Source organism: uncultured Marivita sp. (assembly GCF_947488135.1).
Lineage (GTDB): Bacteria > Pseudomonadota > Alphaproteobacteria > Rhodobacterales > Rhodobacteraceae > Marivita.
On sequence record NZ_CANKYW010000014.1, the window covers coordinates 1 to 40,889 of the forward strand.

40 protein-coding genes and 2 pseudogenes are annotated in these 40,889 nt (G+C 66.0%); 16 read left to right on the forward strand and 26 right to left on the reverse strand.

The window, feature by feature from the left end:
• A pseudogene (locus Q1B16_RS20980) lies at positions 1-399 on the forward strand (hypothetical protein); the annotation flags it as partial.
• Positions 400-573: 174 nt separating this feature from the next.
• Here Q1B16_RS20980 and kdsA read toward each other — a convergent pair.
• The 7 genes from kdsA to Q1B16_RS21015 all read right to left on the reverse strand — a co-directional run bounded on the left by kdsA (position 574) and on the right by Q1B16_RS21015 (position 5,795).
• On the reverse strand, positions 574-1,392 hold the full coding sequence (gene kdsA / locus Q1B16_RS20985) for a 3-deoxy-8-phosphooctulonate synthase (RefSeq protein WP_299793985.1): 819 nt from the start codon (positions 1,390-1,392) through the stop codon (positions 574-576).
• Entirely contained in the window at positions 1,389-2,174 is a 786-nt protein-coding gene (locus Q1B16_RS20990) for a 3-deoxy-manno-octulosonate cytidylyltransferase (protein ID WP_299793988.1), read from the reverse strand. The genes kdsA and Q1B16_RS20990 overlap by 4 nt, the downstream gene beginning before the upstream one ends.
• Positions 2,171-3,121, reverse strand: coding sequence for a KpsF/GutQ family sugar-phosphate isomerase (locus Q1B16_RS20995; RefSeq protein WP_299794092.1), 951 nt, complete (start codon positions 3,119-3,121; stop codon positions 2,171-2,173). Before Q1B16_RS20995 ends, Q1B16_RS20990 begins: the two co-directional genes overlap by 4 nt.
• A gap of 110 nt (positions 3,122-3,231) precedes the next feature.
• Complete coding sequence (locus tag Q1B16_RS21000) at positions 3,232-4,101, reverse strand: glycosyltransferase family 2 protein (RefSeq protein ID WP_299793991.1); 870 nt, start codon at positions 4,099-4,101, stop codon at positions 3,232-3,234.
• 95 nt (positions 4,102-4,196) lie between these two features.
• A complete protein-coding gene (locus Q1B16_RS21005; protein WP_299793993.1) occupies positions 4,197-5,111 on the reverse strand; it encodes a glycosyltransferase in 915 nt (304 codons plus the stop codon).
• 122 nt (positions 5,112-5,233) lie between these two features.
• A complete protein-coding gene (locus Q1B16_RS21010; RefSeq protein WP_299793995.1) occupies positions 5,234-5,509 on the reverse strand; it encodes a type II toxin-antitoxin system RelE/ParE family toxin in 276 nt (91 codons plus the stop codon).
• Positions 5,496-5,795 (reverse strand): type II toxin-antitoxin system RelB/DinJ family antitoxin, encoded by a 300-nt coding sequence (locus Q1B16_RS21015; RefSeq protein ID WP_299793998.1) that lies wholly within the window; start codon positions 5,793-5,795, stop codon positions 5,496-5,498. Before Q1B16_RS21015 ends, Q1B16_RS21010 begins: the two co-directional genes overlap by 14 nt.
• A 155-nt stretch (positions 5,796-5,950) precedes the next feature.
• Between Q1B16_RS21015 and gmd the strand changes: the two genes are divergently transcribed.
• The 8 genes from gmd to Q1B16_RS21055 all read left to right on the forward strand — a co-directional run bounded on the left by gmd (position 5,951) and on the right by Q1B16_RS21055 (position 13,288).
• A complete protein-coding gene (gene gmd, locus Q1B16_RS21020; RefSeq protein ID WP_299794001.1) occupies positions 5,951-6,994 on the forward strand; it encodes a GDP-mannose 4,6-dehydratase in 1,044 nt (347 codons plus the stop codon).
• A gap of 193 nt (positions 6,995-7,187) precedes the next feature.
• Positions 7,188-9,638 carry a glycosyltransferase gene (locus Q1B16_RS21025; protein ID WP_299794004.1) on the forward strand — a complete coding sequence of 817 codons (2,451 nt, stop codon included), beginning with the start codon at positions 7,188-7,190 and terminating at the stop codon, positions 9,636-9,638.
• Positions 9,639-9,746: 108 nt separating this feature from the next.
• Positions 9,747-9,992 carry a type II toxin-antitoxin system ParD family antitoxin gene (locus Q1B16_RS21030; protein ID WP_299794007.1) on the forward strand — a complete coding sequence of 82 codons (246 nt, stop codon included), beginning with the start codon at positions 9,747-9,749 and terminating at the stop codon, positions 9,990-9,992.
• A complete protein-coding gene (locus tag Q1B16_RS21035; RefSeq protein ID WP_299794010.1) occupies positions 9,982-10,281 on the forward strand; it encodes a type II toxin-antitoxin system RelE/ParE family toxin in 300 nt (99 codons plus the stop codon). The genes Q1B16_RS21030 and Q1B16_RS21035 overlap by 11 nt, the downstream gene beginning before the upstream one ends.
• A 72-nt stretch (positions 10,282-10,353) precedes the next feature.
• On the forward strand, positions 10,354-11,196 hold the full coding sequence (locus tag Q1B16_RS21040; RefSeq protein WP_299794013.1) for a hypothetical protein: 843 nt from the start codon (positions 10,354-10,356) through the stop codon (positions 11,194-11,196).
• 24 nt (positions 11,197-11,220) lie between these two features.
• A complete protein-coding gene (locus Q1B16_RS21045; protein ID WP_299794016.1) occupies positions 11,221-12,654 on the forward strand; it encodes a mannose-1-phosphate guanylyltransferase/mannose-6-phosphate isomerase in 1,434 nt (477 codons plus the stop codon).
• Between the two features lie 49 nt (positions 12,655-12,703).
• Positions 12,704-12,985 carry a type II toxin-antitoxin system RelE/ParE family toxin gene (locus Q1B16_RS21050; RefSeq protein ID WP_299794019.1) on the forward strand — a complete coding sequence of 94 codons (282 nt, stop codon included), beginning with the start codon at positions 12,704-12,706 and terminating at the stop codon, positions 12,983-12,985.
• Positions 12,986-12,997: 12 nt separating this feature from the next.
• Positions 12,998-13,288, forward strand: a complete 291-nt coding sequence (locus Q1B16_RS21055; RefSeq protein WP_299794022.1) for a HigA family addiction module antitoxin — start codon at positions 12,998-13,000, stop codon at positions 13,286-13,288.
• 7 nt (positions 13,289-13,295) lie between these two features.
• Here Q1B16_RS21055 and Q1B16_RS21060 read toward each other — a convergent pair whose 3' ends face one another.
• Entirely contained in the window at positions 13,296-14,672 is a 1,377-nt protein-coding gene (locus tag Q1B16_RS21060; RefSeq protein WP_299794025.1) for a phosphomannomutase, read from the reverse strand.
• Between the two features lie 264 nt (positions 14,673-14,936).
• On the opposite strand from Q1B16_RS21060, the gene Q1B16_RS21065 reads away from it, so the two are divergent.
• On the forward strand, positions 14,937-16,013 hold the full coding sequence (locus tag Q1B16_RS21065) for a DUF2793 domain-containing protein (protein ID WP_299794028.1): 1,077 nt from the start codon (positions 14,937-14,939) through the stop codon (positions 16,011-16,013).
• Positions 16,014-16,080: 67 nt separating this feature from the next.
• On the opposite strand, the gene Q1B16_RS21070 is transcribed toward Q1B16_RS21065, so the two are convergent.
• The 7 genes from Q1B16_RS21070 to Q1B16_RS21100 all read right to left on the reverse strand — a co-directional run bounded on the left by Q1B16_RS21070 (position 16,081) and on the right by Q1B16_RS21100 (position 21,231).
• Positions 16,081-16,374, reverse strand: coding sequence for a type II toxin-antitoxin system RelE/ParE family toxin (locus Q1B16_RS21070; RefSeq protein WP_299794031.1), 294 nt, complete (start codon positions 16,372-16,374; stop codon positions 16,081-16,083).
• Positions 16,364-16,546 carry a hypothetical protein gene (locus Q1B16_RS21075; protein WP_299794034.1) on the reverse strand — a complete coding sequence of 61 codons (183 nt, stop codon included), beginning with the start codon at positions 16,544-16,546 and terminating at the stop codon, positions 16,364-16,366. Before Q1B16_RS21075 ends, Q1B16_RS21070 begins: the two co-directional genes overlap by 11 nt.
• A gap of 118 nt (positions 16,547-16,664) precedes the next feature.
• Complete coding sequence (gene rfbA, locus Q1B16_RS21080) at positions 16,665-17,561, reverse strand: glucose-1-phosphate thymidylyltransferase RfbA (protein ID WP_299794036.1); 897 nt, start codon at positions 17,559-17,561, stop codon at positions 16,665-16,667.
• Positions 17,558-18,397 (reverse strand): dTDP-4-dehydrorhamnose reductase, encoded by an 840-nt coding sequence (gene rfbD, locus Q1B16_RS21085; protein WP_299794095.1) that lies wholly within the window; start codon positions 18,395-18,397, stop codon positions 17,558-17,560. The genes rfbA and rfbD overlap by 4 nt, the downstream gene beginning before the upstream one ends.
• Positions 18,398-18,626: 229 nt before the next feature.
• Entirely contained in the window at positions 18,627-19,667 is a 1,041-nt protein-coding gene (gene rfbB / locus Q1B16_RS21090) for a dTDP-glucose 4,6-dehydratase (RefSeq protein ID WP_299794038.1), read from the reverse strand.
• Positions 19,664-20,227 (reverse strand): dTDP-4-dehydrorhamnose 3,5-epimerase, encoded by a 564-nt coding sequence (gene rfbC, locus Q1B16_RS21095; protein ID WP_299794040.1) that lies wholly within the window; start codon positions 20,225-20,227, stop codon positions 19,664-19,666. Before rfbC ends, rfbB begins: the two co-directional genes overlap by 4 nt.
• Positions 20,227-21,231 (reverse strand): replication initiator protein A, encoded by a 1,005-nt coding sequence (locus Q1B16_RS21100; protein WP_299794043.1) that lies wholly within the window; start codon positions 21,229-21,231, stop codon positions 20,227-20,229. Before Q1B16_RS21100 ends, rfbC begins: the two co-directional genes overlap by 1 nt.
• A 468-nt stretch (positions 21,232-21,699) precedes the next feature.
• Between Q1B16_RS21100 and Q1B16_RS21105 the strand changes: the two genes are divergently transcribed.
• The 3 genes from Q1B16_RS21105 to Q1B16_RS21115 all read left to right on the forward strand — a co-directional run bounded on the left by Q1B16_RS21105 (position 21,700) and on the right by Q1B16_RS21115 (position 26,725).
• Positions 21,700-23,085 carry an AAA family ATPase gene (locus tag Q1B16_RS21105; RefSeq protein ID WP_299794046.1) on the forward strand — a complete coding sequence of 462 codons (1,386 nt, stop codon included), beginning with the start codon at positions 21,700-21,702 and terminating at the stop codon, positions 23,083-23,085.
• A 144-nt stretch (positions 23,086-23,229) separates the two neighbouring features.
• The gene (locus Q1B16_RS21110; protein WP_299794048.1) at positions 23,230-24,255 is read left to right on the forward strand and encodes a ParB N-terminal domain-containing protein; all 1,026 of its coding nucleotides are present in this window, start codon (positions 23,230-23,232) and stop codon (positions 24,253-24,255) included.
• Positions 24,256-24,403: 148 nt separating this feature from the next.
• Positions 24,404-26,725, forward strand: coding sequence for a glycosyltransferase (locus Q1B16_RS21115; protein WP_299794050.1), 2,322 nt, complete (start codon positions 24,404-24,406; stop codon positions 26,723-26,725).
• Positions 26,726-26,805: 80 nt separating this feature from the next.
• On the opposite strand, the gene Q1B16_RS21120 is transcribed toward Q1B16_RS21115, so the two are convergent.
• Positions 26,806-27,585: an ABC transporter permease gene (locus Q1B16_RS21120; protein ID WP_299794053.1), complete on the reverse strand. Its 780-nt coding sequence runs from the start codon at positions 27,583-27,585 to the stop codon at positions 26,806-26,808.
• 47 nt (positions 27,586-27,632) lie between these two features.
• Between Q1B16_RS21120 and Q1B16_RS21125 the strand changes: the two genes are divergently transcribed.
• Together Q1B16_RS21125 and Q1B16_RS21130 are read left to right on the forward strand one after the other, a co-directional pair.
• On the forward strand, positions 27,633-28,862 hold the full coding sequence (locus Q1B16_RS21125; protein ID WP_299794056.1) for a capsule biosynthesis protein: 1,230 nt from the start codon (positions 27,633-27,635) through the stop codon (positions 28,860-28,862).
• Positions 28,859-29,539: an ABC transporter ATP-binding protein gene (locus Q1B16_RS21130; protein ID WP_299794059.1), complete on the forward strand. Its 681-nt coding sequence runs from the start codon at positions 28,859-28,861 to the stop codon at positions 29,537-29,539. The genes Q1B16_RS21125 and Q1B16_RS21130 overlap by 4 nt, the downstream gene beginning before the upstream one ends.
• Positions 29,540-29,605: 66 nt before the next feature.
• Here the strand turns inward: Q1B16_RS21130 and Q1B16_RS21135 are convergent, their stop codons facing one another.
• Together Q1B16_RS21135 and Q1B16_RS21140 are read right to left on the reverse strand one after the other, a co-directional pair.
• Complete coding sequence (locus Q1B16_RS21135; RefSeq protein WP_299794062.1) at positions 29,606-29,839, reverse strand: hypothetical protein; 234 nt, start codon at positions 29,837-29,839, stop codon at positions 29,606-29,608.
• Between the two features lie 108 nt (positions 29,840-29,947).
• Entirely contained in the window at positions 29,948-30,967 is a 1,020-nt protein-coding gene (locus tag Q1B16_RS21140; RefSeq protein WP_299794065.1) for a glycosyltransferase, read from the reverse strand.
• Between the two features lie 98 nt (positions 30,968-31,065).
• On the opposite strand from Q1B16_RS21140, the gene Q1B16_RS21145 reads away from it, so the two are divergent.
• Positions 31,066-31,797 carry a glycosyltransferase family 25 protein gene (locus Q1B16_RS21145; RefSeq protein ID WP_299794068.1) on the forward strand — a complete coding sequence of 244 codons (732 nt, stop codon included), beginning with the start codon at positions 31,066-31,068 and terminating at the stop codon, positions 31,795-31,797.
• A 43-nt stretch (positions 31,798-31,840) separates the two neighbouring features.
• On the opposite strand, the gene Q1B16_RS21150 is transcribed toward Q1B16_RS21145, so the two are convergent.
• From Q1B16_RS21150 to Q1B16_RS21185, 8 genes and pseudogenes are all read right to left on the reverse strand, one after another.
• The gene (locus tag Q1B16_RS21150) at positions 31,841-34,123 is read right to left on the reverse strand and encodes a glycosyltransferase family 4 protein (protein ID WP_299794071.1); all 2,283 of its coding nucleotides are present in this window, start codon (positions 34,121-34,123) and stop codon (positions 31,841-31,843) included.
• Positions 34,123-35,100: a hypothetical protein gene (locus Q1B16_RS21155; RefSeq protein ID WP_299794074.1), complete on the reverse strand. Its 978-nt coding sequence runs from the start codon at positions 35,098-35,100 to the stop codon at positions 34,123-34,125. The genes Q1B16_RS21150 and Q1B16_RS21155 overlap by 1 nt, the downstream gene beginning before the upstream one ends.
• A 153-nt stretch (positions 35,101-35,253) precedes the next feature.
• Positions 35,254-36,222, reverse strand: coding sequence for a hypothetical protein (locus Q1B16_RS21160; protein WP_299794077.1), 969 nt, complete (start codon positions 36,220-36,222; stop codon positions 35,254-35,256).
• 119 nt (positions 36,223-36,341) lie between these two features.
• The gene (locus Q1B16_RS21165) at positions 36,342-36,530 is read right to left on the reverse strand and encodes a PLDc N-terminal domain-containing protein (protein WP_299794081.1); all 189 of its coding nucleotides are present in this window, start codon (positions 36,528-36,530) and stop codon (positions 36,342-36,344) included.
• Between the two features lie 461 nt (positions 36,531-36,991).
• On the reverse strand, positions 36,992-37,828 hold the full coding sequence (locus Q1B16_RS21170) for a DUF481 domain-containing protein (protein ID WP_299794083.1): 837 nt from the start codon (positions 37,826-37,828) through the stop codon (positions 36,992-36,994).
• A 141-nt stretch (positions 37,829-37,969) separates the two neighbouring features.
• A complete protein-coding gene (locus Q1B16_RS21175; protein ID WP_299794086.1) occupies positions 37,970-38,899 on the reverse strand; it encodes a LysR family transcriptional regulator in 930 nt (309 codons plus the stop codon).
• Between the two features lie 236 nt (positions 38,900-39,135).
• Positions 39,136-39,828 (reverse strand): hypothetical protein, encoded by a 693-nt coding sequence (locus Q1B16_RS21180; RefSeq protein ID WP_299794089.1) that lies wholly within the window; start codon positions 39,826-39,828, stop codon positions 39,136-39,138.
• Between the two features lie 276 nt (positions 39,829-40,104).
• Positions 40,105-40,560, reverse strand: a pseudogene (locus Q1B16_RS21185) (integrase core domain-containing protein); the annotation flags it as partial.
• Between the last annotated feature and the right edge of the window lie 329 nt (positions 40,561-40,889).

The window sequence follows — 40,889 nt, forward strand, 5'->3', positions numbered from 1 at the left end:
GTGATCGGCATTGGCGGCTTCCTCGGGTTGGGCGAATACACGGTGGCGCTGCCGCTGAGCGATTTCTCCTACGACGCGGAAGACCGGACGCTGATGGTGAACCGGACCCGGGAAGAGCTCGAAGCGATGCCGGAATTCGATGAATCCGGCGTCGAGGGTCTGGAAGACGATGTGGAACTCTCCACGCTCATGCAGGATGACACCGGCATGTCCACGTCGGGCACCACACCGGGGATGACCGACGATGCGACATCGACGGATGGCATGACCGAAGACAGCACGATGGAAGAGGGTGCCGCGGACAGCGACACCATGTCCACGGATGCCACAGAGACCGAAGAGACCGGGTCCGAAGACTCGGGCGAAGCCGAAGAAGAAGACGCTACGTCGAACAACTGATCCTGCCACAAGAGCCTCAGGGGGTCGCAGACATGCGGCCCCCATTCATGTGCCTGCGTGGTGGTGCAGGAGCATGATAAACGCATTTTATTACATAAAACGCATTATGGGCCGTTAAGTCATCAGCGGGCGCAAGGCTCTTCGAAGAGCCTTTTCCAGCGTCTTCGAAGACGCTTAGCTCTTCACCACGCGGTCGAGTTGGCGCAGCGTGGCGAGAAGGCTCTGCAACTGGTCCACCGGCACCATGTTCGGCCCGTCGCTTGGGGCGGTGTCGGGGGCTTCGTGGGTTTCGATGAAGACGGCCGCGACGCCCACGGCCACGGCGGCGCGGGCAAGAGGCGGGACGAATTCGCGCTGGCCGCCGGAGCTTGTGCCCTGCCCGCCCGGCAGTTGCACCGAATGGGTGGCGTCGAACACCACCGGGTAGCCGGTCTGGGCCATGATCGGCAGGGACCGCATGTCCGAGACCAGCATGTTGTAGCCGAAACTCGCGCCGCGTTCGCAGAGCAGGATCCGGGTGTTGCCGGTGCTGGCGATCTTGGCGGCGACGTTTTCCATGTCCCAGGGGGCGAGGAACTGGCCCTTCTTGACGTTGAGCGCCGCTCCGGTTTCGCCGGCGGCCAGCAAGAGATCGGTCTGGCGCGACAGGAAGGCGGGGATTTGCAGCACGTCGACGGCTTGGGCCACGGGGGCGCATTGCTCGGCGGTGTGGATGTCGGTGAGGACGGGGACGTTGAATTCGCCTCTGATCTTGCTCAGGATCGTCAGCCCCTCGTCCATGCCGAGGCCCCGCTTGCCTTTCAGAGACGAGCGGTTGGCCTTGTCGTAGCTGGCCTTGAAGACCCAGGGCGTGTCGGTGGCCTCTGCGGCAGCGGCAATCCGTTCTGCCAACATGCGGGCATGATCGAGGCTTTCAAGCTGGCATGGACCCGCGATAAGCGCGAAGGGCGCCGTGTTAGAGACGGTGATTTCGCCGATCTGGACAGGTGTCATGCGATCCCCTCGCGGTTCAGGACGGTTTCGATGCGGGCAACATCGACCGGGTTGTTGAGCTCCCAGAACACCCGGCCGCGGCCCTCGACCGGCACGCAGGTGATGGGGGTGCCGTTTTCGAGAAAGCGCAGTTGCTCCAGCCCTTCGGCACGTTCCAGCGGGCCCTCAGCCCAGCCCGCATAGGCGCGCAGGGCGGCGGGGGTATAGGCGTAGACGCCGACATGGTGCCAGACCTCGGGCGGCGCGTTCAGATCGCCGACATAAGGCAGCACTTCCTTGGAGAAGTAGAGCGCGGTCTTGTCGGCGCGCATCACGGCAGTCGTGCCGCCCACGCGGCCTGCCCGCCGGTCGGTGACGAAATTGGTGAGCGTTTCCGTGTCGCATTTGACGACAGGCGTGGCCATCTGCGTGGTTCCGTCCATAGCTCCGATCAGGGCCTCGACGAACCAGGCTGGCGTCAGTGGCGCGTCGCCTTGCAGGTTGACGATCACGTCCGGCTTTGCGTCCAGCTGTTCCAGCCCTTCGGCGCAGCGTTCACTGCCGTTGCGGGCCTTGCTGGAGGTCATCAGCACCTCGGCGCCGAAGCTGTTTGCGGCGTCTTTGATGCCGTCATCGTCGGTCAGAACATAGACCCTATCAATGCCCGAAACCGCTTTCGCGGCCTCCCAGGCGCGCTGGATCAGGATCTTTTTCACACCCGTTGCGCCGGTCAATTCCACCAGCGGTTTGCCGGGATAGCGGGTCGAGGCGTAGCGGGCGGGGATGAAGACGACAACGCTCATGCGACACCTGTGCGAAGCAGGTCGTGGATGTGGATCAGCCCCAGCAGCCTGCCCTCCTCCGTCACCATCAGCGCGCCGATCTTGTGGGCGTTCATCTCGGCCAGCGCCTCGGTCAGGAGCGCGTCGGGGGCGATGCTGCGCGGGTTGGGGGTGGCCACTTCGCCAGCGGTGCGGCCCGTCAGGCCGTCGAGATTGCGGCGCAAATCGCCGTCGGTGATGACGCCTTTGAGCTGGTCCTTCTCCACGACGGCGGCGACGCCGAAGCCCTTGGCGCTCATCACCACCAATGTTTCACCCATTGGTGTGTCGGGTGTCACCACGGGGAGCGCCTCGCCTCGGTGCATCACCGCCGAGACGCGGAGCAGCTGCGCGCCAAGCGTGCCGCCGGGATGGAAGGCGGCGTAGCCTTCGCGGTCGAAGCCGCGGTGCTGCATCAGCGCCACGGCCAGCGCATCGCCCAGGGCCATCGTCAGCGTGGTCGAGGTGGTGGGGGCCATGCCAATGGCGCAGGCCTCGGGCGCGTCGGGCAGTTGCAACAGGTGATCGGCGGCGCGGGCGAGCGTGCTGCCCGCGCGCTTGGTCACGGCGATGAGCGGGATCTCGAAGCGGGTGCAATAGGCGATCATGTCGGCCAGTTCGCGCGTCTCGCCGGAATTGGAGATCAGGATCACCGCGTCACTGCGGGTGATCATGCCGAGATCGCCATGGCTCGCCTCGCCGGGATGCACCGCCTGCGCCGGCGTGCCGGTGGAGGCCAGGGTGGCCGCGATCTTGTTGGCCACATGGCCCGACTTGCCCATGCCCGAGACGATCACCCGGCCGGGTAGCGCCAAAAGCCGCGTGACCACGGCATCGAAATCGGGCGGCAGGTCGTCGGCCAATCGGGTCAGGGCGGCGGCCTCGGTGGTGAGCACCTGGCGGGCGATGGCGGTGGGGCTGTCGGTCATGGGGGCCTGTCGGGTTGTCTGGGCGCGGTGATAGCGGGTGGCGCGGTCGGTGTCCAACGCGGGGCGCGCGGCTTTTCGAAAAGCCGCGTCAGAGCCTCTCAAGGCTCTGGTTACACCTGCCGTGCGCCCCCCTCGGGAATGCGCGCGTCACGCCCGCCCCAGATGCCCCAGCGCGCCCGCATCATCTCGATCGCGGCGGCGTCCAGTTCGGTCCGGCCCTTTTCGGCCTCGCGGTGGCGGTAGAGCGCGGCCTCGCGGTCAGCCTGCGTTGTCTTGGGCTCATACTGATCGGCGGCGAGCCAGATGCCGATGCCGTTCCGCGCCAGCGCGCCCGAGAGCCAGATATCGTCCACGTGAAACGCGGCGGCGGGGATGTCGAAGCTCTGATCGTCAAAGAAGTCGGGCCGCACCACCACGCCGCCATAGCCTTCGAAGATATCGGCGAAGCCGGACTGCGCGATGATCCGCCGTGGTGGTTTCTGCGCCAGTTTCGCCCGCGCCTGCCCGGACAGGATCTGGCGCAGGCGGGCGGCGCGGTAGGCCATGTCCCAGGTCCGCGACCGGCGCTGATGGCGCGGTGCGGCGTGGGCCTCGCGCTGCGACAGCCCGGCGATGTCCCAGCCCGCCAGCGCCACGGCGCGGTCGGGGTAGCGGTCGGCCTCGGCCAGCAGCCCTTGCGCCCAGCCGGGGCGGTAATCGCGGTCATCGTCGCAAAAGAGCAGCCGCACATCCTGCCCCCGGTGGCGCCGCGCGGCGGGCAGCACCTTGGTGGCGGGGCCAAGATCGGTGTCGGTGCGATGCAGGCTGACCCCTGCGGGCAGGGCGGGCAGCGTGCCGTCCCAATCGGGAAAGCGGCGGTAGCCGCGCGGCAGGGTCAGCTCCACTGCGTCCACGCCGCGTTGCGCCACGAGCGCTTCGAGCGTCGGACCGATGAGGCCGAAGCGCGGGGGGATCGACGACAGGGTGATGATGACGGTCATGCAGATGGGCCCTCGCCAGACAGGCGCGGCCTCCATAGGGGCAAGCCGGTGTCAGGGCAAGCGCCGGAGCCGGAGCGTGTGGCGGACCCGCGCCGTCAGACCGCCTTGCGGGCTGGCACCTCGGTCCGGGCGGTTCCGGCCAGGGCTGCGGCGGCTTCGACATGGGTGACGAGCCGCTGCCTGCGGTCCGTGTCGCCCAGAAAGCCGAACCATTTCGACAGGATGGTCTCTGCCTGATCCTCGGCCACCGGGATGTGGCTGCGCCGGAAGGCGGGATCGTCCAGCGACACGGGGCGCGAATCGTGGCCGTCGATCTTGATCGACAGGAAGCCCATGCCGGCATTGTCCACCAGTGCCGGAAACCGTTTGAGCAGCGCGGCATGGCCGAAGGAAAAGATCGTGCGGTCGCCGTGGATGCGGATCGCGGTGCCCATCGAATTGAACGGCAGGGTGGCGCGGTAGATCTGCGTCTCCTGCCCGGCATAGGCCGTCACCACCAGCCCGTTGGAGCGCGAATAGGCCACCGGCATCACGTCGCCCAGCCGCTGCATGTAGCGGCGCAGCTCGTGCACGTAGTCATGCGACAGGCAATCGTCATCGTCGATGCGGAACTGCACCAGAGGTCGGCTGAGCCCGCTGTTGAGGCGCGCGATCTCGGGCTGGAGGGCGGCGTGCACCGTGGTTTCGTCGGACACGACCAGGTGCAGCCGGTCATCGCTGTCGCAAAGGGTCTTTAGGCGCCGCAGGTGTTTGGCGGGCAGAATGTCCGAGGTCAGGACCAGCAGGACGAAATTGGGATCGGTCTGCGCCTTGAGCGAGGGCAGCAGGAAGGTTTCGAACAGGTGGAACCGCAGCGCCATGCGCGCGTCGTCATAAAGCCGTTCGGCCTGTTGCAGGTGCAGAAGGTCAAGATCGGTGTCGGCGTCAATGGTCGCATAAGCGGCCCAGTCGCCCCGGCCACAGAAGGAAAAGCGGCAGATGCCGATGACGGGTTCGAAAAGGTGGTTCACTGCAAGCCCCCTTGATGTTTGCCGCAGCATACCGGGGTTTTGGGCGATTTTGCGGATGGATCAGGTCAGGACCGTGCCTTTCTCTGGGCATCGACAGTGGCGCGCAACACGGTACGCATGGGTCAGGGCCACATCTGGCTGGCATGAAGGACGCGCAGGATCGTCACAGTTCGGGCGGTTTCGCGGTAGATCACGAGATAGTTCGGCCGCACCACCATCTCGCGTGTGCCGGGAACGCGCCCCTGACGATAGAGCTTCGGGTGCTCTGTCAGGCCTGTCGCCTTGAGCAGGATCTCGTCCTTGAGCGTTTGCGCCGCGTCCGGATTGTCATCCGAGATATGGTCGAGGATGGCGAGCAGATCGCCAAGCGCCTTGGCCGACCATTCAAGGATCGGCACGGCGCTTGCGGTCGATCAGGTCCTGTGCCGCCTGCATGGCCTGGTCATGCGGGATCGCGGGTACCGGATCGGTCAAGGCCTCATGGATCCTGGCCCGCAACCATTGGTCATAGGCATCGGGATCGGCGGCAAGCCCGGCAGGAAGTCCGCCCTCGGCCGCGACCCGTGTCAGAAGGATACGCACAGCATCGGACAGGGTTAGCCCGACGCCGGACAAGGCGTCCGATGCTTTTGCCTTCAGGTCATCATCGACCCGGACGTGCAGCATGGAGGTTTTGGCGGGCATCCCAGCGTTCCTGATCTATGTATCTCAAATGAGATACAACATGTCTGTGGAAAAGTCCAATCAGCGTTTTTTCTTACCCGGCGGTTAACCTTAACGCATTCTTTACTCCTCGGGCCGGATAAGGGGGCAAATGCAACCCTGACGGGAGAGTTTCCATGCCCCTTGCCGACACCATAGCGCCCTCGGGCAAACGCGCCTTCATCACCGGGATCACCGGGCAGGACGGGGCCTACCTGGCCAAGCTGCTGCTGGACAAGGGCTACGAGGTGCATGGCGGTTTGCGCCGCAATGCGCAGGCCGAACGGGCAAGGTTAGAGACGCTTGGGATTGCCGATCGGGTGCATCTGCACGATCTGGATCTGGCCGAGATGACCAATATCTTCCGCCTGATCCGCGATGTGCCGGTGGACGAATTCTACAACCTCGCCGCGCAGAGCTTCGTCGGTGCCTCCTGGGACCAGCCGATCTATGCGGGCGACGTGAACGGCATCGGTGTGGCGCGGCTTCTGGACACGCTGCGCACGCTGGCGCCCGGGACGCGGTTCTACCAGGCCTCCACGTCAGAGATGTTCGGGCTGGTGCAGGCGGTGCCGCAGGTCGAGACGACACCGTTCTACCCGCGGTCGCCCTATGGCGTGGCCAAGGCATACGGTCACTATATCACCGTGAATTACCGCGAGAGCTTCGGGATGCACGCCTCCTGCGGGATCCTCTTTAACCACGAAAGCCCCCTGCGCGGGGAAGAGTTCGTCACCCGCAAGATCACCCGTGGGCTGGCCCGGATCGCGCGCGGCGGCAATGACGTTATCCAGTTGGGCAACCTGAGCGCGCGGCGCGACTGGGGCTTTGCCGGCGATTACGTCGAGGGCATGTGGCGGATGCTGCAACAGGACACGCCCGGCGACTACGTGCTGGCCACCGGCGTGACCACGCCGATCCGCGATTTCGTGAGCTTCGCCGCAGAGGCGCTGGACATGGCTTTGGACTGGCAGGGCGAGGGGGTGGACGAGGTCGCCACCGACCGCCGCACCGGGCGGCGTGTGGTCGAGGTGAACCCGGCCTTCTTCCGCCCGGCAGAGGTGGATCTGCTGGTGGGTGATGCCAGCCGCGCACGGGCCAGGCTGGGCTGGCGGCCGAAAGTGGATGTGCGCGGACTTGCCGGCATGATGGCGCGCGCGGATTACGATGCGGTGGCGTGAAGGGCGAACAAGATTTGTTTTTTGCCCGTTCCGCCCGGTGGGAACCACCGGGCAGCCCCCGACCGCCCCGTTTTGCCAGAGGCAAACCTCCGGTTCGACGGGCGGGGGCTTCTCCCCCACCCGCGGTCGGGGGTTGCCCTCCTTTCATCTGACAGGCCTCACACCCCCTTGAGACCATAACGGACCCAAGCCCATGCTCCCCAAGCTTCTCCGCCGACTGACCGGACGACGCGATTACCTTGATGGAATCCGCGACGGGACGCTCTGCGGCTGGGCCCTGCCGAAACCTGGGCAGGGGCCGGTGCCCGTGGCGCTTTATCACGGACCGCAGCGGATTGCCGAAGCGCTGGCCTGCCAGTTCCGCAGCGATCTGCGCGATGCCAGGCTGGCCGGGGGCGCCTGCGGGTTTTCCTTTGCCATAGAGACCAACACGGGGGTTTTGCGGGTCTGTCGTCTGGACGGCGCACGCCCGGTGGAGATCGGGCGGGTCGATCTGGGAGGCCAGACGGGCGCCCGGCCCTCGCCGCGGTCCGCACCCGCCCGTAGGCCGGGTTTCAGCCCGGCCCCTGCGATCCACGACCTGCTGGCCCCCGGCCTTGCCGCCCTGCGCGCCGCCCCGGTGCCCACGCGCGACATGCCTGCGCCCCTCACGGAGCGGCAGGCGCTGCTCTTCGAAGCGACCGATCCCGCGTGCGGTGCGCCCCTGCCCGATCCGCTTTGCGCATACATGGCCTATCTGCGCCCGCGCTACCGGCTGGAGGCCGAGTTCGACTGGGACAACGCGCCGGAGGGCGCGGCGCATTTCCTCAACTGGATGTCGACCGGCTATGCCCCGATGCGCGCGCCCTTGCGTGTGCCGCTGTCACACCACGCGATCGGATGGCTGAACGCGCCGGTTGTGGTGCCCGGCCAGCGCCTCAGCCTCAGTCGCGCCACTTGGGCGGCATTGCAGGCCGTGCCGCATCTGCGACAGGGGATGGATTTCGGCAATCCCGACTGGGTGGACTCGGTGCTTTACTGGTGGTCGGCCCATCAGGTTCGCGCCACCGGTGCCGAGGATTGCCTTGTGCCCGAAAGCACCGTCACCCGCCTTGCCGAGGTGCCCGAGGACGGTCCCTTTCCGCTGTCGCGCTACCTGCTGCGCTGGATCGCCGAAACCCCTGCCCTGGCTCGTCTCGACAGCGCCACCAAGGAAGACCGGCGGCAGATCACCCTTGCCGCGATGGTGCGCGCGGCGGAGCGGCCCGACACGCTGCGCTACATCCCTTGGGCCAGTATAGAGACGCTTTTGTGCCCCGATGCTGACGGCCAGACCCCGCTTGGCACCTACGCGAAAACGCTGGACGGGTTGGACCGGCGGATCCTGCCCCGCGACTATGCCGCGTGCCTGCGCGGGCGCGGCTACGACATGGAGACACGGCAGTTCACCACGCGCACACCCGAGGGCCACCGCTTGCACGCGGCGGCCCTGCCCGCCCCCGCGCTGCACGGCGGGCGGCAGGTCGATGTGCAGGTCATCGGCCCCGTCACCAAGGCCAGCGGTCTGGGACAGGCGATGCGCACCTCGATCGCGGCGCTGGAGACCACCGGCCTGTCGATGCAGGTGGTGAATTTCGCGCTCGACAACCCCGCGCCCGAGATCGACACGCCCCACACGCCGATTGCCGAGGCCCGGCCCGCGCGGGTTTCCTTGCTGCATCTCAACGCCGAGAGCATCCCGCTGCTCACCGCATATGCACCGGACATCACCGACGGCTCCTACCTCACCGCCTACATGTTCTGGGAACTGACCCGCCCCGCCGCCTGTCACGCGCTGGCGCTGCGGATGGTGGACGAGATCTGGGCCGCCTCCGATCATGGCAAAGCCATCTATGCGGACAGTTTCGACGGTCCCATCCGCGTCATGGGGCTGGCCAACGAGGTGGCGCCTTCCGCCGATCCTCTGGGCGCGCGGGCCGGGTTTGTCGCCCGCACCGGGTTCGCCGCCGACGGGTTCCTCTGCATGGCGAGTTTCGACAGTTTCTCCTTCGTGCAGCGCAAGAACCCGCTGGGCCTGATCCGGGCGTTCCGCGATGCCTTTCCGCAGGGTGGCGCGCAGCTCTTGCTCAAGACCCAGAACCGGACGCGCGTCAGCGACCCCGCGCAGCAAAGGGTCTGGGCCGAGATCGACGCGCTGACGGCGGGCGACCCCCGGTTTGCCATCCTCGACGAGACAATGGACCGCGACGCGCTCTTGCACCTCACCGCCGGGGCCGATGCCTACCTGTCGCTGCACCGGTCCGAAGGTTGGGGTTTCGGCATGATCGAGGCGATGGCGCTGGGTGTGCCGGTGCTGGCCACGGGCTATTCCGGCACCCTCGCCTATTCTGACGACGCCACCACCTGGCTGGTGCCCGCGACGGAAGTGTCCCCTGCCCCCGGCGATTACATGTTCACCCCCGAAGGCGGGCTTTGGGGTGAGCCCAACCACGCCGCCGCCGTCACGCTCCTGCGCCGGATGCAGTCCGACCCTGCCCTGCGCGCCCGCAAGGCCAAGGCGGCACAGGCCCGCGTGTTGCGCAGCTTCAGCCCCGAGGCCATCGGCAAACGCTACGCCACCCGGATCGAGACGCTGCTGCGGCAGGGCAAGGCGGATGCGGCATGAGGAACACGCATCCCCAAACCCACGGCGCGAATGATCGAAAACGCATTCTCCCCAGGACATTTGAGAGATACCAAAATTTGGTATATCCTGGTATCAGGAGGCACGCATATGGCACAGAACACATCGATCTCGCTCAGCGAACATTTCACCGGCTTCATCGCCGAACAGGTGCGGACCGGCCGCTACGGGTCGGCCAGCGACGTGGTGCGGGCAGGGTTGCGCCTGCTGGAAGAACACGAGGCCCGGGTCAAAGCCCTGCAAGAGGCGTTGATCGACGGGGAACAATCCGGCGCGCCGCAGCCCTTCGATGCCGACGCCTTCCTGAAGCGCATGCACGCGCGGCATGTCGACTAGCCCTCGGGCGTGCAGGCTTTTGCCGCGCGCGGAGTTGGACCTTGAGGAGATCTGGCTCTACAGCTTCGAACGATGGGGGCAGGCACAGGCGGATAGCTATCTCGGCGCGTTTGCCGACGCGTTTGAAAAGCTGGCGGACGGCCGGAGCACAGGTCGCGCCGTCAGCATTCGACGCGGATATCTCGAACACGCTGTCGGCGCGCACATGGTCTATTTCCGTATCCTGTCCGACAGCATCGAGATTGTCCGCATCCCGCATCAAAGCATGGATACCGAACACCATCTCTGATCCGGTCCTGCACATTGCTGCTTCGCTACCCGGAACAGGGACCGTTTTCGGCAGCCGACACGGCAGGGTGGCATGAGGTTCCTGCTCCGCCGATCCGCGCCACCGGGCTATGTTTCGAGCTATGTCATGGGGGTCAGCTGGCCGCGGTCTGGCCATCACCTTCTGGCGCGGCTGCTCAGGCTCTATTACGGCGCAGGTTTCGCCTATTGCGGCTTTTACGGGCAGGCCGGGTGTTGCGGTCAGGCCCCCTGTGCGCGGGCGGGTCAGGTCCGCTATTCCAAGAACCACGATTTCGACGGGACGCTGCCGCAGGATCCCTCCCGCAGATACCTGGTTCAGACCCGCGCCTTCGTCCCCTCGGTGGTGTCGAATTTCGAGCTCTACCTGCGCGAAGGCGGCAGCGATGACGCGGCCAGTTTCGCCCGCTTCGCCAGCGCGCAGTTCACCGCGTACCGGGCGTTCCAGGACAAATGGGTCACGTCGGAGTTCGCCCGAACCCAGACCGTGATCCCCTACGAGGCGCTGATCCGCGATCCCGCCACGGCGCTGACCTATGCGCTGTCGAGCTTTGGCGACACCGGACCCGACCCGGGCCGCCTGCGCGCCGCCATCGCGCAGGTGGACGGCGAAGAGGTGGCCCACCGCCGCGTCACCCCCCGGCCCGGCACAGGGGTTCATGCCCCTCGCGATGTGACGCAATTCCGCCATTACGACGCCCATCTGTTCGGATATCTGGACAAACTGACCCTGACCCGGCAGGAGGTGAACAAAGTGTTCCGCCGCCATCTGGGCCGGGACGCCGCCGAAGGAAACATGCTTGCGCTGCAGGCCAGCCCGTCGCTGGAGGCGCTCGAGCGGATGATCCTCGGTTCACCTGAATATGCTGCTCGGGGGCGCAGGCTTCGGGCGGTCTGACCTGACCCGTAAGAGTGAGCGCCCATGGCCGATACCGATCTTCCCCTCATCACCCCGGTACTGCTCTGCGGAGGCTCCGGCACCCGGCTCTGGCCGCTGTCGCGCAAGAGCTACCCCAAGCAGTTCGCGCAGTTCCTGGGGGATGAGAGCCTGTTCCAGGAGGCCGCCCGCCGCGTGTCCGGGGACGGGTTCGGCAAGCCGCTGGCCGTGACGGGCGACGGGTTCCGGTTCATCGTGGCCGAACAGCTCGATCATTGCGGCATCCGTGCGGCCGGTATCCTGATCGAACCGGAGGGCCGCAATACCGCACCCGCCGCGGCCGCCGCCGCGCTGCACCTGGCGCAGACCAATCCGCAGGCGCTCATGCTGCTGGTGCCCGCCGACCATGCCATTCCAGACGATGCCGCCTTCCGGGATGCGGTGCGCACCGGCGCGCCCGCCGCCGCGCAGGGCCAGATCGTGACCTTCGGCATTCAGCCGACCCGGGCCGAGACCGGCTATGGCTGGCTCGAGGCGGGGCAGGAAACCCATCCCGGCGTCAATGCGCTGGAGCGCTTCATCGAAAAGCCGGATGCGACCAAGGCCGAGGCGCTTTTTGCCGATGACCGCTATCTCTGGAATGCCGGGCTGTTCCTGGCCCGCGCCGACACGCTGATCGCGGCGTTCGAAGAACACGCCCCCGACATCCTGAGCGACACCCGCGCTGCGATGGAGGCCGCCGAACCCGATCTGGGTTTCCTACGCATCGACCCCGCGCTCTGGGGACAGGTGCGCGCCGAGAGCATCGACTACGCGGTGATGGAACAGGCGCAGAATGTCAGCGTCGTACGCTTCTGCGGTGGCTGGTCCGATCTCGGGTCTTGGGAGGCCGTCTGGCAGGAAAGCCCGCAGGACGGCAGCGGCAACGCTTTGGCCGGTCTGGCAACGGCGATCGACTGCGAGAACACGCTCCTGCGCTCGGAGTCGGACGAGATCGAACTGGTGGGCATCGGCCTGAAAAACGTGGTCGCGGTGGCGATGCGCGACGCGGTGCTGGTGGCCGATATGTCCGACAGCCAGAGCGTGCGCCGCGCCGTCGACACGCTCAAGGCGCGCGGCGCGAAACAGGCGGTGCAACTGCCCGTCGATCACCGCCCCTGGGGCTGGTTCGAGACGCTGATCCTGGCCGACCGCTTCCAGGTGAAGCGCATCCACGTGCATCCCGGCGCGGCGCTGAGCTTGCAAAGCCATGTGCACCGCTCCGAACACTGGATCGTGGTGGCGGGCACCGCGAAGGTCACGGTGGACGGTGAGGTGCGGCTGCTCAGCGAGAACCAGTCGGTCTACATCCCTCTGGGCGCGGTGCACCGGATGGAGAACCCCGGCAAGGTGCCGATGGTGCTGATCGAGGTGCAGACCGGGACCTATCTGGGCGAGGATGACATCATCCGCTACGAGGACATCTATTCGCGGTCGTGACAATGTATCACGTCTTGACACACGTATCATGATGTGATACACATCCCGCATGATCCAGAGCACCAAGGGCAAGCGGGCCGCCAATGCCGTGAAGGGGCTTTATGGCAAAGGGTTTCCCGCTGATTTGGTCAAGCGCACACGCGCGATGCTGACGGCACTAGACGCGGCAACCCAGTTGGACGATTTGCGGTTCCCACCGGGCAACCAGCTGGAAGAGCTCAAGGGCGATCGGGCCGGTCAGCATTCGGTGCGGATCAACGCGCAATGGCGCATCTGTTTTGTCTGGACCCCAACCGGGCCTGCCGATGTCGAGATCGTCGATTACCATTGAAAGGAATGTCCCATGAGCCTGCTTGATGACCCGATGCATCCCGGTGAAGTCCTGAAAGAACTCTATCTCGACCCTCTGGACATGAGTGCCCTTGCATTGGCGCGCCGTCTGGGCGTGCCCCGCACGCGGATCGAGCGGCTTGTGAAGGGCACCACCGGCATGACCCCGGACACCGCCTTGCGTCTGGCATGCGTGTTTGGCACGACACCCGACTACTGGATGGCCATGCAAACCAATTTCGACATGGCCGCAGCCCGCAAAGAGGTGGATCTGTCGGGCATTGAGCCGCTTGTGGCGGCGTGAACGCCCCTCACCTCAACCGGTCCGCGACCGCCTCTAGCGTCTCCCGCATCAACGCCTCTGCCCGGGCGGTACTCTCCGCCTCGGCGTAACACCGGAACTCCGGCGCGTTGCCCGAGGGACGCAGGTGGATCACAGACCCGTCGGCGAAGGACACGCGCAGCCCGTCGGTCAGGTCGAGACCGGTCTCCTCGGCCCGTCCGGCAAAGAACGTGGCGCGCGCCGAGGCGTCCCCGGTCAGTTCCGCGATAAACGCCTTGGACGACTCGGTCGCGATCCCCGCGATCCGGTCGGCAGCGGTGAAGCGCGGCGGCAGATCAGAGACCAATGCGGCCAAACGCGCGCCTTTCGCCTGTGCCATCGCCAGAGGGGCGACGATGGGCAACAGGCAGTCGCGGGTCATCAGCGGGGCAAGCCTGCCCGCCGGGCCGTCTGCCTCGAACCCCAGCAGGAAGCCGCCATTGGCCTCGTACCCCACGACGCGGCCTTTCACCTCTTCCATCGCGGCGATGACGTAGGGCGAGCCGATCTTCGTGCGGATGACCTGCACGAAGCCCATGTGGTCCACCATCGTGTTCGACGACACCGGCGTGCAGATGATCTCCGCCCCCAGGAATTGCGCCACCAAGGGCCCCAGCACGTCGCCCGGCACCAATGCACCACTGGCATCCACCACCATCGGCCGGTCGGCATCGCCATCGGTGGAGACCAGCGCGTCCAGCGCGTGCTCGGTACACCAGGCCTTGAGCATGTCGCGGGTGTCCTGGTCGACCGCTTCGGTGTCGACGGGAATGAAGGTCTCGGCGCGGGCCAGCCGCACCACCTCGGCCCCCATCTGCCCGAGCACCTCGGCCAGGACATCGCGGGCGACCGAACTGTGCTCGTAGACGCCCACGCGCAAACCGCGCAGCGCGTCTGCCCCGAAGGCCGTCACATAGCGTGCCACATAAGCCGGAACGGCCCCCGCCTCCGGCACAAGATCGCCGTTTTCCGCCGAAACAGAGCCGGATCCCAGCGCCGCAAGAATGGCCTCTTCATCGGATTTCGCGATCTCGCCATCGGGCAGGTAGAACTTCAGCCCGTTGCGGTCGGCGGGGATGTGGCTTCCCGTGACCATGATCGCCGCCTGCCCCGCTCCCATCGCCGCCAGCGCCAGCGCGGGCGTCGGCAGCGCGCCGTGATCCACCGCTTTGAGCCCCATGCCCCGCACCGCGCGGGTCACCGCCTCTGCGATCCGGGGGGATGATGCACGCAAATCCTGACCAACATGCACCGCCCCGCCATGCGGACAGGCAGTCAGGAAGGCGTGGGTATAATCGGCGACAAGAGCGTCGGTGAGATCCGTGACAAGGCCGCGCAGACCGCTGGTGCCGAATTTGGGGGGCATATTATCTGTCCTTGTCTTGGGAGCGTCGTTCGCAGGTATGCCCTTGGCAGACACCAAGGCGCAAGACAGGCCGTGCGCCACGGGACACGGCATATTTATGAAAAGAAGAAGGACCGGGACAGCGCACCCTCCCCAGCTTCTTCTTTTTCCAAATATGCACACACGCCACCAGTCACAGGACGCAACGCCCGCAGGACTTACACCCCGTTTACCAAATCCCGCCTAGCGTCCGGCCCCAACACGGATCGCTGAAAGGGCCCTGCCATGTCACAGACCTCACCGCTTCTTTCCCTGCCTTACATCCAGCCGGCACAGGCGCAGAAACACGTCACCCATAACGAGGCGCTGCGGATGCTCGATGCGCTGGTGCAGCTTTCGGTGGAGAGCCGGGCGCTGACCGAGCCGCCCGCGACCCCTGCCGATGGCGCGCGTTTCATCGTGGCCAGTGGCGCGACCGACAACTGGGCCGGGCAGGACAATGCGGTCGCACTGAATGCGGGGGGGGGCTGGCTGTTCCTGACACCGAATGTGGGCTGGCGGGCCTGGGTCGAGGACGAAGGCACGGAGGTGATCTGGCAGGCCGGATCGTGGCAGGTGCAGGCAGGGGGCGGCGTGCCGGATCGGTTGGGTTTGGGCACGGCGGCGGATCCGGTGAACCGGCTGAGCGTCGCCTCGCCGGCCACGCTTCTCACCCATGAAGGGGCGGGGCATCAGCTCAAGGTGAACAAGGCCGACAGTGCCGACACCGCAAGCCTGCTGTTCCAGTCCGATTGGACCGGATATGCCGAGATGGGGCTGGCGGGGGAGGATGCCTTTTCCATTAAGGTCAGCGACGGGACCGATTGGACCACCGCGCTGTCCTTCGATCCCGCCACCGGAGCCGCCAGCGGGGCCGCCGTCAGCAGCGGGCCGGAGGACGGCAACCCCGAGGCCCTGGTGCGGGCGGGCGACGGGTATCTCAAGGGCACGATCCTCGGTCCGGTGGCGCAGGACGGCAACGGGACACCCACGGGCGGCGTGATCGAACGCGGCTCGAACGCCAATGGCGCGTATGTGCGCTTTGCCGACGGCACGCAGATCTGCACCAGCCCCGACATTCCCACCGGTCCGATCAGCAATCAGGCGGGGGCGCTGTGGCAGTCGAACCACCTGGCCTGGACCTTTCCGGCCGCCTTTGCGCCCGGCATGCCGCCGATCCTGACCGGGGAGAGCGGCAATACCGGCGCCTGGCCCACCTTCGCGCCGCACGGGGTGCTGTCGACGGGGCTGAAGGCGACCGCGCTCATTCAGATCACCGTGGGTCTGAACCTGCGGCTCTGTGCGATCGGGCGGTGGGTGTGAGCAATGGTCCGGGCTTTGCCCGGCAAACGCTCTGGGAGAGCGTTTGAAGCGCGAACGGGCGGAGCCCCTAAGCCTCGTCCGAGGGAAACAGGCGCGACGTGTGAATGATGGTTTCCACATCGATATGTGCACCATCGTCATTGATTGCATACACGATAAAATAGGAGGTGCCTGACACGCTCCATTCCCGTGTCTGTTGAATTTTTCCGGGACGGCCCAGGAACGGAAAATCGCCAAGCTGATAGGCCGCGAAAATAAGCCTATCAACGACCTTTTGGGCGGCTTGTGGGCTGTCGTCCTCGATGTGGTCGTAAATCGCTTGCAGGTCAGCTTCGGCCGTGTCGGAAAACCTAACGTGCATCAAAGCCGAACTTGGCGGCAATCTCGTCAATGGACGTGTATGTGGCGGTGCCGTCTTGCTTCTTCTTCATAGCCGCTTTGATCTTGGCCTCTTTCCAGGCCAGATATTCTGGATCGGTCGAAGGAGGCATCTCTGCATCGAGGGCCGCAAGCTTTGCTTTGGTGGTGCTCATGCCAAGAGCATACCAGACATCCGGGCACTGTCACAGCGGAATTGCCTGCAACGCCTCAACCTTTCCTTATCCGAATCGCCTCAGCGTGGCGGGTGGTAGGGAGAGGGATGCCTTGGGCCTATTCCAGCAGGCTGAGCAGGTAGTCGCCATAGCCGTTCTTGCCGAACATTTCGGCACGTTTGCGCAGGGCGGCGGCGTCGATCCAGCCCTGGGCAAAGGCGATCTCGTCGGGGCTGCCGATCTGCTGGCCCTGGCGGTCCGAGAGCGTGCGCACGAAGTTCCCGGCATCGAGCAAGGACCCATGCGTGCCGGTGTCGAGCCAGGCATACCCACGTCCCATCAGTTCCACGCTCAACTGTCCATCGGCGAGGTAGCTTTCCAGAAGCGAGGTGATCTCCAACTCGCCCCGCTCTGACGGTGTCACCTTCGCGGCGCGCGCGGGGGCGGTGCCGTCGAGGAAGTAGAGTCCCGTCACCGCGTAGGGCGAGGGCGCTTTCGCGGGCTTCTCGATGATCTGCCGCACCGTGCCACCCTCGCCGAAATCCACCACGCCGTAACGTTCGGGATCGGCCACGCGGTAGCCGAAGACGGTGCCGCCTGTGGTCGTCGCGTCGGCGCTGGCCAAGACCTCTGGCAGGCCGTGGCCGAAGAAGATGTTGTCGCCCAGCACCATTGCGCTTGGGGACCCATCAAGGAAATCCTCGGCCAGCAGATAGGCCTGTGCCAGACCGTCGGGGCTGGGCTGCGCGATATAGGTGAAGGCCAGTCCCCATTGCGACCCGTCGCCCAGAAGGCGTTGGAACTGGTCCTGGTCCTGCGGCGTGGTGATGATCGCGATCTCGCGGATGCCCGCCAGCATCAGCACCGAGAGCGGATAGTAGATCATCGGCTTGTCGTAGAGCGGCAGCAGCTGTTTCGACAGCCCCATGGTGATCGGGTAGAGCCGCGTGCCCGAGCCGCCTGCGAGGATGATGCCCTTGCGCGCAGACCGCGCAACAGTTTCATGGCTGCTCATACGCCCAACTCCTTGATCACGGCGCTCAGGCCGGTCTGCCAGTCGGCAGGTGTAATCCCGAAATCCGACGCCAGTTTGGCGCAATCGAGCCGGGAATTGAGCGGGCGTGTCGCGAGCGTCGGGTAGTCCCGGGAGGGAATGCCCGTCACCGCCACATCGCGCCCTGCTTCAGCAAAGATCGCGCGGGCGAACCCGGCCCACGAGACATGCGGCGCGCCGGAATAGTGATAGGTGCCGCCGGTTGCACCGCTTCTCATCCGGTCGGCCAGCACCAGCAGGGTTGCGGCGATGTCCGCCGCCGGGGTCGGCCCGCCGATCTGGTCATCGACCACATTGAGCGCATCGCGCGTCTGCGACAGGCGCAGCATGGTCTTGACGAAATTCGCCCCATGGGCCGAGAACACCCAAGCCGTGCGCAGGATGATGTGTCGCGCACCGCTGGCCCGGATGGCCTGTTCACCCGCCAGCTTGGTGCGGCCATAGGCGTTTTGCGGTGCATTAGGGTCTGATTCTTGCCATGCCGCTGTACCTGATCCGTCGAACACGTAGTCGGTCGAGATATGCAGGAAGGGGATGTCCAGATGCGCGCAGGCCCCCGCCATCGCACCGGGGGCGGCGGCGTTGATGGTTTGGGCGAGCGCCTCTTCCGTCTCTGCGCGGTCCACGGCGGTATAGGCCGCGGCGTTGATGACGACGGAGGGTTTCAGGTCCGCAATGATCGCGGCGCAGGCTTGCGGGTCCGACAGATCGGCCTCATCGCGCGCCAAGGCAGTGACCGTGGCCTGCCGTTGCAGTTCGGTCGCCACCTGGCCGGTTTTGCCGAAGACGAGGATCATGGGGCGCACCGTTCGGTGCAGATTGGCACGGGCAACCAGCCCGGGCCGCGCCCGACCCTCCCGTCGCACCGGAGGTGCGCCGATGTTGAGTGGCTCGCCTTCGGCGAGACGGGAGGGCGCATTGGCGATGTCAGATGCCGCACAACCGACATGCGGGCTTTGGATCGCCTGCGCAGCACAGGCGATCCAAGCGCCCACCCAGGGTCGGGCGCGGCACTCATTTCCAAGCTCACGCCGTCACCCCCAACCGCTGGCCCACACCATCACGCCCCTGCAACGCCTGCCACCAGTCACGATTGTCGAGATACCAGCGCACCGTGCGCCGCAGCCCTTCCTCCAGCGTCACCGAAGGCCGCCAGCCCATCTCGTCCCGCATCCGGGTCGGGTCGATCGCGTAGCGCAGGTCATGCCCGGGCCGGTCGGTGACAAAACTGATCAGCCGGTCATGCGGCGCGCCCTCCGGCACCATCTCGTCCATCAGCGCGCAGATCATGCGGACAAGGTCGATGTTCCGCGCCTCGTTCTCGCCGCCGATATTGTAGGAGCGGCCCACCTGCCCCTTCGTGACGACAGTGAGCAAAGCATCGGCATGATCCTCCACGAACAGCCAGTCGCGCACATTCTCGCCCTTGCCGTAAACCGGGATCGGCTTGCTTGCCAAAGCATTGAGAATGACCACCGGGATCAGCTTTTCCGGGAAGTGATACGGCCCGTAATTGTTCGAACAATTGCTCAGCACCACCGGCAGCCCGTAGGTGTGAAACCACGCCATCACCAGATGATCGCTTGCCGCTTTCGACGCCGAATAGGGCGAGCGCGGATCGTAGGGCGTCTCTTCAGTGAACTGGCCTGTCGCACCCAGAGACCCGAACACCTCGTCGGTCGAGATATGGTGAAAGCGGAAGTCCTCTGGCCTGCCCCGCCCCTCCCAGAACCTGCGCGCCGCCTGCAACAGCGTGTAGGTGCCCACCACATTGGTGTCGATAAACGCGCCGGGGCCGTCGATGGAGCGATCCACATGGGATTCCGCCGCCAGATGCATCACCGCGTCCGGCATATGTTCTGTAAATACAGTCTCTAACAAAGCGCCATCGCGGATATCACCGTGCACAAAGCTGTATCCCGGCGCATCCGCAACAGAGGCCACGTTGTCGAGGCACGCCGCATAGGTCAGCGCATCGAGGTTCACCACGGCGTGCCCTGCCGCAATCGCCTGTCGCACCACGGCCGAGCCGATGAACCCTGCCCCGCCTGTTACCAGTAGCTTCACGTGTCACTCCACTTGAACGGGCTGTCCAGATCGGCCAGCGCCGGGGCCATCGCATCCTTGTCCGACAGGACCGGCTCCCCAGTCAAACCCCAGTCGATACCCACACTGTCCCACCGAACAGCCCCCTCGGCCTCCGGCGCGTAATACCCCGTACACTTATAGACGATCTCGGTGTCGGGCGCGCGCGTCACGAACCCATGCGCAAAGCCTTCCGGCACCCAGAGCTGCCGCCCGTTCTCCGCCGAAAGCGCCACCCCGACCCACTGCCCATAGGTCGGCGAGCCGCGCCTTATGTCCACCGCCACGTCCCAAAGCGCCCCACGCCCGCAGCGCACAAGCTTGCCCTGGCCTTCGGGCGGCGCCTGGTAATGCAGCCCGCGAATGGTGCCCGGATCGCGCGACAGCGAATGGTTGTCCTGCACGAAATCGGGATCGACCCCGGTGGCGTCGGCAAACCGCGCCCGGTTCCAGGTCTCGGCAAAGAACCCGCGCACATCCCCGAACCGCCGGGGCGTCAGGATCAAAAGCCCTGCAAGCGCCGTCTTTTCAACCTCGAGCATCACCCGCTCCTCTGCGTCTTCACCCAGGCCAGAAAGGCGGCGTCCGGGTTGCCCAATCGCGCGCGCCCGGTCTCGTCCCACCAGGCGATCCAACGCGCCTGAAGCCCGTAGACGTCCCAGCCGGGCCGCAGCGCCTTTGCCGCCTCCAGCGTCTCCTGGCGCAGAATCGGGGCATCCATGGGGCGCGGTTTGGCCCGCCGCGTGACCACGAGGATATCGCCCGCGCGTTCCGTCAGGGCGTAATCCGGCAGGTGGTTTTCCTCGATCATCCGGCGGATCGCGGCGCGGAAGACCCGCACTGGGGCGGCGCTGCCCGCCTTGAGATGCAGCACGGGGATCCCGATCTCCCATTCCGCCTGCCGCCCGCAATGCTTGCGCGCCAGCTCGTAGACCCGCCGCTCCAGAGGTTTGCGCAGGCGGAAATAATCGCGCGAGAGCGTCAGCACCGACCGCGCGCAGACCGCCCGGTAAAGCCATTCCGACAGGGTCACGGTCACGGAGATCATCCGCCCGCCCTTGGACCGGCGCAGGATCTCCCAGCTTTCGATCAACCCGAAGCCCCGCGTCGCCTCGACCCCGCCGGTGTCGATATTGGTGGTGATGCGCGTGCCCGCCAGCCGCTCGAACCCCTCGCGCAACCTTGTGTAGCTGTCGCCCCCCGTATCGCGATTGGTCGCCACCAAGAGGTCATGGGCGCGCAGCGTCAGCGTGCGCCCCACGGCGCGGCCCGCGTTCATCGCCGCCACCAGCTGGCTGATGCAGAAGATCAGGATGTCCTTGTCATGGATCGTCGCCCGCCCCCGCACCGAGGGTGTGACCTGCACCTCCACCCCGTTATGGGCATAGGACAGCACCCGCGTGTCCGGCCGGGTGCTGAGCGAAAAGATCGGGTGTTCCATCGAGGCCAGATCGTCCTTGGGACTGGCGTCGAAGATATCGCAGACGAAGAAATCGCCTGTGGGGTGTCGGTCGGGCAACAGCCCGCCAGTGGTCGTCCCGTGCATCAGGTCCGCCTGTAACTGCTCTGCTCGCGAAACCCACGCTTGTTTTCTGGTCGATCTGCTGCCGACTCGCTATCGGGGTTTCAGTGACACCCAGCGTAAAGTTATCCACAAGCCGCGTCCACGATTCATGCCGCCTCCAGCGTCGGATCGGAGTCGCCGCTGCGGAGGATCGGAGTCACCCTATCGGGGGTTCAGAGTCGCCTTGCTCCGAAAAACCCGTCTTTTTTTGTTATTCCTCAAAGGTTTACTAATATCAGGAAACTCCCGTAACGAATAACTAACGATAATTAACAGGATCCGACCTGGACAGGCACATCCCCTGGATACGGCGCTCACAGGAGGCAAGCCCCTGAAATTACTCGGGAAAGCACAGTGTGTTGCGGTTTTTCTTCCATGTACGCATTTTTCTGGTAGTCTGTGAAAAACAGCGCACACCAAGCGGCGCGTCCCAGGCAAGCAGAGCAGCAGATGACACCGGATCACGCCCTTCCTCCGTACTTTAACATCAATCCCGATGACGCGTTAAGCGCCTTGGGCGCCCCCACCACCACCGCCGATTTCGCCCGCATCGCCAAGGCCTGCGAAGCCGGGCGCACCGATCTCGCCAGCCGGGGGTTGGAGGAGAACGGCAGCCGCACGTTGCGGCTTTTTTCCACCTGGGAAATCACCCGCTACCTGATCCCCGTGGCGACGGGGCATTTCCGCCGCGTGCTGAAACAGAACCCCGACCTGCCGCAGGGCCGCAGCGAAACATCGGGCGGCGCCAAGTGGTTCACTTTCGACGAGGTCCTGAAACTCCGCGCCCATTTCGCCAGTGAAGGGTCAAAGACCAAGGAATACCTCCCCTACCGCCCCGCCGGTCAGCCCGCCAAGCTCGTCGCGGTCGCCAACTTCAAGGGCGGTGTGGGCAAGACCTCGACCGCCGCCCATCTCGCCATGTCCGCCGCCCTCGACGGCTACAAGGTGCTGGTGATCGACCTGGATTCCCAAGGCTCCATGACCTCGATCTTCGGCGGCACCGTCGCCGACGAATGGCAAACCGTCTTCCCGCTCCTTGCCCGCCACTACGCGCGCCACCTGCAAGCCGACAACCAGCGCCGCCTCGACCGGGGAGAGGCCCCCACCCCGCTCGACGACACGCTTAGCGACGCACTCAAAACCAACGCCCAAAGCCTGATCCAGACAACCCACTGGCCCAATATCGACCTGATCGGCGCGCAGCTGAACCTCTACTGGGCCGAGTTTCAAATCCCCGTCTGGCGCATGGCCGCCCGCGGTTGGAAGCTCTGGGATGCGCTGACCGACTCCCTCGAAGAGGACGGCATCCTGAGCCAGTACGACGTGATCTTCCTCGACACACCTCCGGCCCTTGGCTACCTCACCATCAACGGCCTCGCGGCCTCCGACATCCTGCTGGTCCCCCTGGGCGCGTCCTTCCTCGAATTCGACTCGACGGGCCGCTTCTTCGACATGCTGCATTCCACCTTCGGCTCCATCGAAGAGGCCGAGAACATGGCCGCCCGCGCGCTGGGGCGCGATGGGCTGGCGTTCCAATGGGACGCGGTGCGCGCCGTCGTCACTCGCTACGACAGCGCCCAGCAGGCCGAACTGGCCGCCCTCATGCAGGCCTATCTCGGGCCAACCCTCTCGCCCCATCGCCAGGGCTTCACCGCGCTGATCGGCCAGGCCGGAGAACAGGTGCAGGGGATCTACGAGGCGGACTACCGCGATTTCAACCGCGAAACCTACGTGCGCGGGCGCGAGACGTTTGATGCCACCTATGCCGCGTTCAAACAGCTTCTCATCGGCTCCTGGCACCGCGACGTACAGGCCACCAAACAGGCCGCGGAGTGACCGGGATGTGTGCCGCGAAACGCGCCTCCTTCATCTTGCCCGTAAACTCCGGGGTTTGGGGCAGAGCCCCAATCCGGCGCGCGCCACATGCACCAAGGCTTAACCAGAGGCGCCAAACCTCCCCCCGGAAAAAAGGAGGTCTCGATGGCCAAACGTAAACGCCTGACACCCGCAAACCCGTCCTATCTCGACGCGCCCGCGCCGGAAACCAAGTCGATGTTCAGCGCGCCGCGCGCCGCCCCCATCGCCGATGTGGCGCGCGACGCCTCCGCCTCGGCGGCGCTCAATGAACTCACCGACACGATGGCCCGCGCCCGCGACGAGGGGCGGATGGTGGTGCAACTGCCGCTCGACCAGATCGTGCTCGACCACCTTGTGCGCGACCGCGTCGTGGTCGAGGAGGACGCGATGCAGACGCTGGTCGCGTCGCTGCGAAACCGGGGCCAGCAGACACCGATCGAGGTGATGCAGTTGGGCGAGGGGCGCTACGGCCTCATCTCGGGCTGGCGGCGCTGCAAGGCGCTGTCGATCCTGGCCCAGGAGACGCAGGACGCCGCCCCCACCGTGCTGGCCCTGCTGCGCCGCCCCGAAGAGGCGTCGGATGCCTATCTCGCGATGGTCGAGGAGAACGAGATCCGCGTCGATCTGAGCTATTTCGAACGCGCCCGCATCGTCGCCAAGGCGGTGGAGGAAGGCGTGTTCGCGACGGAACGCACGGCCCTTCAGGAACTTTTCCGCGCCGCTTCCCGCGCCAAGCGGTCCAAGATCGGCAGCTTTCTTCCCGTGGTACGCGCGCTCGACGGGTATTTGCGCTTTCCCCATGCGCTCAGCGAGCGGCTGGGTCTGGGCCTTGCACAGGCGCTGACGGACGATCCCGGCTTTGCCGATGCGCTTCAAGCCCGTCTGGCCGCAGCGGACAGTCAGACGCCCGAGGCGGAAACCGCCCTGCTCATCAAAGCCCTTGGGGACAGGAACAAGTCTCCGAAGGGCGGTTCAGAGACTGAAAAGGACAGCGCCAAACCTGCGTTTCGCGACGAAACCGTGGGCGCGTTTACCCTGCGGCGGCACGGGGATGGCACGCTGTCGATCCTCGGTGCGGCCTGGCCGAAGCGCATGGAATCCGACCTTCTGATGCTGCTCAAGGCGGCGTCGGATCGGGTGGAAAAATAGGTCCGCTTCGGCCCTAATGTTTCGCGCGCGAAACAATGGGTCCGTTTCGGACCTAATTCCCGAACCAACGGATTCCCCCGGATTAAGCCCCCGTTAACCATCCCTGCGGCAGGATGCCTGGCACCTTGATTGCCGGAAAGCCCTGCCCATGCTCCCGCGCCTTGCGCATCTCTACCGCCGCTATGCCGCGCGCCACCTGTGCCTGTCCTTCGCGGCGACCCCCATCTCGGTCTCGCTGCGGCAGGGGCGCGTCTGCGTCGACGCAGACGACGTCCTGCTCGAGCATGGCGGCGCCCGCGCCACCGGCAAGCACCCGTCCCTGCCCTATCTGCCCGGTGTAAATGTCCACGTTTCGTTGCGAAACACGGCGTCCGACGCGGTCACTCTCCCGGCCCTGTCGTGGCTGCGGCGTGCGGCGGGACATGCCGCGCTCTGGCCGGGTCTCGCCCGTCGCCTGATACGGGTCTTGCCACTCTTGCCGCGCCGCCACGATCCGCAGATCCGGGCGCGGGCGGCGCGGATCCTGGGGCTGGCGCACGAGGCCCCTGCCCCACCCTTGCACCTGTCGGCCCCGAACGCGGCGTTCCATCGGATCGCCACGGGCATCACCATCGTCCTTCCCGCGCACAACGCGGCCGATCACGTCGCCCGCTGCCTTGACCGCATCGCCACCATGACCGACCTGCCCTGGCGGCTGGTGATCGTCGAGGATGGCTCCACCGATCCTGCCCTGAGCCCGATGCTGCGCGATTGGGTTGCGGAGCATCCGCAGGCAACGCTGATCTGCCATGATCACCCCAAGGGGTTCGCAGCCGCGGTCAATGCCGCGCTGGACGCCTGTGGCCCGATCCGCACGCCCGTGGTGCTGCTCAATTCCGATGTCACCCTGCCGAAGGGCTGGGCGTCGCGCCTGATCGCGCCGCTCTTGGCCGATGGTTCTATCGCCAGCGTCACACCGTTGTCGAACGAGGGCGAGTTGATGGGCGCGCCCCATGCCTGTGCCGGTGTTGCGCTGCGAAACACCGAAGTGGATGCGGTGGACGCCGCCCTTGCCCCCTATGCCCGCCACACGGATCTGGCCAAACTGCCCACCGGGTCGGGCTTCTGCATGGCGCTCAGCCCGCATTGGCTGGCCGAGGTGCCGCGACTGGACGAAGGGTTCGGTCGCGGCTACGGCGAAGAGGTGGATTGGTGCCAGCGCACCCGCGCGCTGGGTGGGCGGCATGTCTGCCAGACCGGGCTATTCGTCGGCCATGTCGGTGCGGCCAGTTTCGGGCTTGAACAGAGACGCATTCTGCGCCACCGCAGCGCGCCCCTGCTGCGGCGCCGTTGGCCGCGCTTCGATGCGGAGGTGGCGCAGGCCAAGGCGCAGGATCCGCTGGCGGGCGACCGTCTGCGCGCCGGTCTGATCTGGGCCGGTCTGCGCCTTGCGGATGCACCCCTGCCCGTCTATCTCGCCCATTCCCTGGGCGGTGGCACGGCGCGTTGGCTGGACCAGCGGCTGGCCGGTCACGAGGTTGCGGCGGTGCTGCGCGTCGGCGGACCGCTGCGCTGGGAGTTGGAGTTGCACAGTCCGGCCGGGGTGACGCGGGGTGCCACGGACCGCTTTGCCGATGTGCTGGACCTGTTGCGCGCCGCCGGGCCGCGTCAGATCACCTATGCCTGCGCCGTGGGGGATCCGGCCCCCGAGGAGATCCCGTTCCGCCTGCTCGATCTCTGTGCAGGGGGGCAGGGGCTTGAGATCCTGTTCCACGACTATTTTCCGCTCAACCCCGATTACACGTTTCGCAGCGAACCCGACCCGGACTGGCAAGCGCTCTGGCGGCCCGCGCTGGACCGGGCGGATCACCTGACGGTGTTTTCCGACGCGTCCCGCGCCATCGTGGCTGCGGCCCATCCCGATCTTGCCCACAAGATCCGCCTGCGTCGGCACGGGCCGCTGGGGGCGGTGCCGCGCCTGTCGCCCGCACCTTCGGGGCGGATGGTGATCGGCGTGCCGGGCAACCTCAATGCGCAGAAAGGCGCGTCTGTGGTGGCCGATCTGGCGCGGGTCTTTGCCGGAACGGGTGAGGCGCGTCTGGTGGTGCTGGGTGAGGTGGCGCCCGATTGTCCCTTGCCCCGGTCGGTGCGGGTGGTCGGGGGCTACCGGCTCGACGATCTGCCGCATCTGGTGGCGCGGCACGGTATCGGGTGCTGGCTGATCCCGTCGCTTTGGCCCGAGACCTTTTCCTATGTCACCCAGGAATCGCTGGCCACCGGTCTGCCCTCGGTCGGGTTCGATCTGGGCGGGCAGGGCGAGGCGCTGCGTCATGCGGCGCATGGCCATGTGGTTGCGCTGCGCAACGGGCATCCGCCCGATGTGGAGGCGCTGCTGCGCAGCTTGCGGGCGCTGCCGGGATGGCCCGTGGTACAGGAGAAACCCGTCTCTGTTTCGCTGCGAAACCGGCCTTTCCGCAAGGTTCGCGCGTGATGGGCGGATGGCCTGAAATAGGTCCGTTTCGGACCTATTGTTTCGCGCGCGAAACATTGGGTCCGTTTCGGACCTATCTGTCAGAGGTCGCTGAGGATGTCCCGGTGCCAGCGCATCAGCCCGATCCCCGCCAGCAGCGCAACGCCCAGACCCAGCGCCAGCAGGTAGGCGGGGCTGACATAGGCGGCGTCATAGCCGGAATACAGCCCGCGCCGCACCAGCCCGACGATGTGGATCAGCGGGTTCCACCACAGGATGTCGCGCCAGGGCAGGGGGACGCTTTCGAAGGTGAAGAACACCCCCGAGATCAGGAACATCGGCCGCATGGCGATGGACCAGACCCGCTGCCAGAGCGGCAGCAGCCCGATCAGCAGGCAGTTCATCGCGCCGATGCCACCCGCCAGCACCGCCAGAAGCCCCGCCGCCTGCGCCAGGATCGCCATGTCCGGCACCGCGTGTGTTTCGCTGAGAAACAGGATGCCGCCCAGAAGCAGGCTCGCCACCGCGATCTGGGTCAGCACCGCCAAGAGGAACCTTGCCAGCAGCGCGTCGGCCACGCTCACCGCCGGATAGGCGAAGAGCGGGCGCGAGAAGTTCAGCGCCTGCGCCAGTTTGCCGGTGATGTCCGAGAAGGCGAGGAAGGGCAGCAGCCCGGTGGCATAGAAGAGCGGAAAGCTGACCCCCAGCGCCGGGGCGTGAAACCCGATGGCGAAGATCGCCGACAAAAGCGCGATCCCCGCCAGCGGTTCGGCCACGGCCCAGAGGTAACCTCCGGGCACGCGACCGTGAGTGGTGGACATTTCCCGCAGCATGAGCGCCGCCACCGCCCGCCAGAGGCTGGGACGGGCCGCGAGGCTCATGGCTGTGTTTCGCTGCGAAATTCGCGCATAGATAGAAAATCTACATCATGACTCGCCTTAAATCAATCCCCCGCGATCCCGTTCTACCCTTTCACGGCACCGCCGATCCGGGGCTGACGGTGACGCCGCTCGGTCCACGCCAGCCCGCGCCGCGGGCCCGCTGGGCGCGTCGGCACGTGGCGCTGGCGCTGTCCTTCGGGCTGTGCGTGCTGCTGCCGGTGCTGCTGAGCGCGGGCTATCTCTGGACACGCGCCGCCGATCAATACGCCTCCGAGGCGGGGTTTGCCGTGCGCAGGGAAGAGGCCGGTGCGGCGGTCGAGATGCTGGGCGGTCTGGCCGGGCTGTCGGGGAGCAGCACGCGCGATACCGATATTCTGTACGAATACCTCCATTCGCGCCGCCTTGTGGCGGAACTCGAGGCCGATCTGGGGCTTTCGGTGCTGTGGTCGAAACCGGGAGCAGAGCCGTTTCGCGGCGAAACAGACCCCGTTTTTGCCTTTCACGCGGGCGGTTCTCTGGAAGAGCTGCACCGTTACTGGGGGCGGCGGGTGCAGGTGTCTTACGACAGCCGCGCCGGGTTGATCGCGCTGCGCGTGACGGGGTTCGCGCCTGCCGATGCGCAGGCCATCACGGTCGCGATCGTGGCCCGAGCCACGGCCCTCATCAACGAGTTGAGCGACGTGGCGCGCGCCGACGCGATCCGCGACGCGGCGGCCGATCTCGAGGCGGCAGAGGGTCGCCTCCGGCTGGCCCGCGCCCAGGTGACGGCGTTCCGCAACCAGCACCAGCTGGTCGATCCGGCGGTGGATTTGCAGACCCGGGCGGGGCTTCTGGGCAATTTGCAGGCGCAATTGGCCGAGGCGCTGATCGCGCTGGATCTCTTGCGCGAGGCGACGCGGGACGACGATCCGCGTCTGGCGCAGGGCGCGCGCCGGGTGGCGGTGATCGAGGACCGCATTGCGGCGGAGCAGGCCAAGCTGGGTCTCGAGGGCGCGGACGGGGCCTTTGCCAGCGTGGTGGGCCAGTACGAGGCGCTGATGGCGGATCGGGATTTCGCCGAACGCGCCTATGCGGCGGCGCGCACCGCTTATGACATGGCGCAAGCCGAGGCGCGGCGGCAGAGCCGCTATCTGGCCGCCTGGCAGAAGCCGACCCTGCCGGAAACCGCCGAATATCCGAGGCGTGCGCGCCTGTTGGCGATGGTCACGGGGTTTGCGCTCTTGTTTTGGGGCTTGGCGGTGCTGTCGGTCTACGCGGCGCGGGACCGGCGCGGATGATCGTGCTGCATGACCTGTGGAAACGCTTTCCCGGCGGAGCTTTGGTGGCGCAGGGGGTCAGCGCGCGCTTTCCCGCAGGCCGCGCGACCGCGCTTTTGGGGCGCAACGGGGCGGGCAAGTCGTCGCTTCTGGCGATGATCGCGGGCACGCTGCGCCCCGATGCCGGACGGGTGGAGCGGCAGGGCCGGGTGTCCTGGCCCGTGGGGTTTGCGGGCGCGTTTCATCCCGATCTGACCGGGGCGCAGAACACCCGCTTCGTGGCACGGGTGTACGGCGTGGACAGCAGTGCGCTCTTGTCCTTCGTGCGCGATGTCTCGGGGCTGGGCGACGCGATGCGCCAGCCGGTGCGGCGCTATTCCTCGGGGATGCGCGCGCGGCTGGGATTTGCGCTATCGATGGGCATCCCCTTCGATATGTATCTGGTGGACGAGGTCACGGCAGTGGGCGATGCCGCGTTTCGCCGCGAAACCGCCGATCTGCTCAGGGCGCGGCTGGGGCAGGCGGGGGCCATCGTGGTCAGCCATGCGCCCGCGCAGTTGCGGGGGCTGTGCACGGCGGGCGCGGTGCTTGAGGATGGTCGGCTGCGGATGTTCGACGATCTCGAGGAGGCGATCGCGGTTTACCAGGCGGGGGCGCTGGTGAAAGATGGCGTACTACGTAGAACTCTAAAAAATTGAATGTCCTTCTTGAGTGAAGCGAAATTTTCAGAGGAGTAGACCTCTAAAAAGTGGGGGTATATCACTTCAAAGAAGACCCAAACTCGTGAGCCGATATTGTAAGATATCAGATTTGAGAGCTTCGCGATGCGCCTCGCGCTCAATGGGGTCGGTTGGCTGTATGTTAATGAACACTTCATGCAAAGGATTGCCTGGACAGAACATGGTTTGATACGCCATTGCCCTGATGTAGCAATCAGTCATTTGCCAGCTACCGTAGATCATTGGTAGGGCAACGATTGCGAGAACGAATTTTTTCACAGAAATTCCCTTCATAGGCATCGTTAGGTTGCTGGACACGATAGACGTACGAAGCACAGATATTCTGGCGCGTGTATGACCCGAGTTTGTCTTTTTAAGGGGGTGTTTCTAGGCCGCGAGCCAGAGCGCCACGCGGTCGCGCAGCCAGTGACGATGGGCGCTGAGGCGGCGCAGGCGGGCGCCGGGATCGAGCGACAGGGCCTGGCGCAGAATGTCTTGGTTAGGCGGTGTCAATTGCGCCATATGTGGCTCTAACATTGCCAGATTCTGGCACACCCAGTCACGATAGCTGCCATCGCGCAGCCGGTTCAAACGCCAGAGCGCGGCGGCAAGGCCGGTGCGGGGGCCAAGGCAATTCCCGGTATGGGCGCGGTAGAGCAGGCCGGGACGCGCATCCTGCACCACCTCTGTGGCCGCCCCGGTGAAGAGCAGGGTCAGCCACCAGTCCCAGAAGGGCACATCCACCACCCCCACGCGGCGGGCAAGCGCCACTGCGCCCGCATCGAGGATCAGCCCGCTGCCCGGGGTCCGGCACTCTACCATCGCATTGCGAAACCCCGGATCGCCGCCGCCGCGCCAGCACAGGGCGCGCGGCACCTGCCCACCCTTCAGCACCAGGCGATGTGCGGAATAGATCCGCCCGCCGGGCGGGGCGGGGGACCGGGTCAGTGCGGTCAGGCCGCGTGTCAGGTGGTGCGGCAGCCACAGATCGTCCTGATCGGCAAAGGCGACCGGGCCGGGGGGCAGGTCGGGGTGACAGAGCAGGCCGAGGTAATTCGCGCTCATGCCCCGTTTCGGGCCGCGCAGCAGGACGACCGGGTTCGGCTGATCCTCGGCGAAGGCGCGGATATGGGACCAGGTGGCGTCGGTGGAGCCATCATCGCTGATCCAGAGCGACCAGCGCAGGTGGTCCTGCGCCGCGAGGCTGGCCAGCTGCTGGTGCAGATGCGCGGCGCCGTTGCGGGTGCCCATGAGAACGGTGATATGCGGCAGCGGATCCATGCGGAGATCATGGCGCGGGCCGGGATGCATCACAACCACAAGTTGATCCTTGGGGTGATCCCGGTCGAATTTTCGGAAGCGGCGTGGTTTTGCCGCCAATCCGCCTGCCGGGTGGCGGGTGTCCACCGGGACCGCTTGAGGCACTTCGCCATACGCATTAGGGTCGCGTTCGGGCCCCGTCGGGGACCTCTTGTGCCAGCGACGTCGATAAAGGTCCCCGCCTGATGGAGTTTCCTCCGATCTATATTCTCAGCCTCGAAGGCGCGCAAAGGTTCGGACCGTTGGCCGAAGCGCTCGAGGCGCGTGGGCTGGCCTACGAGGTGTTCTGGGGCATCGACGGGCGCGAGACGCTGCCCGAGGCGCATGAGCACCGGGTCGACCGGCACGGCGCCGAGGCGCGCATGGGGCGGCCGATGTCGGACGGGGAGTTCGCCTGCGCGTTGTCGCATCGCCAGATCTACGAACGCATCGCGGAGGGTGACGCGCCGTCGGCCATCGTGCTCGAGGATGACGCCGATCCGGGTCCGGCGTTTTTCGATCTGGTCTCCGCGCTGGCCGATCCGCCCTGCGGGCTGCTGCTTTTCGATCACAAAAACACCTATGTGCGGGTGCGCGACCGGCTGATCCTGCCCGGCGGCGTGCGGGCCTACCGGGTGGCGCTGCCGCCCTTCCTGGCCACCGGCTACATGGTCTCGCGCGAGGTGGCGGCGCATCTGGCGTTTCGCAACGGGCCGGTGGTGCAGCCCTCGGACTGGCCCGACGCGATCCTGCAATTCGACAGCTATGCCTGCGATCCGCGGGTGATCACCCAGCGCGGACGGGCGGGCTGCGCATCGAGCCTCGAGGCCGGGCGGCGCAAGCACAAGCACAAGCGGCGCAAGAGCCTGCGGCGGTTGCTGTACAAATCCTACTGGCGGCGCTGGATGACCAAGCGCCTGGCGCACAAGCTGGCCTGACGGGACGGCGCGTGCGCGCACGCAGCCTACGGCAGCCTGGCACCTATTCGGCGGCTTCCAGCCGGGCCGGGGTGCTTTCGAGCCGCAGGCTGTGCAGCATCAGGCCCAGCGGGCGGGGATCGGCCGAGGCGCCCAGGTCGCGCGGGCTGTGACAGGCGGGCAGGGTCAGGTCGATGCGCAGCGGTCCGCTGAACCGGGGCAGGGGCAGCGTCCAGTCCATCACCGGATCGCCGCCCTGGGCGCGGGTGTCGGACCAGGTGGCGTGACGCCCGGTGCTTTCCTCGGTGGCGGTGACGGTGAGGGTTTGGGCCGCGTGTGCCAAAGCGGCCTCGAGCAGGGCGGCGGTGCCCGCGAGCAGGGTCACGGGATGATCCGGGTCGGGCAGGGCGCGGAGGCTGGCCTCTGGCCGGGCGGTCCAGATGCCGGTCTCTTCGGGCGGGTGGAAGCCGTCGAGACGCAGCGCGCCGGTGTCGGGAGTCAGGGCGAGGCGCACCAGGTCGGCATCGGCCTCAAGCGGGGACAGGGCGGTGACATCCGGCCCTTGCAGCAGCCTGCGCACCGGGGCCATGTCGGGGTGGTCGAGCAGCGGATCGCCGCGCCCGTCGAGATAGGTCATCAGGGTCTGGCCAACGCCGTTCCGCGCGGCCAGTTCGGTCAGACGCGTCTGGCCGTCGGGACCGGTGCGCTGGCCCAGGGCGTGCAGGCCCATCGGCAGGGCGATGCCCGGCGGCAGGCACAGAATCACCGTCCAGAGCGCCGGGTCGCGGATCGGCAGGGCGAGATCCGACAGGTGCAGCCCGGTATCCCCCGGCGTGCCACAGGCCCGTGCCAGCAATTGCCGCAACAGACCCAGCCGCGTGGTGGCCGCAAGCGCGCCGCCCTGCACCAGCGCCCGGCCCAGTCTGGCCGGGTCGGATACAGCCGTGTTGAGCAGATTCAGAGACACATATCGCCCGACATCGCGGTCCGGGTAGGACCAGAGATCCGGCGGCAGCAGCCCGCGCCCGGCCATCACGCCCGACATCACGCCGCGCACCTGGGCATAGGTGGCGTGCCAGTCGGCATCCTGCCGCTCGGGCGCGGTGCTGCGGGTGGTGGCAAGCCGCGCGCGGCGGGCCATGCGGGTCTGCCCGGCGTAGAGGAAGCTGGCCAGTTCCTCGGCATAGCGGGTGGCGTTGCGCGGACCCATGTAACGTGCCGCCGCCGCACCCCGCTTGCCGATCTGGGCCGGGTCGCGGGCGATGGCGGACAGCGTCTCGGTCAATGCCTCGACCCCGGCACCGGCGGGCAGGTGCCAGCCGCATTTGGCGGGCATCTCGGCGAAGCAGCCGGAGTGCTGCACGATCACCGGTCGCCCGCTGGCCAGTTGCTCGGCCAGCGACAGCGACGCGCCTTCGGTGTTGGGGCGGCGGATGTTGAGAAAGAGATCGGCCTCGCGCATCACCGCCGCGAACCCCGCCGCATCGGGGTCGGGCAGGAGGCGCACGCTTTCGGTCAGGCCCTGTGCTTTGATCCGCGCGGTGAGCATCTGCATGTAGGGCGCATCACCCGCATGGCCCGCGATGGTGACATGGTAGCGCGCGGCGAGATCCGGCGCCCCTGCCAGCGCGTCCACCAGCAGCTCCAGCCCCTTGGTCGGGCCGATATGGCCGGTGGCGGCCAGCCGCAGCCGTGCGCCGGGGCCGGGGGTGCGGTCGGGCGGATCGACCGGCACGTCGGGGCGCGGCATGAAGAGCGTCGTGTGCGATCCCGGGTAGCTGTCGCCCAAGGCCCGCGCGGCGAAATCGGAATGGGTCACCACCCCGGTGCCGAGCCGCGCCAGCACGTCGGACAGCGGCACCTGCGCAGCCCAGCTGCTTTCCCAAGGCACGTAGGACACCGATCCCGATCCCCGCAGGGTGCCGCTGGCGGCGAGGTAGTCAAAGCCCGAGGCCCCCGACACCGCATGGATCAGCGCGCCGAAGCCCGGTGCCGGGGCGGTGCCGTCATGGTGCAGCCCGGCCAGCATGTGCTGGTAGACATGGTCGTGCAGCACCACCGGGCCGGGATGGGCCATCAGCGCGCGCAGGATCAGCCCGTGATGGGGGTCGTTGTTGCCCAGGTGGTAGAGCATCAGGTCGAAAAGCTGGGGCAGGTCCGAGTGCACCAACGCCTCCGAGAGCGGCAGGGTGGGGCAGGGCATCTCGAGCCAGTCCCCGGGCGGGCAGGGCGGATGTAGCACCGTCACTTCGAGGCCCTTGCGGCGGGTGAGCGCCCGCAGCACCGATTGCGCGTAGGCGCCCACGCCGGTGCGCGACGAAACGGGGCAGATCCAGGCGAGGCGCATCAGGCGGCCTCGTCCATGGGCAACGGCGCATCGAACACCGCGTCGAAGCGTTTGAACCCCTCGGCGCGGGCGGCGGCGTTCAGCGCGGCAAAACGGGCAAGCTCGGGGTTCTGCGCCTCTCCGGTGGCGCGGATCGCGGTGAGCCGGTCGAGAAAGCCGCGGGCGCGCGCCTCGAGCTCTGACAGGCTGGGCGCCAGATCGCCGTAGGAGCGCGCGGCACAGAGCGCGCGCAGGTCCTTGCCCGCCCCGTACCCCGGCGCGGGCAGGACCAGCGTATAGGCCCCCGACAGCAGGCTGTCGAAGGGCGAGAGCCCCGCCACGGGTCGGTCGGGGCCGAAGCCCAGATGCAGGTGCAGATCGGCCACCAGCCCCGCGCCCATCGTGGCGTGGTCGCTGTCATGGGTGACGCAGCGCAGGGCTGCGTCGAGATCGCCGAGCGCGCGGCGCAGCACGTCGGCCTGTCCCGCAGGCGCGCCGTGATCGAACAGCAGGATCCGCGGTGCCGCCGGGGCGGAGGCGTCGGGCAGCGCCACCTGCACCGGCACGCGGTCGGCCAATGCCAGCGGAATCCACGGCGCGAACCCGACGGAGCCCGCGACATCGGCCCGGTCGGTCAGGATGGCGCGGCTGTAGCCCTGAAGCACCAGCGGCAGGGTCCCCGCCGCCTCCCAGGCGCCGGGGCCGCCGAATGTCTCCAACTCCGCCGAAAGCGGCTGTGTCAGCAGCAGCGTGGCGGGGCCGTGGCGCAACGCCTCCGGCAGGCCGAGCCCCAGCGACAGGGTGGGGCGCGCATGGGGCCTGGGCGGCAGGGCGGCGAGCGTCATGGTGTCCTGCACCGCCCGCGCCCCGATCTGGCGCGGCACGGGGGCGACAAGGGTCTCGCCGCGCCGGGCGAAATGCGCGCGCAGGGACTGGCCCAGAAGCCGCCCCCTGAGAGAGAGGCTTTGGCTGCCGGGATCGGGAAGGTGGATGAGCATGGGGCAAGGTCCGGGACGGGATGTGTCGCGCTCATGTTTGGGTCAGCAAGGTTAACGAAGCGTTACGGAAAGGCGGGTTTCGTGGGGCGCGGTATTGGGGGCTCTGCCCCCGGCCTGCGGCCTCCCCCGAGGTATTTGGAGCCCAAAGAAACCCTAGCCTGGCCAGACCGGCAGGCGGCGTGCATAGGGCAGAAACGCCTTGCCGGTCTCATGGGCCACCCGGGCGATCAGGTCGATGTCGGATTGCAGCGTGTCGAGGTCGGGGCAGGGCTGGCCCGCCACGCGGTCGGGCACCGGGCCGAGGTCGAGACCGCGGTCGGCCAGCGCGGCGCGGTCGCGGGCGAAGAGATGCGAGACCAGCGCGGCGGTGTCCGGGCCGGTTTCGAACCGGCCGCGAAAGCTCTCGGTCAGTTCGGCGTAGGCGCCGAATTCGTCCGGGATAGGGTGGGCATGTGCCTCCTCATAGCTCATCACGTGGTTCAGCATCCGCTTGAAGAAGAGCAAGTTGCCCGAGATCGTCAGGTTGCTGTCGGCGGCGGGCATCGTGATGCCGTCGACGCCGCCCATCTGCGCCAGGACATCGGCGCGGATGTCGCCACCGGGAAAGGCGTCGCGGCGGAAGGGGCGCAGGGTGATCCTGTCCGCGCCGTAGACCGCCTCCCAGCGTTTGAGGAAGGTCTCAAAAGCCTGCGGGAAGAGGCGGATGTAATCGTCGAAGCTCGCCGTCAGATTTCGTTCCTGCACCGCCTGCGCATACCAGCTGGCCAGATAGGACAGATGTTCGCGCAGATAGAGCACGATGCGGGTCTCGCCCGGCGGAAAGAGCGTGGCGGCGGCCTGTGGCGGGACGTTGCGGAAGAACAGTTCCGACGAGATCACGTAGCGTTTTGCCGGATCTGCCGTGACCTGCGCGAAGGCCCCGCGCCAACCCGGTTCCAACCCGCGCGATGGATGCCCCGCCAGCGCATAGGCCAGCTTGTGATGGGCGCAATGGCTCAGGTGGAAATCGGGATAGGACCAGCCCGCACGGGACAGCGCGTCCGCGTTGAGGGCCAGCATCCGCTGGATCGAGGAGGTGCCGGTCTTGTTGGCGCCGATATGCAGCAGGAATCGCGCGGTCATGCGGTCAGCCTAAACCGCGCGCGCGCGCCCTGCACTTCGCCGGATCGGGGGAGACCACGAAACAGGCCGGGCGTTGCGGCCCGGCCTGTGGTGTCGATCGGTGATCCTGTGGGGTCGCGTCAGGCGTTGACGCGGCCTGTGCCCTTGGGTCCGGCGATGAGCCAGATGATGAAGCCCAGAACGGGCAGCACGAGGATCAGAAGGGTCCAGAGCAGCTTGGCGCCCGTGGAGGCCGCGCTCTGCCATGTTTTGACCAATGCGTAGATGTCCGCAATAAGGACGATGAGGCCGAGAATTCCATATTCCATATCAGTGTCGCCTTTCCTGTCTGTCCGGGAGGGAACTTCCCTCTGTCTGGCAGGGAAACCCTTTATGGTGGCGTATTGTTCCCGGCGGGGATTGGCGGTCCTGATGCGGCGCGGGGAAATCCGCCTGTCCTGCCTGAGCTCTGCCGATCCCCGGCAGCCCGGAAAACCCTGCCTTGGACTGGGAAAAATGGGGTGATCCTGGCCTCGGTGGCCCTATAGTTGCGCAAGGCTCCCATGTCCCTGGACTGGCGGATCATGTCGCGCATCTACGCCATTCTCGATTGCCCCGAGCACAATGCCGTGCTGTCGCCGGAGCCGCTGCGGTCGGAGCGGTCGAAGTCGCGAGACACTCCCATCGGGGGCCCATCGGAGGGACACGCGCGCCGGACGACAAAATTGGACGACAAAAAAGGGGCGGATTGCTCCGCCCCGAGTTCACATGAGGGTCGTTGGTCGGTCGATCAGTTGAACGAGTAGACCAGTGAGACGCCGTAGGTGTTGTCATAGTGATCGACGCCACGGGCCACTTCCGAGTGGTACTCGGTCAGGATGCTCGTGCGCAGGGCCAGACTGTTGGTCATCGACACGTTCAGCGCCAGGTCGTTGAAGACCACGGTGTCGGAGTCCGACCAGATCACATCGGTGTCGTTGGTCAGGAACACGGTGTCCGTGAGCTTGTGCGCATAGTCCGAGCTGATGCCGAAGGCGCCTTCGTCGATATCGCCGCGGGTCACGTCGTTGATCTCGGCGAAGCGGTAGCCGGGACCACCCTGGACCGACCACTGAAGGGTCTCGGTGTTGTAGATGCGGTAACCCGCACCGAGGCTCAGGAAGGTGTCGGTTTCGTAATCCGAGAATTCGTCGACCGATCCCTGCACCTTGGCGAAGCCGAAGACGACCGGGGTGAAATCACGGGTGTATTCCAGGTCGTAGAACAGGCTTTCCTCGGTCTTTTCGCCTTCATCTTCGCCGTAGACATAGTTCAGCTGAAGCTCGATCCCGTTCGGGCCCCAGACATAGTTCAGGTCCGAGCCGATACCGATGTCGAGGCTGTCGGTGTTGCCGGTCGAAGCGATGCCGCGCACCGCGACGGAGCCGTTAAAGCCTTGCGGACGGCCTTCGTTGCCGAACCGGTCCAGATCGCGCTCGGCATCGTCTTCGATGGCTTCGAGCAGGTCTTCGTTGCGATCGGCGGCAACGGAGTCGCGTCCGACGAGGGACTGCGCGGAAACGGAGGTCGCGGAGAGGGCGGCGACCAGTGCCAGGGTCCCGACGCCGGATTTCAAGAGAGTGGTCATGGGTCTATTCCTTTCCCCAAAAAAGCGGACCCGCCCCCCGGGTCAAAGCGCCGGGGTGATCAGGAGCATCTCTGCTGTCAGGGGATATAAAGACGCGCTTTAAACGAGGGTAATTCGAATTAATCGTGTATGAAACGAGGATTACTCATTTGTAATTCCGGAATGCAGGACAGCGTCGCCCAGATCGATCGGGGCAATCCGGTCGATGACGGATGCCTGTTCCTTTTCAGTGGCTTGCACCACATCGGCCAGGGCGCGGCGCGCCAGCTCGGCCAGATCGGGGGAAATGTCGTCGCGCCAGATCACCCAGGACGGGTAGGGAAACCGTGGCGCATCCGCCACAATGTGCAGACGTCCTGCATCGAGATACCGCTTGACCGCCCGGGCCGGCAGGAACGCCGCGGCCCGGCGGTTGACGATATAGTCCATGGTCAGCGCCCCCAGCGCCATGGAGCGCCCGGAATCGGTCAGGTGCGGCAGCGCGATGGCCAACGCATGGGTGAACTCCGGCCCCCAGTCGACCGACACGAAGGCTTGCCCCAGATCGAGCGTCGCCCCCGGCCAGGAGGCCACGAGGATCAGTTCGTCATCGAGCGCCGGTTCGACGATCAGCCCCGGGCGCAGCTGCGGCGTATAGAGCAGGGCGGCCTGGATCACGCCTTCGACCAGAAACCGCATGATGCGGTCGCTCATGCCCAGCTCGCAATGCACGCTCAGCCCGGGCATCCCGGCCTGCATCGCATCGAGCCAGCGGAACCCCAGCCGGGGCCAGAGCGAATATTGCGCCCCGATGGAGATGGCGCGGCTGTAGCCCTCGGGGATGGCGATCTGCTGGCGCGCCTCTTCCCAGAGCTTCAACAGGCTGAGCGCATAGGGTTCGAACTGGCGGCCTTCGATGGTCAGCACCGCCCCCGCCTTGGACCGGGCGAAGAGCGGATGGCCCAGACTGTCCTCGAGCCGCTGGATCCGCAGGCTGACCGCCGATTGGGTGACATAGAGCCGGTCGCTGGCGGCCACGAAGGACCCGGAATTGGCCACTTCGAGAAAGGTCTTGATGAGGGTGATGTCCATGCCGCGTATCCATGAGGGTTTATGCCGTTAAGCGCCCTTGGTATGCGTTTTGCGCGGAGAACCGTAGTCCTGATCTGCGGATTGACTGACCCGCTTGGTGCGAAGTGTCAGATTTCTGCCAGAACCAAACGGGTTTTGCGGGGGGTGTTTTGGTAGGGCGAAAGTGTTGATTTTATGTGGACGGTAGGTTCGTGGCAAAAACGACCGTTTGTGGCGCGTAAGTTTTGACTAGGGATTTATGTCCGTTTTGCGGACGACGCTACCGACGCGACCAGTAACTGCTCGGCGATCCGCTGTGCCTCCTCGTCGATATCTGCCGTTGGAGCGGTGAGTATCGAGAAAACCCCAGGATTGACACTTTCGAGCGCACGAACATCGCCTAGTGTCTTCTTGATGCTTTCTTCATAATGCGCATCGAAGGTTTTGGAGCTGTAACGAGGCGGAGATCCCCGCATAGTGAGCCGCTCTTGCACGATATCCGCAGGCGGCTTCACAATAATGATGCAGTCAATTTCTCTGGCCAATGCAACTTGGCTGCGTCGAGGCAGGTCGTTGAACGAAAACCGGCCACCCAGCATGCGCCTTAGCACACGAAGCCTGTGTGGTATGCCCTCGTCGAAAACGACGATGGGGACAGGCACCTCGGCTGAACGTGTGCGCTGCAAGTAATAGTCCAAGAATGTATTGAAAATCTTGAAGTATGCTCGCAAGGTCAAAGGTCTGCACATGAGGGCAAAGCCCATTATTCGAGGGACGTAACGCAGGACGCGAATCTGGACGCGCAGGCGCTTGATATTGCTGCCTCGCTCGATGCGCGAGGCTAAGAGTATCCGGTTCGGGTGGCTACGCTCCAAAGCATGCCCCAACGTGGTCTTTCCAGAGCCAGCATACCCCACCAGGTGAACAAATATTTGCGGTTTCGTCGGCATTCAGGACCACCTACCCGTGAAACTATTTCAGTTGTAATTCGGTGAACTTACCAACGGGTCCCCCAAAAGCCTACTCTCGTATTCTTCGGGCGGAGTGGCGTATTGTCATGGAAGGTCTCCTTCCGAAGCTTCTCCGCACCGCAGGATGTGCCAAACCTCAATCGTTTCTGTCACCGGCAAAACGCCCGTTTTTCACACAGGTGCAAAAGAAATGTTTTTGCCGGAAGTCCTGTCGTATTTCTCCTGAGTCTGACCTGCTCCCCTTGGAGTCCGCGTTTATAAGTTGGCTCTGTTCGGGTTTTGGTTCTCTCTTGACCGTTGGTGATACTCCCGCGGGGTGAGTCCGTCGAGGCTCGAGTGCGGTCGGTGATGGTTGTAGTCGTCGCGCCATGCCGCGATCAAATGGCGGGCATGGCGCAGGTTTGGGAACAGGTGCTCATTGAGGCATTCATCCCGCAGACGACCATTGAAGCTCTCCACGAAGCCGTTCTGCATCGGCTTGCCTGGCGCGATGCAGTGCCACTCGATCTGGCGGTCTTCCTGCCATTGGGGCATGGCGTTCGACGTCAGCTCGGTGCCGTTGTCGCTGACCACCATGCAAGGGAAGCCGCGCATCTCGGCGATCCGGTCCAACTCCCGGGCGACACGGATGCCGGAGATCGAAGTGTCGACGACTGTCGCCAGGCATTCCCGGCTGAAGTCGTCGATGACACACAGGATGCGGAACCGGCGGTCGTCCGCCCTCATCGCTCAACCTCTTCGTCCATCCGACCCCCCTGGAATTCGGCGCTTTTCCGCCGGGCTGCCGGGTGGGATCTCCCGGGGCATTCAGGAACCGCAGGAGGGTGTCGTGACGGAACCTTCCGGAAACGGCCATTGAATCAATTCGTTAGGGTCTCGCCTGTCCTCACATGTGGATGAGCGGGAACCGGCGCCCTCTTTTTCAGCGCCCTGAATATTTCTTAAGCACCTGAAAACAAACGTGGGAACCGGGCTCGTCTCTCGGCAGTTTCCGGATCACCTCATGAAACCAAAAGGTGATACCATGACCTCGAAAACAT

Excerpts from the sequence above, each read along its gene's own strand:
- Q1B16_RS21150 (WP_299794071.1), bottom strand. The coding sequence starts at position 34,123 with ATGCGCCTCGCCTGGATCTGCCCCGTTTCGTCGCGCACCGGCGTGGGC.
- Q1B16_RS21180 (WP_299794089.1), bottom strand. The coding sequence starts at position 39,828 with ATGCCGACGAAACCGCAAATATTTGTTCACCTGGTGGGGTATGCTGGC.
- rfbC (WP_299794040.1), bottom strand. The coding sequence starts at position 20,227 with ATGCTCGAGGTTGAAAAGACGGCGCTTGCAGGGCTTTTGATCCTGACG.
- Q1B16_RS21060 (WP_299794025.1), bottom strand. The coding sequence starts at position 14,672 with ATGCCCCCCAAATTCGGCACCAGCGGTCTGCGCGGCCTTGTCACGGAT.
- Q1B16_RS21160 (WP_299794077.1), bottom strand. The coding sequence starts at position 36,222 with ATGACCGCGCGATTCCTGCTGCATATCGGCGCCAACAAGACCGGCACC.
- Q1B16_RS21025 (WP_299794004.1), top strand. The coding sequence starts at position 7,188 with ATGCTCCCCAAGCTTCTCCGCCGACTGACCGGACGACGCGATTACCTT.
- Q1B16_RS21050 (WP_299794019.1), top strand. The coding sequence starts at position 12,704 with ATGATCCAGAGCACCAAGGGCAAGCGGGCCGCCAATGCCGTGAAGGGG.
- Q1B16_RS21145 (WP_299794068.1), top strand. The coding sequence starts at position 31,066 with ATGGAGTTTCCTCCGATCTATATTCTCAGCCTCGAAGGCGCGCAAAGG.
- Q1B16_RS21040 (WP_299794013.1), top strand. The coding sequence starts at position 10,354 with ATGAGGTTCCTGCTCCGCCGATCCGCGCCACCGGGCTATGTTTCGAGC.
- Q1B16_RS21035 (WP_299794010.1), top strand. The coding sequence starts at position 9,982 with ATGTCGACTAGCCCTCGGGCGTGCAGGCTTTTGCCGCGCGCGGAGTTG.
- Q1B16_RS21165 (WP_299794081.1), bottom strand. The coding sequence starts at position 36,530 with ATGGAATATGGAATTCTCGGCCTCATCGTCCTTATTGCGGACATCTAC.
- Q1B16_RS21055 (WP_299794022.1), top strand. The coding sequence starts at position 12,998 with ATGAGCCTGCTTGATGACCCGATGCATCCCGGTGAAGTCCTGAAAGAA.
- gmd (WP_299794001.1), top strand. The coding sequence starts at position 5,951 with ATGCCCCTTGCCGACACCATAGCGCCCTCGGGCAAACGCGCCTTCATC.
- Q1B16_RS21130 (WP_299794059.1), top strand. The coding sequence starts at position 28,859 with ATGATCGTGCTGCATGACCTGTGGAAACGCTTTCCCGGCGGAGCTTTG.
- Q1B16_RS21105 (WP_299794046.1), top strand. The coding sequence starts at position 21,700 with ATGACACCGGATCACGCCCTTCCTCCGTACTTTAACATCAATCCCGAT.
- Q1B16_RS21125 (WP_299794056.1), top strand. The coding sequence starts at position 27,633 with ATGACTCGCCTTAAATCAATCCCCCGCGATCCCGTTCTACCCTTTCAC.
- Q1B16_RS21120 (WP_299794053.1), bottom strand. The coding sequence starts at position 27,585 with ATGAGCCTCGCGGCCCGTCCCAGCCTCTGGCGGGCGGTGGCGGCGCTC.
- Q1B16_RS21045 (WP_299794016.1), top strand. The coding sequence starts at position 11,221 with ATGGCCGATACCGATCTTCCCCTCATCACCCCGGTACTGCTCTGCGGA.
- Q1B16_RS21070 (WP_299794031.1), bottom strand. The coding sequence starts at position 16,374 with ATGCACGTTAGGTTTTCCGACACGGCCGAAGCTGACCTGCAAGCGATT.
- Q1B16_RS20995 (WP_299794092.1), bottom strand. The coding sequence starts at position 3,121 with ATGACCGACAGCCCCACCGCCATCGCCCGCCAGGTGCTCACCACCGAG.
- Q1B16_RS21155 (WP_299794074.1), bottom strand. The coding sequence starts at position 35,100 with ATGCTCATCCACCTTCCCGATCCCGGCAGCCAAAGCCTCTCTCTCAGG.
- Q1B16_RS21075 (WP_299794034.1), bottom strand. The coding sequence starts at position 16,546 with ATGAGCACCACCAAAGCAAAGCTTGCGGCCCTCGATGCAGAGATGCCT.
- Q1B16_RS21170 (WP_299794083.1), bottom strand. The coding sequence starts at position 37,828 with ATGACCACTCTCTTGAAATCCGGCGTCGGGACCCTGGCACTGGTCGCC.
- Q1B16_RS21065 (WP_299794028.1), top strand. The coding sequence starts at position 14,937 with ATGTCACAGACCTCACCGCTTCTTTCCCTGCCTTACATCCAGCCGGCA.
- kdsA (WP_299793985.1), bottom strand. The coding sequence starts at position 1,392 with ATGACACCTGTCCAGATCGGCGAAATCACCGTCTCTAACACGGCGCCC.
- rfbA (WP_299794036.1), bottom strand. The coding sequence starts at position 17,561 with ATGAGCAGCCATGAAACTGTTGCGCGGTCTGCGCGCAAGGGCATCATC.
- Q1B16_RS21100 (WP_299794043.1), bottom strand. The coding sequence starts at position 21,231 with ATGCACGGGACGACCACTGGCGGGCTGTTGCCCGACCGACACCCCACA.
- Q1B16_RS21115 (WP_299794050.1), top strand. The coding sequence starts at position 24,404 with ATGCTCCCGCGCCTTGCGCATCTCTACCGCCGCTATGCCGCGCGCCAC.
- Q1B16_RS21015 (WP_299793998.1), bottom strand. The coding sequence starts at position 5,795 with ATGCCCGCCAAAACCTCCATGCTGCACGTCCGGGTCGATGATGACCTG.
- Q1B16_RS20990 (WP_299793988.1), bottom strand. The coding sequence starts at position 2,174 with ATGAGCGTTGTCGTCTTCATCCCCGCCCGCTACGCCTCGACCCGCTAT.
- Q1B16_RS21110 (WP_299794048.1), top strand. The coding sequence starts at position 23,230 with ATGGCCAAACGTAAACGCCTGACACCCGCAAACCCGTCCTATCTCGAC.
- Q1B16_RS21030 (WP_299794007.1), top strand. The coding sequence starts at position 9,747 with ATGGCACAGAACACATCGATCTCGCTCAGCGAACATTTCACCGGCTTC.
- rfbD (WP_299794095.1), bottom strand. The coding sequence starts at position 18,397 with ATGATCCTCGTCTTCGGCAAAACCGGCCAGGTGGCGACCGAACTGCAA.
- Q1B16_RS21175 (WP_299794086.1), bottom strand. The coding sequence starts at position 38,899 with ATGGACATCACCCTCATCAAGACCTTTCTCGAAGTGGCCAATTCCGGG.
- Q1B16_RS21000 (WP_299793991.1), bottom strand. The coding sequence starts at position 4,101 with ATGACCGTCATCATCACCCTGTCGTCGATCCCCCCGCGCTTCGGCCTC.